The organism is Tessaracoccus lapidicaptus (assembly GCF_001693815.1).
In the GTDB taxonomy this organism is placed as follows: Bacteria; Actinomycetota; Actinomycetes; order Propionibacteriales; family Propionibacteriaceae; genus Arachnia; species Arachnia lapidicapta.
This window is the reverse complement of the sequence record NZ_MBQD01000024.1, coordinates 57,672-113,797: the sequence shown is the minus strand read 5'-3', so window position 1 is coordinate 113,797 and position 56,126 is coordinate 57,672. Positions and strand designations below refer to the sequence as shown.

Annotated in this window: 54 protein-coding genes (1 of these 54 only partly in view); 34 read left to right on the top strand and 20 right to left on the bottom strand. The window is 71.2% G+C overall.

The annotated features are described in order from the left end of the window. Positions 1-54 precede the first annotated feature (54 nt). The 4 genes from BCR15_RS11400 to BCR15_RS11385 form a co-directional block, all read right to left on the bottom strand. Entirely contained in the window at positions 55-849 is a 795-nt protein-coding gene (locus BCR15_RS11400) for a deoxyribonuclease IV (RefSeq protein ID WP_068752331.1), read from the bottom strand. Between the two features lie 10 nt (positions 850-859). Continuing rightward, the gene (locus BCR15_RS11395) at positions 860-1,888 is read right to left on the bottom strand and encodes a LacI family DNA-binding transcriptional regulator (protein WP_068752330.1); all 1,029 of its coding nucleotides are present in this window, start codon (positions 1,886-1,888) and stop codon (positions 860-862) included. Between the two features lie 268 nt (positions 1,889-2,156). Then, positions 2,157-3,164, bottom strand: a complete 1,008-nt coding sequence (locus BCR15_RS11390) for a Gfo/Idh/MocA family protein (RefSeq protein WP_068752329.1) — start codon at positions 3,162-3,164, stop codon at positions 2,157-2,159. 28 nt (positions 3,165-3,192) lie between these two features. Continuing rightward, entirely contained in the window at positions 3,193-4,125 is a 933-nt protein-coding gene (locus tag BCR15_RS11385) for a sugar phosphate isomerase/epimerase family protein (RefSeq protein WP_068752328.1), read from the bottom strand. Positions 4,126-4,284: 159 nt separating this feature from the next. Here BCR15_RS11385 and BCR15_RS11380 point away from each other — a divergent pair, with 159 nt between their 5' ends. The 11 genes from BCR15_RS11380 (at position 4,285) to BCR15_RS11330 (ending at position 11,822) form a co-directional block, all read left to right on the top strand. Next, the gene (locus tag BCR15_RS11380; RefSeq protein WP_068752327.1) at positions 4,285-6,096 is read left to right on the top strand and encodes an AMP-dependent synthetase/ligase; all 1,812 of its coding nucleotides are present in this window, start codon (positions 4,285-4,287) and stop codon (positions 6,094-6,096) included. A gap of 45 nt (positions 6,097-6,141) precedes the next feature. Beyond that, positions 6,142-6,519, top strand: a complete 378-nt coding sequence (locus BCR15_RS11375; protein ID WP_068752326.1) for a rhodanese-like domain-containing protein — start codon at positions 6,142-6,144, stop codon at positions 6,517-6,519. Between the two features lie 10 nt (positions 6,520-6,529). Beyond that, a complete protein-coding gene (locus tag BCR15_RS11370; RefSeq protein ID WP_078919808.1) occupies positions 6,530-7,282 on the top strand; it encodes an SGNH/GDSL hydrolase family protein in 753 nt (250 codons plus the stop codon). A 115-nt stretch (positions 7,283-7,397) separates the two neighbouring features. Continuing rightward, a complete protein-coding gene (gene rpsF / locus BCR15_RS11365) occupies positions 7,398-7,685 on the top strand; it encodes a 30S ribosomal protein S6 (RefSeq protein WP_068752325.1) in 288 nt (95 codons plus the stop codon). Positions 7,686-7,838: 153 nt separating this feature from the next. Continuing rightward, on the top strand, positions 7,839-8,366 hold the full coding sequence (locus BCR15_RS11360) for a single-stranded DNA-binding protein (RefSeq protein ID WP_068752324.1): 528 nt from the start codon (positions 7,839-7,841) through the stop codon (positions 8,364-8,366). A 98-nt stretch (positions 8,367-8,464) separates the two neighbouring features. After that, positions 8,465-8,704: a 30S ribosomal protein S18 gene (gene rpsR, locus BCR15_RS11355; RefSeq protein WP_068752323.1), complete on the top strand. Its 240-nt coding sequence runs from the start codon at positions 8,465-8,467 to the stop codon at positions 8,702-8,704. Positions 8,705-8,725: 21 nt separating this feature from the next. Then, a complete protein-coding gene (rplI, locus tag BCR15_RS11350; RefSeq protein WP_068752322.1) occupies positions 8,726-9,172 on the top strand; it encodes a 50S ribosomal protein L9 in 447 nt (148 codons plus the stop codon). Between the two features lie 130 nt (positions 9,173-9,302). Further along, positions 9,303-9,482 carry a hypothetical protein gene (locus BCR15_RS11345; RefSeq protein WP_068752321.1) on the top strand — a complete coding sequence of 60 codons (180 nt, stop codon included), beginning with the start codon at positions 9,303-9,305 and terminating at the stop codon, positions 9,480-9,482. A 62-nt stretch (positions 9,483-9,544) separates the two neighbouring features. Then, positions 9,545-9,868, top strand: a complete 324-nt coding sequence (locus BCR15_RS11340) for a plasmid stabilization protein (RefSeq protein WP_068752320.1) — start codon at positions 9,545-9,547, stop codon at positions 9,866-9,868. A gap of 55 nt (positions 9,869-9,923) precedes the next feature. Then, positions 9,924-10,766 carry an oxygenase MpaB family protein gene (locus BCR15_RS11335; RefSeq protein WP_228383456.1) on the top strand — a complete coding sequence of 281 codons (843 nt, stop codon included), beginning with the start codon at positions 9,924-9,926 and terminating at the stop codon, positions 10,764-10,766. A gap of 33 nt (positions 10,767-10,799) precedes the next feature. Continuing rightward, positions 10,800-11,822 (top strand): Gfo/Idh/MocA family protein, encoded by a 1,023-nt coding sequence (locus BCR15_RS11330; RefSeq protein WP_068752319.1) that lies wholly within the window; start codon positions 10,800-10,802, stop codon positions 11,820-11,822. 10 nt (positions 11,823-11,832) lie between these two features. Here BCR15_RS11330 and BCR15_RS11325 read toward each other — a convergent pair whose 3' ends face one another. The 3 genes from BCR15_RS11325 to BCR15_RS11315 form a co-directional block, all read right to left on the bottom strand. After that, positions 11,833-14,160: an ATP-binding cassette domain-containing protein gene (locus BCR15_RS11325; RefSeq protein WP_078920433.1), complete on the bottom strand. Its 2,328-nt coding sequence runs from the start codon at positions 14,158-14,160 to the stop codon at positions 11,833-11,835. A gap of 85 nt (positions 14,161-14,245) precedes the next feature. Then, the gene (locus tag BCR15_RS11320; protein WP_068752317.1) at positions 14,246-14,734 is read right to left on the bottom strand and encodes an SRPBCC family protein; all 489 of its coding nucleotides are present in this window, start codon (positions 14,732-14,734) and stop codon (positions 14,246-14,248) included. Between the two features lie 2 nt (positions 14,735-14,736). Then, entirely contained in the window at positions 14,737-15,072 is a 336-nt protein-coding gene (locus BCR15_RS11315) for an ArsR/SmtB family transcription factor (protein ID WP_068752316.1), read from the bottom strand. Positions 15,073-15,110: 38 nt separating this feature from the next. Here BCR15_RS11315 and BCR15_RS11310 point away from each other — a divergent pair, with 38 nt between their 5' ends. Then, the gene (locus tag BCR15_RS11310; protein ID WP_141680121.1) at positions 15,111-16,409 is read left to right on the top strand and encodes a glycosyltransferase; all 1,299 of its coding nucleotides are present in this window, start codon (positions 15,111-15,113) and stop codon (positions 16,407-16,409) included. 5 nt (positions 16,410-16,414) lie between these two features. Here the strand turns inward: BCR15_RS11310 and BCR15_RS11305 are convergent, their stop codons facing one another. After that, on the bottom strand, positions 16,415-16,939 hold the full coding sequence (locus BCR15_RS11305) for a 4'-phosphopantetheinyl transferase family protein (protein WP_068752314.1): 525 nt from the start codon (positions 16,937-16,939) through the stop codon (positions 16,415-16,417). 55 nt (positions 16,940-16,994) lie between these two features. Between BCR15_RS11305 and BCR15_RS11300 the strand changes: the two genes are divergently transcribed. The 4 genes from BCR15_RS11300 to BCR15_RS11285 are packed head-to-tail and all read left to right on the top strand — an operon-like array spanning position 16,995 to position 23,227. After that, positions 16,995-19,610: an AMP-binding protein gene (locus BCR15_RS11300; RefSeq protein ID WP_068752313.1), complete on the top strand. Its 2,616-nt coding sequence runs from the start codon at positions 16,995-16,997 to the stop codon at positions 19,608-19,610. Next, on the top strand, positions 19,607-20,641 hold the full coding sequence (locus BCR15_RS15360; RefSeq protein ID WP_068752312.1) for an extracellular solute-binding protein: 1,035 nt from the start codon (positions 19,607-19,609) through the stop codon (positions 20,639-20,641). Before BCR15_RS11300 ends, BCR15_RS15360 begins: the two co-directional genes overlap by 4 nt. A gap of 16 nt (positions 20,642-20,657) precedes the next feature. Next, positions 20,658-22,160 carry an ABC transporter permease gene (locus BCR15_RS11290; RefSeq protein ID WP_228383455.1) on the top strand — a complete coding sequence of 501 codons (1,503 nt, stop codon included), beginning with the start codon at positions 20,658-20,660 and terminating at the stop codon, positions 22,158-22,160. Continuing rightward, positions 22,157-23,227, top strand: a complete 1,071-nt coding sequence (locus tag BCR15_RS11285) for an ABC transporter ATP-binding protein (RefSeq protein ID WP_068752310.1) — start codon at positions 22,157-22,159, stop codon at positions 23,225-23,227. Before BCR15_RS11290 ends, BCR15_RS11285 begins: the two co-directional genes overlap by 4 nt. Here BCR15_RS11285 and BCR15_RS11280 read toward each other — a convergent pair. Both BCR15_RS11280 and BCR15_RS11275 read right to left on the bottom strand, forming a co-directional pair. Beyond that, entirely contained in the window at positions 23,217-24,476 is a 1,260-nt protein-coding gene (locus tag BCR15_RS11280; RefSeq protein ID WP_068752309.1) for a glycosyltransferase 87 family protein, read from the bottom strand. The genes BCR15_RS11285 and BCR15_RS11280 overlap by 11 nt on opposite strands. A 76-nt stretch (positions 24,477-24,552) precedes the next feature. Next, positions 24,553-26,076, bottom strand: a complete 1,524-nt coding sequence (locus BCR15_RS11275) for an alpha-N-arabinofuranosidase (RefSeq protein ID WP_068752308.1) — start codon at positions 26,074-26,076, stop codon at positions 24,553-24,555. Positions 26,077-26,383: 307 nt separating this feature from the next. Here BCR15_RS11275 and BCR15_RS11270 point away from each other — a divergent pair, with 307 nt between their 5' ends. Both BCR15_RS11270 and BCR15_RS11265 read left to right on the top strand, forming a co-directional pair. Further along, the gene (locus tag BCR15_RS11270) at positions 26,384-27,412 is read left to right on the top strand and encodes a LacI family DNA-binding transcriptional regulator (protein WP_068752407.1); all 1,029 of its coding nucleotides are present in this window, start codon (positions 26,384-26,386) and stop codon (positions 27,410-27,412) included. 78 nt (positions 27,413-27,490) lie between these two features. After that, positions 27,491-27,856 carry an RNA-binding S4 domain-containing protein gene (locus BCR15_RS11265; protein ID WP_068752307.1) on the top strand — a complete coding sequence of 122 codons (366 nt, stop codon included), beginning with the start codon at positions 27,491-27,493 and terminating at the stop codon, positions 27,854-27,856. A gap of 1 nt (position 27,857) precedes the next feature. Here the strand turns inward: BCR15_RS11265 and BCR15_RS11260 are convergent, their stop codons facing one another. From BCR15_RS11260 to BCR15_RS11245, 4 genes are read right to left on the bottom strand one after another with little or no spacing between them, the layout of a single operon-like run. After that, positions 27,858-28,961: a sensor histidine kinase gene (locus BCR15_RS11260; RefSeq protein WP_068752306.1), complete on the bottom strand. Its 1,104-nt coding sequence runs from the start codon at positions 28,959-28,961 to the stop codon at positions 27,858-27,860. Further along, positions 28,958-29,668 (bottom strand): response regulator transcription factor, encoded by a 711-nt coding sequence (locus tag BCR15_RS11255; RefSeq protein WP_068752305.1) that lies wholly within the window; start codon positions 29,666-29,668, stop codon positions 28,958-28,960. Before BCR15_RS11255 ends, BCR15_RS11260 begins: the two co-directional genes overlap by 4 nt. Positions 29,669-29,722: 54 nt before the next feature. Then, positions 29,723-31,480 carry a SulP family inorganic anion transporter gene (locus BCR15_RS11250; RefSeq protein ID WP_068752304.1) on the bottom strand — a complete coding sequence of 586 codons (1,758 nt, stop codon included), beginning with the start codon at positions 31,478-31,480 and terminating at the stop codon, positions 29,723-29,725. Between the two features lie 35 nt (positions 31,481-31,515). Further along, positions 31,516-33,237 carry a DNA integrity scanning protein DisA nucleotide-binding domain protein gene (locus BCR15_RS11245; RefSeq protein ID WP_141680119.1) on the bottom strand — a complete coding sequence of 574 codons (1,722 nt, stop codon included), beginning with the start codon at positions 33,235-33,237 and terminating at the stop codon, positions 31,516-31,518. Between the two features lie 136 nt (positions 33,238-33,373). On the opposite strand from BCR15_RS11245, the gene BCR15_RS11240 reads away from it, so the two are divergent. The 3 genes from BCR15_RS11240 to BCR15_RS11230 all read left to right on the top strand — a co-directional run bounded on the left by BCR15_RS11240 (position 33,374) and on the right by BCR15_RS11230 (position 35,110). Beyond that, a complete protein-coding gene (locus tag BCR15_RS11240; protein WP_068752303.1) occupies positions 33,374-33,607 on the top strand; it encodes a hypothetical protein in 234 nt (77 codons plus the stop codon). A 25-nt stretch (positions 33,608-33,632) separates the two neighbouring features. Beyond that, positions 33,633-34,301 (top strand): PIG-L deacetylase family protein, encoded by a 669-nt coding sequence (locus BCR15_RS11235; protein WP_068752405.1) that lies wholly within the window; start codon positions 33,633-33,635, stop codon positions 34,299-34,301. An 86-nt stretch (positions 34,302-34,387) separates the two neighbouring features. Beyond that, complete coding sequence (locus BCR15_RS11230; RefSeq protein ID WP_068752302.1) at positions 34,388-35,110, top strand: DUF2202 domain-containing protein; 723 nt, start codon at positions 34,388-34,390, stop codon at positions 35,108-35,110. 675 nt (positions 35,111-35,785) lie between these two features. Here BCR15_RS11230 and BCR15_RS11225 read toward each other — a convergent pair. From BCR15_RS11225 to BCR15_RS11210, 4 genes are all read right to left on the bottom strand, one after another. Then, a complete protein-coding gene (locus BCR15_RS11225; RefSeq protein WP_068752301.1) occupies positions 35,786-36,982 on the bottom strand; it encodes an HNH endonuclease signature motif containing protein in 1,197 nt (398 codons plus the stop codon). Further along, positions 36,943-37,233 (bottom strand): hypothetical protein, encoded by a 291-nt coding sequence (locus BCR15_RS11220; protein ID WP_068752300.1) that lies wholly within the window; start codon positions 37,231-37,233, stop codon positions 36,943-36,945. The genes BCR15_RS11225 and BCR15_RS11220 overlap by 40 nt, the downstream gene beginning before the upstream one ends. A 342-nt stretch (positions 37,234-37,575) precedes the next feature. Next, positions 37,576-38,652, bottom strand: coding sequence for a sensor histidine kinase (locus tag BCR15_RS11215; protein ID WP_068752299.1), 1,077 nt, complete (start codon positions 38,650-38,652; stop codon positions 37,576-37,578). Next, entirely contained in the window at positions 38,649-39,344 is a 696-nt protein-coding gene (locus tag BCR15_RS11210) for a response regulator (protein WP_068752298.1), read from the bottom strand. Before BCR15_RS11210 ends, BCR15_RS11215 begins: the two co-directional genes overlap by 4 nt. Positions 39,345-39,468: 124 nt before the next feature. Here BCR15_RS11210 and BCR15_RS11205 point away from each other — a divergent pair, with 124 nt between their 5' ends. Next, a complete protein-coding gene (locus BCR15_RS11205) occupies positions 39,469-40,512 on the top strand; it encodes a nucleoside hydrolase (protein WP_068752297.1) in 1,044 nt (347 codons plus the stop codon). Between the two features lie 19 nt (positions 40,513-40,531). Here BCR15_RS11205 and rbsD read toward each other — a convergent pair whose 3' ends face one another. Both rbsD and BCR15_RS11195 read right to left on the bottom strand, forming a co-directional pair. Then, the gene (gene rbsD / locus BCR15_RS11200; protein WP_068752296.1) at positions 40,532-40,918 is read right to left on the bottom strand and encodes a D-ribose pyranase; all 387 of its coding nucleotides are present in this window, start codon (positions 40,916-40,918) and stop codon (positions 40,532-40,534) included. Continuing rightward, complete coding sequence (locus BCR15_RS11195; protein WP_228383454.1) at positions 40,915-41,811, bottom strand: ribokinase; 897 nt, start codon at positions 41,809-41,811, stop codon at positions 40,915-40,917. The genes rbsD and BCR15_RS11195 overlap by 4 nt, the downstream gene beginning before the upstream one ends. 246 nt (positions 41,812-42,057) lie before the next feature. Between BCR15_RS11195 and BCR15_RS11190 the strand changes: the two genes are divergently transcribed. The 12 genes from BCR15_RS11190 to BCR15_RS11140 form a co-directional block, all read left to right on the top strand. Then, the gene (locus BCR15_RS11190; RefSeq protein ID WP_068752294.1) at positions 42,058-43,047 is read left to right on the top strand and encodes a sugar phosphate isomerase/epimerase family protein; all 990 of its coding nucleotides are present in this window, start codon (positions 42,058-42,060) and stop codon (positions 43,045-43,047) included. Continuing rightward, complete coding sequence (locus BCR15_RS11185) at positions 43,044-43,931, top strand: transketolase (RefSeq protein ID WP_141680118.1); 888 nt, start codon at positions 43,044-43,046, stop codon at positions 43,929-43,931. The genes BCR15_RS11190 and BCR15_RS11185 overlap by 4 nt, the downstream gene beginning before the upstream one ends. Beyond that, on the top strand, positions 43,928-44,866 hold the full coding sequence (locus tag BCR15_RS11180) for a transketolase family protein (protein WP_068752293.1): 939 nt from the start codon (positions 43,928-43,930) through the stop codon (positions 44,864-44,866). Before BCR15_RS11185 ends, BCR15_RS11180 begins: the two co-directional genes overlap by 4 nt. Positions 44,867-44,908: 42 nt before the next feature. Then, a complete protein-coding gene (locus BCR15_RS11175; protein WP_068752292.1) occupies positions 44,909-45,571 on the top strand; it encodes a DUF2291 family protein in 663 nt (220 codons plus the stop codon). After that, positions 45,568-46,509, top strand: coding sequence for an ATP-binding cassette domain-containing protein (locus BCR15_RS15140; RefSeq protein WP_197971714.1), 942 nt, complete (start codon positions 45,568-45,570; stop codon positions 46,507-46,509). The genes BCR15_RS11175 and BCR15_RS15140 overlap by 4 nt, the downstream gene beginning before the upstream one ends. Beyond that, positions 46,473-47,138 carry an ATP-binding cassette domain-containing protein gene (locus BCR15_RS15135; RefSeq protein WP_408647394.1) on the top strand — a complete coding sequence of 222 codons (666 nt, stop codon included), beginning with the start codon at positions 46,473-46,475 and terminating at the stop codon, positions 47,136-47,138. Before BCR15_RS15140 ends, BCR15_RS15135 begins: the two co-directional genes overlap by 37 nt. Beyond that, positions 47,135-48,253 (top strand): ABC transporter permease, encoded by a 1,119-nt coding sequence (locus tag BCR15_RS11165; RefSeq protein WP_068752291.1) that lies wholly within the window; start codon positions 47,135-47,137, stop codon positions 48,251-48,253. The genes BCR15_RS15135 and BCR15_RS11165 overlap by 4 nt, the downstream gene beginning before the upstream one ends. Positions 48,254-48,329: 76 nt before the next feature. After that, on the top strand, positions 48,330-49,355 hold the full coding sequence (locus tag BCR15_RS11160) for a D-ribose ABC transporter substrate-binding protein (RefSeq protein ID WP_068752290.1): 1,026 nt from the start codon (positions 48,330-48,332) through the stop codon (positions 49,353-49,355). Positions 49,356-49,505: 150 nt separating this feature from the next. Further along, positions 49,506-50,897: an FGGY family carbohydrate kinase gene (locus BCR15_RS11155; protein ID WP_068752289.1), complete on the top strand. Its 1,392-nt coding sequence runs from the start codon at positions 49,506-49,508 to the stop codon at positions 50,895-50,897. Between the two features lie 58 nt (positions 50,898-50,955). Next, a complete protein-coding gene (locus BCR15_RS11150) occupies positions 50,956-52,473 on the top strand; it encodes an apiosidase-like domain-containing protein (protein WP_068752288.1) in 1,518 nt (505 codons plus the stop codon). A gap of 17 nt (positions 52,474-52,490) precedes the next feature. Next, entirely contained in the window at positions 52,491-55,445 is a 2,955-nt protein-coding gene (locus tag BCR15_RS11145; protein ID WP_068752287.1) for a glycoside hydrolase family 2 TIM barrel-domain containing protein, read from the top strand. Positions 55,446-55,591: 146 nt separating this feature from the next. Beyond that, positions 55,592-56,126: the 5' portion of an ABC transporter substrate-binding protein gene (locus tag BCR15_RS11140; RefSeq protein WP_068752286.1), read on the top strand. It continues 842 nt past the right edge of the window; 535 of the gene's 1,377 nt are visible here — the first part of the coding sequence; it begins with the start codon at positions 55,592-55,594; its stop codon lies beyond the right edge, outside the window.

The window sequence follows — 56,126 nt, the reverse complement described above, 5'->3', positions numbered from 1 at the left end:
TGGCGGGGGCCAGTCTAGCGGGGCCGACGTCGGCCAGGGGCGCTGTGGCTGGCGCTACACGGCGGACTGGAGCCACGCCAGGTCCGCGGTGCGCTCCGGCACCCCGCCCGGCGTCTCCAGCAGCGTGATGGTGGCGGCGTCCCGGACCACGCAGGCCAGGAGGTCGCCGTCGATGAGGCCCTGGCCGAGGTTGGTGTGCCGGTCCGCGCCGCTGCCTGGGAGGTCGCGCGAGTCGTTGCAGTGCACGACGTCGACGCGACCCGTGATGCCCCTGACGCGCCCGACCAGGCCGTCGAGGTCGAGGCCGGCCGCGTGCGCGTGGCACGTGTCGAGGCAGAAGCCCACCCGGTCAGCGTTGGGCGACGACTCGAGCGCGGACCACAGCCGGTCGATCGCCTCGAGCTCACGGGTCATGGCGTTGGTGCCGCCGGCGGTGTTCTCGATGAAGATGGGGACCGGCAGGTCCAGGCCGTCGACCGCCTTGCGCCAGTTCGCGAAGCCGACCGCGGGGTCCTCCGACTGCGTGACGTGCCCGCCGTGCACCACCACACCCAGCGCCCCGACGGCGGCCGCCTCGGTGACGGTCTGTTGGAGCAGTTTCCGGGAGGGGAGGCGGATGCGGTTGTTGGTCGAGGCGACGTTGAGCGCGTACGGCGCGTGGACGACGACGCCGATGCCGGCGTCCTCGGCCGCGGCACGCAGCGCGGGGGCGCCCCCCTCGACCAGCGTCGTCGGCTTCTTCCAGCTCTGTGGGTCACCCAGGAAGATCTGGACGGCCCCGATGCTGAGAGCGGCGGCCTCGGCCAGGGGGTCGGTGGAATCGACGTGGGCACCGAGTCGAAGCGTCATAGGCGCCACCCTAGTCGCGGCCGCCGACAGTTCCCGGGCGCGGACCGGCAGTGGAGGCGCGGTCGATGAGCCGGGCGGGCACCACGACGTCGGCATGCGTGGCGCGTCCCTGGACCCGTTCATCGAGCAGTTCGACGGCGGTCCTGGCCAGCGTGGTCGCGTCCAGGTCCACGCTGGTCAGCGATGCGCCCGGCAGGTGAGTCAGGGACGTGTTGTCGAAGCCGGACAGGCCGATGTCCGCGCCGGTGCGCAGCCCGAGCGCCTCGACGTGACTGGCGACCGCCGTCGCGACGCGGTCGTTGTGGCACACCACGCCGGTACCGGGTAGGAGGAGCTCGTCGAGGCCGTCGATGCGTTCGCCCGCGACGCCGTGGTGGCGGGCGGTGAGTGTGACGGGCGGCCGGCCGCCGGCCTGCTGGGCGTCCAGGTAGCCGAGCCGGCGTTCGCGGGACGAGTCGCCCTCCGCGGGCCGGTCGTAGCCGACGTAGATGACGGGGTCATAGCCCCGCGTCCACAGGTGCTCGGTCACCAGCCGTGCGTTGGCCCGGTCATCTGAGCGGACGAGGTCCACCGTGGCGGGGGCCCGGTTGCGGGTGAGGACGACGGTGGGGGTCAGGGCGCCGTAGGCCCCCAGAGCCGCCATGTCCAGCAGTGGGGACACGAGGACCAGGCCGGCCACGCGCAGCTCGAGGAACCGCTCGATGGCGTTGACCTCGCGTTCGGCGTCCTCGGCGATGGTGGCCAAGAGGGGGACGTAGTCGTGCGCGTCGCCCGCCGCGCGCAGGGCCTCGGCCAGCTCGCCGTGGAAGAGGTTGCCGAACCCCGGAAGCACGACGCCGATGAGGTCGGACCGGTTGCGGGCCAGGGCGCGGGCGGCGGCGTTGGCGCGGTAGCCGAGTTCGGCCATGGCGGTCTCCACGGCGGCACGCCGCTCGGCCGACACCCGGGGATCACCGCGGACGACCAGCGACACCAACGGGCGCGACACCCCAGCCAGGCGCGCGACGTCGGCCTGGGTAGGTCGGCGTCGCTGCGGCATCCTCGTCCTCCTCGCTCGGGTGGTGAGTCTATGGCCCCGCTGGGGCTGGGTGGGTTGAGCCTGACTCGCGGTCTGTGGGGAGGGGTTGAGCCTGATCCATGTCTCGATGGCGTTGGCAGCGTCATCACCGCAGATTCCGCCGTCGAGCCGCGGACCAGGCTCAACGGGGTGCGACGGACCGCGTGTCAGGCTCAACGCGACCCGGGGTGCGGAGCGCCGCAGCGCCCCACACCCCGTCCCCATCACCATGAGGTTTCTGGCCGGCCCGTCAGTTGTAGAACGCGGGCTTGGCGATCATCTCCACGGGCACCTCGACGCCACCCGACTCCAGCGACCGGACCGCCGCGTCGACGACGACGCCCGCCGCGTACCCGTCCCAGGCGCTGGATCCGGTGTGCTCGTCACGCTCGACGGCGCGGATCCACTGCTGGACCTCGGCGTTGAACGCGTCGTGGAAGCGGTCGATGTGGCTGCGGCAGATGGGGTTGCGCTCGCCCTCGCCGTCGCGGACGACCGTGCGGTGCTGGTCGCTCAGCCGGATCGTGCCCTGCTCCATGACGAGCTCACACTCGATGGAGTAGCCGAAGCCGATGTTGACGTTGACCTCGTCGTCGATGCGGACGCCGGACTCGGTGTACGCGACGAGCACCAGCGGGTCGGCGAGGTGCTCGAACCGGTGGCTGGTCGAGCGCGGGGTGTCGATGCGGACCCGCACGATCTCCTCGCCGAGCAGGTAGCGGCACGTGTCGATCTCGTGGATGGCCGTGTCGTCGATCATGTTGCGGGTCGTGTAGCCCTCTGGGACCGAGGGGTTGCGGTGCCGGCAGTGCACCAGCGTGGCGTAGCCGTGGTCGCCGGCGACGAGCGCCTCGCGCATCTCCTGGTAGCCCTTGTCGAAGCGGCGCATGAACCCCACCGTGATGAGCTTCTTGCCGGCCGCCTGTTCGGCCTCGAGGATCCGCAGCGAATCCTCGGTGAGGGTGGCCAGCGGCTTCTCCACCAGGACGTACTTGCCGGCCTGGACCGCCGCGATGACGTCGGGGGCGTGGACGCTGCCGAAGGTCGCGATGAGGACGGCGTCGACGTCCGGGTCGGCGATCAGCTCGGCGCCGGTGCCGTAGGCCTTGGCGCCCAGCGGCTCGGCGACGGCGCGGGCGCCGTCGAGGTTGAGGTCGGCCACCGCGACGACCCGGCCGCCGGCCAGTTCGGTCTCGATGCGCTCGATGTGGGCGCGGCCCATGCCGCCGGCGCCGATGACTCCGATGCGTACGGTCATTGTGATTCTCCTTCTCCGCCGGTGCGGGTCACTTGAGGCCGAGGCCGCACTCGGCCAGGTACTCGCGCATGAGGATGGCGTTGGGCTTGGGGAAGTCGGTCGGGCAGGGGTAGCAGTCCTGCTCGCAGATCGCGTAGATCTCCTTGTCGAGCTCCGCGAGGGCGTCGACGAAGGCGTGCATCTCGGGCAGCCCGGCCGGCGGGCGCACCGAGGCGCCCTTGGTGACGGCCTCGCCGAACGGCCAGTCCTCCTCGTGCGCCTGGCGGGTGATGTCCTCGTCGAACGCCTTGATGTGGACGTAGGTGATGCGCTCGGGGAACTTCTTCACCAGCTCGACGGGGTCGCCGCCGCCGTAGACGACGTGGCCCGAGTCGAGGCACAGGTTGACGTACGTGGGGTCCGTCGCCTCGAAGATGCGCGCGATCTCGTCGGGGGTCTCGATGTGCGAGTCGCCGTGGGGGTGCAGCACCATCTTGAGGCCGTAGTCGTCGAGGAGCAGCTTGCCGAGGCGGTTGGCGTTGTCGACGTAGAGGTTCCAGGCGCGGTCGCTGAGGACGCGGTCGTCGGTGAATTCCCAGGTCTTGTCGTCGCGGTAGAGCGGCGGCAGGTGGACGATGTACTCGGCGCCGACGGCGGCGTGCGTCTCGGCGATGGCGCGGAAGGTCCGCTCGGTCTCGGCCCAGGCCTCCTCCTTGTGGAGGATGCCCCAGCCGGTGCCGGCGACGACGCGCAGGCCGAACTCGTCGGTCCACTTCTTGAGTTCCTTGGGGTCCTTCGGGAAGTAGCCGAAGGGGCCGGTCTCGATGACCTCGAAGCCCGCCTCGGCCATCTCCTGCATGGCGCGGCGGGGGTCCATCTGCTTCTCGTCCTCGGGGAACCAGACGCCCCACTGGTCCGGGCAGACGCCGATGGTCAGCTTCGAGTACTTCGGATCAAGGGTGTTGCGGGCCTTGGAGGTCATGGTGTGCCTTCTCTCGTCGGTGAGGGTCCTGCGTGGTTAGCACGCGCTAATGGAACGTTAGCACGCTCTAACGGGGGTGTGCCAGGGGGGTGCGCTAACGGCCCCGAGCCTGGTCGGCGCTGGGTAGGCTTACTGCACCGTCGACACCAGGAGCCAGCAATGTCGCAGACCCAGCACGTCGTCACCCGCCTGCGGGAGGTCATTGCCCGCCACGGGTCGCGTCCAGCCACCCGCATCCGCGAGGGCGACCGGTGGGTGACCCAGAGCTACGACGAGTTCGGTGCGCGCGTGCTCGCCGTGGCGCAGGGTCTCCTCGACCTCGACGTCGAGGTCGGCGGTCGCGTCGGACTGTTCCTCGGCAACCGGCCCGAGTGGTCCGAGGTCGACTTCGGCGCGGCGACGGTCCGCGCCGTGCCGGTGCCGCTCTACGCCACGTCGACCCCCGAGCAGATCGAGCACATCGCGCGGGACTCCGGGCTCACCGTCATGGTGGTCGGGAACCAGAGCGAGTGTGAGCGCGTGCTGAGTGTCGCGGACCGGCTGCCCGACCTGCGGCACATCGTCATCGTCAAGCCGTACGCGGACATGCCCGACCGGGTCATGCCCTACCGCGACCTGCTGCGCGCACCCGAGGGCGACGCCGTCGAGGAGCGCTTCTCGGGGGCCCTCGGCGACGACCTCGCCTCGATCATCTACACCTCCGGCACCACGGGCGAGCCGAAGGGCGTCATGCTCCAGCACAGCGCATTCGTGACGCAGAGCGACGCGCTGGACCAGTTCTTCGACATCACGCCCGAGGACCACTCGCTGTCGTTCCTGCCGCTGTCGCACGCCTTGGAGCGCGCCTGGACCTTCGTCGTCCTCATGCACGGCTGCATGAACACCTACGTGGAGAACGCGCGCACGGTCGCGGAACAGATGGTGCTGGCCCAGCCCACCATGATGGTCAGCGTCCCGAAGCTGTTCGAGACCGTCTACGCCACGGCGCACCAGCGAGCGTCTGACTCCCCGGTGAAGCGGCAGATCTTCGCGTGGGCCCTCAAGGTCGGCCGGCACAACCAGTACGCCTACCGCTCGGGACGGCAGCCCGGCGCGGCGTTGCGGGCCCAGTTGGCCTTGGCGGACAAGCTCGTGCTCGGCAACGTGCGCGCGGCCATCGGAGGCCCCAAGAAGGTGCTGGCCTGCGGTGGCGCCCCGCTGCGCGCCGAGATCGAGGAGTTCTTCTCCGCCGTCGGCGTCCCAATCATGCAGGGCTACGGGCTGACGGAGGCCTCGCCGCTGATCACATTCAACGCGCCCGACGACTTCAAGCAGGGGACGGTGGGCAAGGTGCTGCCCGGCGGCGAGCTGCGGATCGGGGACCTCGGCGAGATCCTCTACAAGGGGCCCAACGTCATGAAGGGGTACTGGCAGCACGAGGAGGCGACCGCCGAGACCGTGATCGACGGCTGGCTGCACACCGGCGACGTCGGCTACGTCGACACCGACGGATTCCTCACCATCACCGACCGGCTCAAGGACATCATCGTCACGCTCGGGGGCAAGAACGTCGCCCCGCAGCCCATCGAGGGCCTCATCCTCTCCGATCCGCTGTTCGAGCACGCGGTGCTGCTGGGTGACAACCGACCCTTCGTCACCTTGCTGGTCAAGCCGTCGCTGCCGCACGTCGAGGCGCTCGCCAAGGCGCGCGCGTGGCCGGGCGAGCTGCACGACTGGTTGGCCAGCGGCGAACTGCGCGAGGAGCTGAAGAAGCGGGTGGACGAGCTGACGGCGAAGCTCCCCAGCCAGGAGCGCCCGAAGGACACCGAGGTGCTCCAGGAGGAGTTCACCATGGACAACGGCCTCCTGACCCCGACGCTGAAGGTCCGGCGCCGCGAGGTCGAGGCCAGGTTCAAGGCGCTCGTCGACGACATGTACGCCCGCCTGGAGCGGCTGAAGGAGCAGGGGCGCGGCGGAGCCGGCGGCGCGTGAGCCGCGCGGGTTGAGCGGGCGCCGCGGAGAGAGCACGATGGCCCCATGGGACTGATGGACTTCCTCGGGAAGCGGTCGCCCGGTCTGACGATCGAGGAGACCCTGACGGCGCTCAGCAAGGGTGCGGTGCTCATCGACGTGCGCACGCCGGGGGAGTACGAGGCCGGGCACGCGCCCGGCGCTCGCCCCGTGGACCCCAAGAGCCTGCACGCCGATCCGCTGGACGCCATCCACGGCGACGACCCCCTCGCCGAGCGTGACGCCGCCATCGTCGTCATGTGCGACAACGGGCTGCGGTCGTCGATCGCGGCCGCGGAGCTGCGGGGTCGCGGGCTCCTGGCCGAATCCGTCGCCGGCGGGCTGCGGGCGTGGGCCAAGGACGGCAACCCCGTGCTGCCAGGCCCCTACCGGCGGCGGCGCTGAGGAGCCGGCCATGCGTCGGCTTCCGGTGTTCCTGGGCGGGGCCGCCGTCGGCCTCGGACTCGGCGCGAGCGTCTCCGCCGCCACGACGGTGTGGCTGGAGGGCCGGCGCACCGTCAATCGTCATGTCGAGGACTACCGGTCGCACTGGGCCGCCCTGCACCACGCACCCCGCGAGGGCCTGCGGTACGTGGCCCTCGGCGACTCCGCCGCACAGGGGGTCGGCGCGACGTCGGTCACCCGCGGCTACGTGCCGCTGCTGGCCGAGCGCATCCGGCGCGCGTCCGGGCGTGACGTCGCGGTGACCAACCTGTCGGTGTCCGGCGCCACCAGCGCCGACGTCGTGCGCGAGCAGCTGCCCCGGCTGGCGGACCTGCCGTTCGAGCCTGACGTCGTGACTCTGGACATCGGCGGCAACGACGTCGTGTTCCCCGGCCACACCCCGGCCACGTTCGAGCGGAACCTCGACGAGATCCTGGCCGCGCTCCCGCCGGCGAGCTACGTGGCCGACGTGCCGTGGTTCATGCTGCCGGTGCTCGGGCGGCGCTCGCAGCGCATGTCGGTCCTGACGGCGGCGCTGGTCGAGCGCCACGGCCACCATCTGGTTCCGCTGCACCGGGTGTCGCGGGAGACCGGGCGGCTGCGCTACCACCGCTACACCGCGGGCGACTTCTTCCATCCCAACGATCTGGGATACGAGGGCTGGGCCGACGCGTTCTGGGGGACCATCGTGGCGAGCGGGCGCCTCGAGGAGCTGCGGGACTGATTTCCCCGGCGGCTCGGGGACCGGTAACCTTGGCGCTCGGTCGACTGCGGTCGGCCATGCCCTCCTGCCGCGGGAACGACCCGCGGCCGCTAGTCCGAAGGAGGTGGGGCTGAGCATGCGCAAGTACGAAGTCATGGTTCTCATCGATTCCGATGTCGATGAACGCCAGGTTCCCGCGCTCGTCGAGAAGCATCTCGAAGTCATCACCAACGGTGGTGGCACCGTCGACAACACCGACATCTGGGGTCGTCGTCGTCTTGCTTACGACATCAACAAGAAGTCCGAGGCGTACTACGCCGTCCTGCAGGTGACCGCGGAGCCCGCGACCGTCTCCGAGATGGATCGTCTGATGACCATCGACGAGAAGATCGTGCGTACCAAGGTGCTGCGGCGCGAGGACTGACTTTTCCACAGCCTCGACGTCGCGCGGCAAACCGGTGGGCGGCCCGCCCATCGTGACAGAGTCGGCGGCGGCGGATCGACGGTGAATCGTCAGATCCTCGTCGTACAGTGACGTTGAGGCCACTCCCAAGTCCGATTCCGGAAGGCATAACACATGGCAGGCGAAACCCCCATCACGCTCATCGGCAACCTCACCGCCGACCCCGAGCTGCGCTTCACGCCCAACGGGGCGGCCGTCGCGAACTTCACGGTCGCGTCCACCCCCCGCACGTTCGATCGTCAGACGAACGAGTGGAAGGACGGCGATGCCATGTTCCTCAACTGTTCGGTGTGGCGTCAGTACGCCGAGAACGTGGCCGAGTCCCTCACCAAGGGCATGCGCGTCATCGTCTCGGGCCGGCTGAAGTCCCGCAGCTACGAGACCCGCGAGGGTGAGAAGCGCACCGTCTTCGAGGTGGATGTCGACGAGGTCGGTCCGGCCCTCCGCTACGCAACCGCGAAGGTCACCCGCACGCAGGGTGGCGGCGGCGGTGGCGGCAGCTGGCAGGGCAACCAGGGCGGCGGCGGCAACCAGGGTGGCGGACAGCAGTCCGATCCGTGGGCCAGCTCCGGCCAGGCAGGTGGCAACCGCGGCGGCAACGACCCGTGGGCGCAGACCCAGCCGGAAGAACCCCCGTTCTGATCAACCCGCTTATCTAGCCCGGTCGGGCTAGCTGGCACATTCCGTCGCGAGACGGGCTTTCACGGGCGAGGAGCCCGAGAGACAAGGAGAGCACCACAATGGCCGGTCCACAGCGCAAGCCTGTGAACAAGAAGAAGGTCCTGCCGGTGAAGACGACGCGAGTCGCCAACATCGACTACAAGGACATCAACACCCTGAAGAAGTTCATCTCCGAGCGGGGCAAGATCCGCGCGCGTCGCGTCACCGGACTGTCGGTCCAGGACCAGCGCAAGATCGCCCTCGCCGTCAAGAACGCGCGTGAGGTGGCCCTGCTGCCCTACGCGTCGACCGCTCGCTGATCAGAAGGGACTGACACACTCATGAAGCTCATTCTGACCAGCACCGTCGACAAGCTCGGCATCGCCGGCGACGTCGTTGAGGTCAAGGACGGCTACGGCCGTAACTTCCTCCTGCCCCAGGGCAAGGCGATCCGCTGGACCCGCGGCACCGAGAAGCAGATCGAGGGCATCAAGCGTGCCCGCGATGCGCGCGAGGTCCGGGGCGTCGAGCACGCCCAGGAGATCCGCACCCAGCTCGAGGGCCTGACCGTCTCGGTCGCGGCCCGCGTGTCGGACCAGGGCCACCTGTTCGGCTCCGTCACCGCCAACGACCTCGCGGTCGCGGTGAAGAAGGCCGGCGGCCCCACGATCGACAAGCGCGCCGTCTCGTTCCCGAAGGCCGTCAAGTCGCTGGGCAGCCACATCGCTGCGGTGAAGCTGCACCCGGCCGTGACCGCTCGCGTCCCCTTCGAGGTCGTCGCGGGCTGACACCCGAAGGGCCACATCGGTTCGCCGAGGCGCCGGGGTCTCCGACATGGTCGGGGCCCCGGCGCTTCGCGTCTACTCTGGTCCGCATGCCCACCACATCGCACACCCCCAGTGCCGCCGGAGGCGGCCGATGAGCGTACGCTTTCTCACCACCTGGCCGTGCCAGAACGAGTGCGGCACCATCCGCACCGACGAGCGCGTCGAGGGCGCACCCGTCTACCGGTGCCCCGGCTGCGACAGCACCTGGATCGAGCTGGGTGAACGCACCGAGCCCGCCGAGGCTGCGGGCACCGAGGAGGGCCGGCGCTGACTCTGGTCCGCGCGCCGCGAGGCGCGTAGCGTGGAGGGATCTCGTGAGAAGGAGGTCGGACGATGCCACAGGAGGCATGGAGCGCCAAGCGCGAACGCCAGTACGAACACATCAAGGAAGGTCTCCTCGACCGCGGCGAGGACGAGGACACCGCCGAGGAGATCGCCGCCCGCACCGTCAACAAGGAGCGAGCCAGGGCCGGTGAGGCCAGCGAGTCCAGCCGTCTCTCGCGCGAGGACATCTCGTCCGGACGCCGTGGCGGGCTGCGCTCGCACAAGGGCGCCGGTGGCCGTACCAAGGCTCAGCTCTACAACGAGGCCAAGGCCAAGGGCATCAAGGGCCGCTCGCGCATGACGAAGGCCGAGCTTGAACGCGCGGTCGACTGAGGCCCCGGCCGCCCGACGCCGGATCTCCTCGCCACTCGAGCGAGTCCGGCGTGCCGTGGGGCGGACGCTGCGCAGCCGCGTGGCGGGGGAGGACGCCGACGCCAAGGCGCACCTCATCTGGCAGGTCGACGGTGAGCGCTGGCACAGCCCTGACGACGTCATCTGGCACGTGAACGGCGATGCCGCGATGTACGCGGGCGGCATCCGGGCCCTGCTGCTGCAGGCCCTGCACCCCGCGGCCATGGCCGGCGTCGCCGGGCACTCCGGCTATCGCTCGGACCCGTGGGGGCGCCTGCAGCGCACCTCGGAGTTCATCGCCATGACGACCTACGGCCCCATCCCGTCGGCGCTCGCCCTCATCGAACGGGTCAGGACGGTGCACGACCGGGTGCGGGGCAAGACCGACGACGGGACCCCCTATCGCGCCTCCGACCCGCACCTGCTGGCGTGGGTGCACATCGCGGAGACCGAGAGCTTCCTCACCAGCTTCCAGCACTTCGGCGACCGTCGCCTGACGCCCGAGGAGGCGGACCGGTACGTGGAGGAGGCCGCCCCCGTCGGGGAGTTGCTCGGCGCCCGGACTCTCCCCCTCACGGAGTCGGATCTGCGGTCCGCGCTGGAGGCCTACCGGCCTGAGCTGCGCGCGTCGCCGGCGGCGCTGGACACCGTCGAGTTCCTGCTGCGGCGACCCCCCATCCCGTGGTTGGCCCGCCCCGGCTACTGGATGCTGGCGGCGGGGGCGATCGCCACCCTCCCGACGTGGGCGCGCACCGAGCTCCGGCTGCCGACGAGCCGATTCTTCGACCGCGTCGTCGGGATCCCGCTCGGCCGGCTCGCGACCGCCGTCGTCCGCTGGTCGCTGGAGCCCGAGAGCCGCAAGGGCCGCTGGGCCCGCTGACTGCGCTGTCGTGTGAGGGGCAGAATGGCCCTCATGAGAATCGGTGTGGTCGGCTACGGCATGGGCGGCAGGATCTTCCACGCGCCTTTCATCCAGGCCGCGGACGGGCTCGAGCTGGCCGGTATCGTGACGCGGTCGGCGACGCGCCGGGCCGAGGCGGCGGCTGACCTGCCGGGGGTCCCGGTCTTCGACTCCCTGACAGCGCTGCTCGACTCGGGCGTCGACGCCGTCACCATCACCACCCCGCCCGAGACCCGCCGCGAGCTGGTCCTGGAAGCCGCCCGCAGGGGCGTGGCGATCGTGGCGGACAAGCCCTTCGCTCCGTCGGCGCAGGACGCCCGGGATCTCGTCGCCGAGGTCGAGCGGCTGGGGTCGCCGCTGTCCGTGTTCCACAACCGGCGCTGGGACACAGACATCCGGACGCTGAAGGCCGTCCTCGACGGCGGCGCGGTCGGTACGCCGTGGCGCGTCGAGTCGCGCTTCGACCTGGACGAACCGGGCACGCTCGATCCCGGACCGTCGGGCGGGCTCCTGCGGGACCTGGGCACGCACCTGGCGGACCAGCTGCTGTGGCTCTTCGGCCCGGTGCGTCAGGTGTACGCCCACCTGGACTGGGTCGACCTGCCCGAGGGCCGCACGGACGCCGGCTTCTCGGTGGTGCTGCGGCACTCCTCGGGGGTGAGTTCCACGATGCGTGCGAGCAAGGTCAACCACGTCGTCGCGCGGGAGCTGCGGGTGTACGGCAGCGCCGGCAGTTACGAGTCGCGGATGAGCGACGTGCAGGCCCAGGCCGTGTTCGCCGGCCGGCGCCCCGCCGACGAGGGGGACCGCTGGGGCTACGAGCAGCGTGAGCGCTGGGGCGTGCTGCGGACCGCCGACGGAGACAGCGAGGTGCCCTCGCAGCGAGGCGCCTACCAGGACTTCTATGCGGCGTTCGCGCGCGCGGTCGCCGGGACCGGCCCGATGCCGGTCACGGGCGAGGACGCCGTCCGTCTGCTCGAGGTGCTCGACGCCGCCCGCACCAGCGCGCTCGAGGGCCGCGCCGTCGACCTCTGAGCCCCGAAGCTCAGGCGCCGATGTACTCGGCGAGATGGCGTCCCGTCAGGGTCGACCCGGCCGCGACAAGGTCCGCGGGGGTGCCCTCGAACACCACCCGGCCGCCGTCGTGACCGGCGCCGGGGCCGAGATCGATGATCCAGTCGGCGTGCGCCATCACCGCCTGGTGGTGTTCGATGACGATCACGGACTTGCCCGAGTCCACGAGCCGGTCCAGCAGCGCGAGCAGCTGTGCGACGTCGGCCAGGTGGAGCCCGGTGGTGGGCTCGTCCAGAACGTAGAGGTCGCCCTTGTCTGCCATCGCGACCGCGAGCTTGAGCCGCTGCCGCTCGCCGCCGGACAGCGTCGTCAGGGGCTGGCCCAGGCTGAGGTAGCCCAGGCCGACGTCGCTCAGCCGTGCGAGGATCGCGTGTGCCGCCGGCGTGCGGGTCTCGCCGTCGCCGAAGAACGCCAGCGCCTCGGTCACGGGCATGTCGAGCACGTCCGCGATGTTCCGGCCGCCCCACCGGTACTCCAGCACGGCCGGCTGGAAGCGGCGGCCCTCACACTCCTCGCACGGGCTCGCGACCGTCTCCATGAAGCCCAGCTCGGTGTAGATGACGCCCGCGCCGTTGCAGGCGGGGCAGGCCCCCTCGGAGTTGGCGCTGAACAGGGCCGGCTTGGTGCCGGTGGCCTTCGCGAACCCCTTGCGGATGGGCTCCAGCAGCCCGGTGTACGTGGCCGGGTTGCTGCGCCGTGACCCCTTGATGGCCGTCTGGTCGATCGAGATGGCGCCGGCGTCCGCCGGCATCGAGCCGTGGATCAGCGAGCTCTTGCCCGATCCCGCGACACCGGTCAGCACCGTGAGCACGCCGAGCGGGATGTCGACGTCGACGCCCTTGAGATTGTTGGTCGACGCCCCGCGGATGGGCAGGACGCCGCTGGGGGAGCGGACGGCGTCCTTGAGGCGGGCGCGGTCGTCGAGGTGCCGCCCCGTCAGCGTGTCGCTGCGCCGGAGGTCCTCGACGGTGCCCTCGAAGCAGATCTCCCCGCCCGCGGTGCCCGCCCCGGGACCGAGGTCGACGACGTGGTCCGCGATGGCGATGGTCTCCGGCTTGTGCTCGACCACGAGCACGGTGTTGCCCTTGTCCCGCAGGGAGATGAGCAGCGAGTTCATCCGCTGGATGTCGTGGGGGTGCAGCCCGATGGTGGGCTCGTCGAAGACGTAGGTGACGTCGGTCAGGGACGAGCCGAGGTGGCGGATCATCTTCACGCGCTGTGCCTCGCCGCCGGACAGCGTGCCCGAGGGCCGGTCGAGCGACAGGTAGCCGAGCCCGATCTCGACGAACGAGTCGAGCAGGTGCCCGAGGTTGCGCAGCAGCGGGGCGGCGGCCGGCCGCTCCAGCCCTCTGATCCACGCGGCCAGGTCCGTGAGCTGCATGGCGCAGGCGTCCGCGATGCTGACCCCGTCGATCTTCGACGCCCGCGCACCCTCGGACAGCCGGGTGCCGCCGCACTCGGGGCAGGTGTCGAACGTGACCGCCCGCTCCACGAACGCCCGGATGTGCGGCTGCATCGCCTCCGGATCCTTCGCCAGGAACGACTTCTGGATCTTCGGCACGAGCCCCTCGTACGTGAGGTTGATGTTGTCGACCTTGACCTTGGTGGGGGCCTTGTAGAGGAGGTCCTCGAGCTCGCGCTTCGAGTAGTCCCGGATGGGCTTGTCCGGGTCGAAGAAGCCGGATCCGGTGAAGATCCGCACGTACCAGCCGTCACCGGTGTAGCCGGGGATCGTCAGCGCGCCGTCGTTGAGCGACTTCGTCTCGTCGTAGAGCTGGGTGAGGTCGATGTCGGAGACGGTGCCCTTGCCCTCGCAGCGCGGGCACATGCCTCCGACGAGGGTGTAGGTCTTGGCCTCCTTCTGGACGCGGCCGGCCTTCTCGGTCTTGAGCATCCCGGACCCGGTGACGGAGGGGACGTTGAACGAGTAGGCCTGCGGGGAGCCGATGTGCGGTTGGCCGAGCTTGCTGAACAGGACACGCAACAGGGCGTTGGCGTCGGTGACGGTGCCGACGGTGGAGCGCACGTTGGCGCCGAGACGCTCCTGGTCGACGATGATCGCCGTCGTCAGACCGTCCAGATGGTCCACGTCGGGGCGAGACAGCGTGGGCATGAACCCCTGGATGAAGGCGCTGTAGGTCTCGTTGATCATGCGCTGCGACTCGGCGGCGATGGTCTCGAAGACCAGCGAGCTCTTGCCGGAGCCGGACACGCCCGTGAAGACAGTCAGCCGGCGTTTCGGCAGCTCGACGTCGAGGCCCTTGAGGTTGTTCTCGCGCGCCCCTTGGACGCGGATCATGTCGTGGCGGTCGGCCGGATGCGCTGCTGTGCTCACCGCGCTACCGTGCCATCCCGCCGCGACATTATCCAGAGCCTTCTGTCGATCAGCCCTCGGCCAGCGCCGCGTCGATCTGGTTGATCGCCGCTGTGGCGCCCTCGATGACGCCCATGTCGAGCACCTGCTGCAGGGCCTCCACGGTCGGGTACTCGCTCTCGAACACCGCCCTGGTCCCGCCGTCGTGGCTGGCGAACGTGTACACGTTGCGCCCGACGGGCAGCGCCGGGTCCGCCGCGAAGTTCTCGTCGGCGAAGCCGTCGTCGAAGGCGAAGCGGTGCGGCTCGTCGACCTCGGTCACGGCCCAGAACCCGTAGTAGCGCTCACCGTCGGGGCCGGTCATGTAGTAGTGCATGCGGCCGCCGGGCCTGAGGTCGTGGTCGACGAAGGTGGCGGGGTGCGTGGGCGGCCCCCACACCCGCTCGAGCTGCCGGGGATCCGCGTAGAGCTGCCAGAGGCGCTCTACGGGGGCCGCGAACTGTGCGGTCATGACGAGACGACGGTTGTCCAGGTCCTTCTGGACATCGATGACTGGCATGGTCAACCCTCCTGGGGTGTGTCGAGGAGTTCGTCGATGCGCGACACGCGGCCGCGCCAGATGCCTTCGAGTTCGGCGAGCATGCTGCCCACCGACCGCACCGCCTCGACGTTGCCGCTGGCCAGGGACTCCCGCCCCTGACGCCGGCGCGAGACCAGGGCGGATCTCTCGAGCACCGTGATGTGCTTGTGGACGGCGGCGAAGCTCATGTCGTAGTGCGCCGCCAGGGCCGTGATCGACTGCTCCCCGGCCAGGACCCGGCGCAGGATGTCCCGCCGTGTTCGGTCCGAGAGGGCATGGAACAGGGCGTCGGCGCGTTCCTCCTCGATCACGGTCATGCATCCATGTTCAACCATTCGGTTATACATTGTCAAGGGTGGCGCTCACGAGAGTGATGCGCCATGCTGCGGCCAGGGAGGATGAGATGTCGGTGGTGCTGATCGGCCTCGGGTCGCGGGGGGATGTGCAGCCTCTGGCAGTCCTGGGCGGGGAGCTTGTCCGGCGCGGCGTGCCCGCGCGCGTCGTGGCGCTGGCCGAGTACGCCGAGTTGGCGGGGCGCTACGGAGCTGCCGTGGAGCCGGTCGACGCGGAGCTGGCCCCGGCGCTCGCGATGGCGCGGCGGTACCGGTGGGTCGCCGGGACCCTGACCGGGCAGGGTTGGCTGCTGCGGCACTGGGTGCGTGCCGTGTCGGAGCCGTTCGCGGACGCGATCCTGCGGGCCGTCCGTCCGGGTGATGCGGTGGTGGGTGGGGTGCTCGCGGCCGAGGCTGCGGTGGCCGTCGCTCAAGCCGTCCGCGGCAGGGCCGCGACGATGCTGTTCACGGGCCAGTTGCCGACGTCCCAGCCCGAGAGCCATTGCTTCTCGCGGTGGTTCACGCCCTGGGCCACCGTGAACCGCTGGGCGACAGCCGCGAGCTGGCGGGCGGCGACCGGGTTGGGGGCGCCGCTGGCCGGGATCATCCGCGAGAAGCTGGGGTCGGGGGAACCGCGACGTGGGGCGGCGACGGCGCCCGGGCGTCACCCCATCATCGTCGCCGCGAGCCCCACGCTCGTCCCCCCGCCGCGACGCCTGCCGCCACTCGCCCGGCAGACTGGCTACCTGGCCGCCCCGGCCGAGGAGCTTCCGGCCGATCTCGCGGCATACCTGGCGGGCGGCGCCGAGCCGGTGTTCGTCGGGGTGGGCAGTTTCACGCCGACGACCGGCGCCGAGGGGCTCGCGCTCCTCCGGGACGTTGCCGTGCGGAGCGGCCGGCGCCTGGTGACGATGGCCCCGACGGCGGCGGACGTCGGCGAGCTGGACGACGGTCTCTTCGCCGTCGGCGACGTGTCCTTCGAGGCGCTGTTTCCCCGAATGGCAGGCCTCGTGCATCACGGCGGGGCGGGCAGCTCGCAGACCGGTCTGCGGTCCGGCCGCCCCTCGGTGGCGGTGCCGTTCGGCGTCGATCAGCCGTACCACGCCGCCCGGCTGGCGGCGCTGGGCGTCGGGCCGGAGCCCGTGCCGTTCCCCCGTCTCGACGCGCCCCGGCTGACGCGGCTGATCGGTGACCTGGTGGACGGGCCTGCGGCGCCGGGGTTCGCCGCCCGGGCCCGGGACGTGGGGGAGCTCGTCCGGGCGGAGGACGGGGTCGGCGACACCGTGCGTGCCATGCGCGACCTGGGTCTCCTCCCCGGCTGACGGTGCTAGGTGAGGTGGAGGCGGACGGTCACGTCCGCGGCGGCGCCGACGGCCAGCGCCGCCGCGTACCCCGGGAGGGGCGGCGCGAGGGCGAGCTCGGTGCCCTCCCCGGCGGCCAGCCCGGCCTTGATCCGTGCCTCCAGGGCCACCCACGCCGCGACGTCCGGCGCGTCGCCGATCCGCTGCACGTCGATGCCGACCGGTGCCGTCGCGCAGGCGGCCACCGCGATCAGCAGGCCGGAGTGGCTGACGGTCAGGTGGGGTCCCGCTCCATCCGCCGCGACGGGGCGGCCGTGCTGGGCGCCACACGCGTCGCAGGTGCGGTCGATGCCGACGGTGGCCTCGGAGGGAAGCCCTCGGGCCACCCGCAGCGCTGACTGCAGCAGAAGCGCTCCGACGAGGCGGCGGCCCTGATCGGCGGGTGTCGTCAGCTCCGCCACCCGGGCGCGCTCCGGGGGCGGGAGCTGGTCCGCCCGGCGCAGGTCGGCGGAGCGCAGGTCGGCCCACCACACGTCCACGATCGACACCACGATTTTGGCAACCTCTGCTTTGTTGAAATCCGTCTCCTGAGGTTACCCTAAGCCGGTGCAGGAACTTCGGACACTGACCAGGCGCGGGGCGCCCAGCCCTCTCCCCGCCGCGGGTCGGGTCGACCCCGCGCGGCCCGCGCTGATCGCGCCCGACGGCGCAGTCGTCGACCACGGCACCCTGCGCAGCCGGGTGGACGCCGTCGCGTCCGGGCTGCGAACCGGTGACCGCCGGCTCGCCCACATCGAACTCGGCGCCACCGTGGACGACATCGTCGCCTACCTCGCCGTCCTCGAGGCCGGGCATGTGGCGCTCCTGCTGCCCCCTGGACACGCCGCCGACGCAGTCCGCCGCGCCTGGCCGGCGGACCTCGACGTCCGCGCCGGCCGCATCGACCCCCTCCACGACGGCGATGCGCCCCGACACCTCCTGCACCCCGATCTCGCGCTCCTGCTCAGCACCTCGGGCAGCACGGGATCCCCGAAGCTGGTGCGCCTGTCCCACGCGAACCTGACGTCGAACGCGCACGCCATCGCGGCGGCCCTCGGCCTCTCCGCGGGGGACCGCGGCGTCACCAGCCTTCCCCTCCACTACTGCTTCGGCCTGTCCGTCCTGCACAGCCACCTCGCGATCGGCGCCTCGGTCGCGCTCACGGACCGCTCGATACTCGACGCCGGATTCTGGGACACCGTCGACGACGGCGTGACCACGCTGGCCGTGGTGCCGCACATGATCGAACTCGCCGAGACCACCGGCGTGCTGGAGCGCCCGCACCCCTCACTGCGGCTGATCACGCAGGCCGGGGGCCGCATGGCCGAGGACCGGGTGCGCCGGACGGCGGAGCTGGGCGCGGCACACGGCTGGGGCCTGTCCGTCATGTACGGCCAGAGCGAGGCCACCGCCCGCATCGCGGTCCAGGACCCCGGCGCGACCCTGACCTCGCCGTCGACGGTCGGCCGCCCCGTCCCGGGCACCCAGCTGCGTCTCGACCGCGACGTGCCGGAGTCCGACGGCATCAGCGGCGAGATCGTGGTGACCGGGCCGGGCGTCATGCTGGGCTACGCCGAGCATCCCGACGACCTGGCGCTCGGGCGCATGGTGACCGAGCTGCGCACCGGCGACCTCGGGGTACTCGACGGCGACCGGCTGCGGATCGTCGGACGGCGCGCCGGCTTCGTCAAGGTCCTCGGCCTGCGCATCGACCTCGCCCGTGTCGAGGCAGCCCTGGAGCGACAGGGCCTCGTGGCCTGTGTGACCGGCGACGACGGGGGCCTGCGCGTCGCGGCCGAGCCAGTCCCCGGCGAACCTCGCGACACCACGGCGAGCCGGGTCCGGCGCCTCGCGGCCGAGGCTGCGGGCCTGGGCGTCGGGCACGTGCGCGTCGCCGTCGCCCCGCTCGCGCGGCTCGCCAACGGCAAGGTGGACCGCGCCGGGTGCGACGTGCTGGTCCGCGCCACCGATCCCGAGGAGTGCGCCGACTCCCGACAGCGGATCGACTCCCCGGGTGCCGCGGTCCGGGTCGCGGCGGCGCTGCGCGACGTGCTCGGCGTCGGGGACGTCGACCTCGACCGATCCTTCGTGGCGCTCGGCGGGGACTCGCTCACGCATGTGCAGGCGGCGGCGCGGCTGTCAGCCGTGCTCGGGGACCTGCCCGCCGACTGGCACCACCGCCCCCTGCGCGAGCTGATCGACTCCGCGCCCACCGCGCCGGCCTCGACGACCTCCCGGCCGCGCCGCTGGCAGCGGCTGGAGGCCTCGGTCATCCTCCGGGCCATCGCGGCCGTCATCATCTGCGGCTCGCACGCCGAGCTGTTCCGGATCCTCGGCGGGGCGCACACCCTCATGGCGGTCGCGGGCTACAGCACGGCGCTCTTCGGACTCTCGGCGGCCGGCGTCGCCGCCCGATGGCGATCCGGCACGCGGCTCCTCATCGGCGTTGCGGTCCCCACCGCCGTCACGGCCCTCATCGGCATGACGTACGGGCGCTACGGCTGGGGCAACGTGTTCCTCGTCAACTGGGCCACGGGCAACATCGCCACGGCCCGGCGCAACGAGCTGTGGTTCGTCGACGTGCTGGTCCTGTGCGTGCTGCTGGCCACCGCGCTGCTGTCCGTGCCGGCACTGGCGCGCCGTTGGCTCGCGGACCCGTGGCGGGTGGCGGTGGCGCTGCTGGTCGCGGGCCTGGTGTCGCGGTTCGCGATCCTGAGCGTCGACCACGACAGCCCGATGCGCGGGATCATGCCCACGGTCTTCTGGCTGTTCGCCGCGGGCATGGCGCTGGCGGTGGCCCGGACCCGGCGGCGCACCGAGCTCACCCTGGCCCTCGCCCTCCTCGGCACGCTCGGCTACTTCCCCGACGATCCGGCGCGCAACGCCGTCATCGCGGGCGGGATCGCGGTGCTGGCGCTCGTGCGCAGCGTGCCGCTGCCGTCGCTCGTCGTGCCGCTCGTCACCGTGCTGGCCGCGGCGAGCCTCCACATCTACCTCATCCAGTTTCACGTCCTGACCCTGATGAGCCGCACGGTCACCGACGACTCACTCGCCCGCACGCTCGCGGCCCTCGCCGCGGGAGTGATCCTCTGGCGGCTCACCGCCGGCCCCATCTCCCGGCTCCAGGACCTCCTCGTGCCACTCCGTTCCCCGCACCCCACCCCCGAGAGGATCGCCCCGTGACCCCGAAGTTCAGCCGACGCCTCCTGCTCACCGGATTGGCCGCCGCCCCGCTGGCCGCCACCGCGTGTGGCAGCGACGGCGGAGACGAGTTCGTCGCCGACCCGGAGGCGCTGCTCATCTACTCCTCGCAGCACGAGAACGTGACGGCCGCGTGGGCGGAGGCGTTCACCGCCGCCACGGGCGTCAAGACCCAGGTGCGCCGCGGATCCGACTCGTCAATGGGACATCAGATCGTCCAGGAGGGCGACCGCAGCCCCGCCGACGTCTTCCTGACGGAGAACTCACCGGCCATGACGGTCGTGCAGCGCGCCGGGTTGCTGGCCCCGGTCGATCCCGCGACGCTGGCGCAGGTGCCCACCGACATGGCACCCTCCAGCGCCGACTGGATCGCCATCGCCGCCCGCTCGACGGTGCTGGCCTGGAACCCCGACCAGATCAGCGAGGCCGAGCTGCCCGTGTCGATGATGGACCTTGCCGATCCCTCCTGGAAGGGCCGCTGGGGTTGCGCCCCGGGTGGGGCCGACTTCCAGGCCATCGCCGCCGGGATGCTCGCCGACCGCGGCGAGGAGGAGACGGGGGCGTGGCTGGCGGCGCTGCAGGACGGCGCCAACGCCTACCAGAACAACATCGCGACCATGAAGGCCGTCAACGCGGGCGAGGTTCCCGTCGGGATCATGTACCACTACTACTGGTACCGCGATCAGGCCGGCTCCAAGGAGGGGTCGGCCAACACCCGGCTCCACTACTTCGGCAACCAGGACCCCGGCGCCTTCGTGTCGCTGTCGGCCGGCGGCGTCCTGGCGAGCAGCGACAAGGCCGAGCTCGCGCAGCAGTTCCTCGCCTACATCACCTCGCCCGAGGGACAGCAGGTGCTGGTCGACTCGAAGTCCATGGAGTACGCCGTCGGGATCGACGTGCCGTCGGACCCCGCGCTGCCGCCGCTGGACAGCCTCGACAACCCGCCGGTCGACCCCTTCACGTTGAACTCCGACGAGGTCACCCGGCTGATGACCGATGCCGGGATCCTCTAGCCGCCCTGGGCTCCACGTGGCCGCCGCCGTCGTGGCGGCGATGGTTCTGCTGCCCATCGTCGTGACGGTCGGGCGGGGCGCCGCGGTGGGGTGGTCCGAGGCGGTCGCCTACCTCGTGCGGCCCCGCATCGGCATGCTGCTGGCCAACACAGCCGTGCTCACGGCCATCACGGTGCCGCTGTCGGTGGCCCTCGGCACCGGGGCGGCCTGGCTGGTCGAGCGGACCGACCTGCCCGGCGCGGGCATCTGGCGCGCCCTGATGTTGGCGCCGCTGGCGGTGCCGGCCTTCGTGTCGAGTTACGCCTGGGTGTCCTGGCAGCCCGGCCTCGTGGGGCTGGGCGGTGCGGCCCTCGTCACCACGCTGGCGTACTTCCCGTTCGTGTTCCTGCCCGTGGCGGCCCTGCTGCGCGCCCTCGACGAGGGCGAGGAGGAGGCGGCGCGCTCGCTCGGCCTGGGCCCGTTCGCGGCCTTCCGCCGCGCGGTGCTGCCGCGCCTGCGTCCGGCGGTGAGCGGCGGCGCGCTGCTCGTGGCGCTACACCTGCTGGCCGAGTACGGCGTCCTGGCCATGATGCGCTACCAGACCTTCACCACCGCCATCCTCCAGCAGTACGCCGTCGGCTTCAGCGACGCCCAGGGCTCCCTCCTCGCCTCCGTCCTCCTCCTGCTGTGCCTCGGCGTCCTCACGCTCGAGGTGGTGGCCCGCGGGCGTCGCCGGGTGGCCCGCATCGGCTCCGGCAGCATGCGTCCCCCGTCACGGGTCCCGCTCGGCTCGTGGCGCTGGCCCGCGCTGGCCGGGCTGGCGGCGTTGGCGGCGCTCTCGACGGCGGTGCCCGTCATCCTGGTGCTCCGCTGGCTCGTGGTGGGGACCAGCCAGTCCGGCGCGGTCGCCGACGACCTGATGCGTGTGACGGCCTCGACGCTGGGCCTCGCGGTGCTGGGCGGGCTGACCGCCGTCGTTCTCGCCCTGCCCGGTGCGCTGCTCCTGAGCCGCGGCGGGGGCTGGATCGCGACAATGCTGGAGCGGGCGACGTTCGTCGGCAGCGCCCTCCCGGGCGTCGTCGTGGCGCTGGCGCTGGTCGGCCTGGCGGTGTCCTGGGCGCCCGGGTTGTATCAGACGGTGGCCCTGGTCGTCGTCGCGTACGCGGTGCTGTTCCTGCCGCGCGCCATGGTGTCCCTGCGCTCCGGCCTGGCCGCCGCCCCGCCCGAGCTGTCTGAGGCCGCACGCTCGCTGGGACAGGGCGGCGCCGGCGTCCTGCGCCGCGTGGTGCTCCCGCTGGCCGCGCCGTCGGTGCTGGCCGGATTCGTGCTCGTGGCCCTGGCCATCTCCACGGAGCTCACCGCGACGCTGCTGCTCGCGCCCACCGGCACCGACACGCTGGCGCTGTCGTTCTGGGCGGCCAGCGACGAACTCGACTACGCGGCCGCCGCGCCGTACGCGGCGGTGATGATCGTGCTGTCCATCCCCCTGACGGTGGTGCTCCGCCGCCAGATCACGCATGACAGGAGGGCCACGCGATGAGCGAGGTGGTGGTGCGCGAGCTGCGCGCCGGCTACGGGACCACGGAGATCCTGCACGGGGTCAGCCTCGCGGTCGCCGAGGGCGCGACGACGGCGATCCTCGGGGACTCCGGGTCCGGCAAGACGACGCTGCTGCGCGCGATCGCGGGCTTCCTCCGCCCGACGGCGGGCGAGATCTCCGTCGCGGGCCGGGTCGTCGCGGGGCCGCGGACCTGGGTCGCGTCCGAGCGGCGGGGCGTGGGCTACGTGCGCCAGGAGGGCGCGCTGTTCCCGCACCTGAGCGTCGCGGGCAACGTCGCCTTCGGCCTGCCGCGCCACGGGCTGCGCGGCCGGGACCGGGCCCACCGCGACCGCGTCATGGAGTTGTTGGAGCTGGTCGAGCTCCCGGCGGACCTGGCCGACCGGTACCCCGCGCAGCTCTCCGGCGGCCAGCAGCAGCGCGTCGCCCTGGCGCGCGCGCTCGCTCCTCGCCCGAGCGTGGTCCTGCTCGACGAGCCCTTCTCCTCCCTCGACACCGCGCTGCGCCACGCCACCCGCGAGGCCACGGCCCGGGCCCTGCGCGCCGCTGGGGCCACCGTCGTCCTCGTCACACACGACCAGGGGGAGGCGCTGTCGTTCGCCGACGAGGTCGCGGTGCTGCGCGGAGGTCACGTCCGTCAGGTCGCGGCGCCGCGCATCATCTACGGCGAGCCGATCGACCCGCAGGTCGCCGCGTTCATGGGCGACGCGGTCATGGTCCGCGGCGAGGGCGTCGGACCCGAGGTCCGCTCGGGTCTGGGCACGCTGTCGGTCGTGGGGTTCGTGCCCCGCGGACCCGTCGACGTCCTGCTCCGCCCGGAACAGATCCGGCTCACCGCCCCGGAGCAGGGCGCCGTCACCGGCGTCGTGACGACGGTGCGGTTCTTCGGGCACGACGCCGTCGTCGACCTCGATGTCGCGGGCGACGCTCAGGGCTGGGCGGGCGGTCCGCTGTCGGTGCGGGCCCGCGTCCACGGCAACGAAACGCCCGTGCTCGGGGCGCGCGTCGGGTTGCGCGTCGTCGGGCCGGTCAGGGTGTTCAAGCACTGACGCGGGCGTCCGCCGCCACGGGGCGATCGTCCGCTCCGCGCGCCGTCAGCGCGAGGTAGGCGAGCAGCGCCACACCCCACAGCAGCTGAGCGTTGGCGACCAGTTGCTGCTGCCACGTCAGGCTCAGGCCGTCGAGCGCGGCGTCCGGGAGGTCCCAGATCAGGCGCCCCACGAACAGCCCCAGCCCCACCGCGGCCATCGCCGCCGCCGTCAGGCTGAGCCGTCGCCGTGCCCGAACGACCAGGAGGAGCAGCGCCGGCCCGGCCCACACCCAGTGGTGCGACCACGACACGGGCGAGGCCAACAGCGCGTAGACGCCCATGGTGAGCAGCGCGGCCAGATCCTGCCCGGACCGGAACAGGTGGTGCATGACGACGAGCAACGACAAGCCCAGGACGGCGCACGTCACGAACCAGATGAGCGTGGCGGTGTCGCCCAGGCCCAGCCGGTGCAGCGCCCCGGTGAGCGACTGGTTCGACACGTAGGCCGGGCTTCCGATGCGTGTGGGGTCCGTGATCGTGCGGGTCCAGTACGTGATGGAGTCCTGCCAGGCGACCGCGAAGCCCAGCAGGGTGAAGCCGATCGCGGCGACGATCGCCGTGGCGAGGGCGCGCCAGTCGCGCCGGACCAGGAAGTACGCCAGGAACACCGCAGGCGTGAGCTTGATGGCCATGGCCAGCCCCGTGAGGACGCCCTGCCACGGCTTCCCGCGGCCCGCCACGACGTCGACCAGCACCAGCGCCATGAGCGCCACGTTCACCTGACCGAACTCCACCGTCTCGCGAACCGGGCCCAGCCACAGCGCCGCGGTCCCGGCCACCAGGCCCGCCACCACGAGGTGGCGCCCCCGCAGCCGCGTGACCTCCCGGACGGCCAGTGTCATCGCGACCAGCGTGAGGGCGACCGTGACCAGGGAGAAGACGAGGTTGGCGTGGTCGAGCGACAGCCACGCCAGCGGGGCGAACAGCAGCGCCGCCAGCGGCGGGTACGTGAAGGGTAGGTTGGCGCCGATCGCCGTGTCGGGGAGCCGGCCGTAGAGGTCGCCGCCGCTGAGCAGCATCTGCCCGCCGAGCCGGTAGACGTCCAGGTCGATCCGGTAGGGCGGGTCCAGGTCGAACCGCTGCGGGAGGAACGGCTCCTCGCTCCATCGGCCGTAGATCACCGCGTACATGCTGAGCGCGAGCGCAGCGAGGATGAGGATCAGCCCCGCCCAGGCGGTGACGGAGGACGACGGCAGACGGCGGGTCACCGCCTCATCGTAGGTCCCGCGGAGGGGGCGTGTCCGCTCCGGCCGGGCGACCGGGCCGGACACACCCCTGCACCCGTCAGCCCAGGGTCAGCTCCAGCGTGACGAAGCTGTGCGCGGGCAGGTCGACGGTCAGGGTGCCGTCGGTGACAGCGGGAACGTCGAAGGGCTGCGGGGCCACGATGTCGGGCTGGTCCGCGGTGTTGTGGGCGTTGACGGCGCCCGCGGTGAGGATGCGGCCGGTGATGCCGGTGACCCGGTGCCCGCGGAGGTCGAGAGTGACGAGGTGGGCGGCTTCGAGGTCGAGGTTGGTGAGCGACACCATTGCCGTGCCGTTCTTCGTGGAGGCCGACGCGGAGACCAGCGCGATCTCCCGGTTCCCGACGGTGCGGGTGGGCAGAGCCTGGCCGGTCCAGTTGAGGGGGAGCAGGTCGGCGTCGTGGTGGCCCTTGTTCATCTCGAACACGTGATAGGTGGGCGTCTTGATCAGCGTGTCGCCGTCGGTGAGGAGCATGGCCTGCAGCACGTTGACGGTCTGCGCGATGTTGGCCATGACGAGGCGGTCGGCGTGGCGATGGAACGAATCGAAGTGCACGGAGGCCACCAGCGCGTCGCGCATGGTGTTCTGCTGGTACAGGAAGCCGGGGTTGGTGCCGGGCTCGACGGCGAACCAGGTGCCCCATTCGTCGAGGACCAGGCCGATGCGCTTGGCGGGGTCGTAGACGTCCATCACGTTGCCGTGGCGCGTGAGCAGCTCGTCGATGCGCCAGGCCGCGGCCATGGTCAGGTAGTAGGTGGCATCGTCGAACTCGGTGGCCGACAGCTTGTCCTCGAAGCCCGTCGGCATCGTGTAGTAGTGCAGGGAGATCGCGTCGAAGAAGTGGCGGGGGTTGCAGCCGCAGCCCAGGTCGCCGAGGGTCTTCATGAGCGTCTCGGTCCAGTGGTAGTCGTCGACGTTGGCGCCGCCGGCGATCTTGTACAGCTGGTTGCCGTCGTGCTCGCGGCAGTAGGTCGAGTACTGGCGGGCGAGGTCGGCGTAGTACTCGGCGCGCATGTTGCCGCCACAGCCCCAGGACTCGTTGCCGATGCCCCAGTACTTCACCTGCCACGGCTCGTCGCGGCCGTTGGCGCGGCGCAGCTCCGACATGGGTGCCTCGCCGGAGCGGGTGAGGTACTCGACCCAGTCGGCCATCTCGCGGACGGTGCCGGAGCCGACGTTGCCGCAGATGTAGGGCTCGCAGCCGAGCTGGTCGACCAGGTCCATGAACTCGTGGGTGCCGAACGAGTTGTCCTCGACGACGTTGCCCCAGTGGGTGTTGACGACGGTGGGGCGCTGCTCGACCGGGCCGACGCCGTCGCGCCAGTGGTACTCGTCGGCGAAACAGCCGCCGGGCCAGCGCAGGTTCGGGATGTCGATGGCCTTGAGAGCCTCGACGACGTCGGTGCGCATGCCGCGCACGTTGGGGATGTCGGAGTCCGCGCCGACGAAGAAGCCGCCGTAGATGCAGGCGCCCAGGTGCTCGGCGAAATGGCCGTACAGGTGCCTGGAGATGGTCGGGCCGGTCACGTCGAGATTGATCACGGCTCTGGTGGGGGTGCTCATGGGCGGGCTCCTTTGCGCTCCGGTGCAACGATGAACCAGAGGATGCCACGCGGGAGGCGGGCGCGTCAATGCAACCTCAATGCAGGACCTTTGGAGCGATTGGCATGCTTGACAGCCCGTGTGCGTCGTGTCACTCTTCTGGCACGGTCCATCGATGAAGCACCGATTGCCTAGGAGCAGGAGTGAAGTCTCGACGTGGTGTGGTCCCCGCAGTGTGGCCGCGGCTCATCGCGAGTCTGAGGGACGCGGAGCCGCCCGCGCGACGGTCGATCTGTTGATGAAGACCGCCGGTGCCCGGCGAGTGACGATGCAAGACGTCGCCCGGCTGGCGAATGTGTCGACCAAGACTGTCTCCAATGTGATCAACGGCAATCCGAAAGCGACCGAGGAGACAAAGCAGCGCGTCCTGGAGGCAATAGACCTGCTGGGCTACCGGCTCAATGTCACGGCCAGGAATCTCCGGCAGGGGCGCACCGGCCAGATCAGCCTGGCTATTCCGGAACTGAAGAACCCATACTTCGGCGAGCTGGCGGACCTGGTGCTCGAGGAGGCCAAGAGCTACGGGCTCAAGGTCCTGGTCCAGCAGACCAACTTCGACCGGGAGGCCGAACTCGCCATCCTCGAGGGCGCACAGGCACTCGGGGTCGACGGGGTGATCTTCTCGCCGCTGCTGCTCGGCCCGGCTGATGCGCGGTACTTCCACGTCGACTTCCCCCTGGTCCTCATCGGGGAGAGCGTCTTCGACGTGGGGCTCGATCACGTCAGCATGAGCAATGTCGAAGCGGCACGGGCCGCCACCGAGCACCTGATCGACATCGGCTGCCGGAAGATCGCCCTCATCGGCTCGGATCCCGACGAGGAGCGGGGCGCATCGGGGCTGCGGCTCCGCGGATACAAGGAGGCGCTCACGGCCCACGGGCTGCCCGTCGACCGGACCCTGATCGCTGGGACGGACCGGTGGCACAGCGACAAGGGGGCGGCGGCCGTCTCGACGCTCCTGGCCAAGGACGCCGGGATCGACGGCATCGTCGCCCTGAACGACCTGCTGGCCTTCGGCGCCATCCACGAGCTCAGCAGGCACGGGCGCAGAGTTCCGCAGGACGTCGCCGTCGTCGGTTTCGACGACACCGAGGCCGCGGGCTATTCGCTGCCCTCGCTGTCCAGCGTCAACCCCGGGCGGGCCGACATCGCCCGCAACAGCGTCCGGTTCCTGCACGAGCGGATCACGCAGTCGTCGGGCGCCCACGCCGCGGAGCCGCCGCGCCTGTACATGGCGCCGTTCGAGGTGATCCAGCGCGACACCACCACACCTGAGGGAGCACAGCCACGGGCATAGGTCGGAAATTACAGCGGCGTAGTTCTCCCCAGCTGTGGACGGTGCTGTGGATAACTCGGGCGGGTTAGGATCGGGGCCATGGCTCGACTCGACTCCTGGCTGTGGGCGGTGCGCATGTACAAGACCCGGTCGGCCGCCACGGCGGCGGTCCGGGGCGGACACGTGCGCGTCGACGACAAGCTGGCCAAGGCGTCGCAGCAGGTGGTGCCCGGCCAGGTCATCCGCGTCCGGCGCGAGCAGCAGGAGAAGCTCATCGAGGTCGTGGATCCGGACCTGGACAAGCGGGTCGGGGCGCCGCTGGCCCAGGCGGCCTACCTGGATCGCACCCCCGAGCTGCCGCCGCCCATCGTGGGGATGAGGGGGCGCGTCGCGGTGCGGGACCGGGGGACCGGGCGGCCCACCAAGCGGGAGCGCAGGGACCTGGAGCGGCTCCGCGGCCGCTGACTCAGGGGCGCTCGACGGGGAGCCGGAGGCGGAACGTCGAGCCGGCTCCGGGACCGGGGCTCGACGCCGTCAGCGAGCCGCCATGGGCCTCCGCGAACGCGCGCGCGATCGTGAGGCCGATGCCGGACCCGCCGTGTTCCCGGTCGCGGGCGGTGTCGCCACGGTAGAACCGCTCGAAGCAGTGCCCGAGCTGCTCGGCGGTCATGCCGTCGCCGTCGTCGGTGACCTCGACGACCGCATCGCGTCCCACGGCCGACGTGACCCGCACCCGCCCGCCCGGCGGGGTGTGCCGCAGGGCGTTGGTCAGTAGGTTCGTCAGGAGCTGGCCGACGCGCTGGGCGTCGACCGTGACTGGCCCATCGGCCAGGTCGACCTCCAGCGCGACCCCCTTTGTGGCGAAGCGCGGCGCGAGCGCCTCGACGGCGCTGCGCACGAGCGGGGCCAGTCCTGACTCGACCAGCTCCAGCGGGATGCGACCCTCCTCCGCGCGGGAGACCTCGTCGAGGTCCCTCGCCAGCCTGGTGAGCCGCTCGGCCTGGTCCTCGAGCACATGGCGGGTGTCGTCGTCCCAGGCGGTGACCCCGTCCTCCAGTGCCTCCAGGTGCGCGTTGAGGGTGGCCAATGGGGTGCGCATCTCGTGCGCGACGTCTGACAGCAGCCGGCGCCGGGTGACCTCGATCGAGTCGAGACGGCCGGCCATCGCGTTGAACGTCTCGCCGAGGGTCGCGAGCTCGGGCCCCGCCCCGGCGGCGTCCACACGGGCCGTGTAGTCGCCGCGGCTCATCTGCACGGCCGCCGCCGTCAGGTGGTCGAGCGGCGTGCGGATCCGCCGCGTCACGTACCAGGAGACCCCCAGCGCCAGCAGCAGGGCGATGACCAAACCGACCCCCAGCGAGACGAGTCCCGCATCGACGAACGCCTCCTCGATGTGAGCCATGTCCGTGACCGCCGTCGGGCGACTGGCCTCCATGAGGTGAGCGTGGAACAGCGGGGGGCCGATGACGACGGCCACGGCCGCCGCGGTCACCGCCCCGGCCGCCAGCGCCACGGCCTGCGCCGCGAAGAGCCGCGAGCCGAGGCCCCACCCGTGCGCCCGGGGCCTCATCCGCGGCCCATCCGGTAGCCGATGCCGCGCACCGTCAGGATGTAGCGGGGCTCGGCGGGGTCCTCGCCCAGCTTCCGCCGGATGTTGGCCACGTGGACGTCGACGACGTGATCGTCGCCCACCCAGGCCTCGTCCCACACCCGGTCGATGATCTGGCGTCGGCTGAGCGCCGACTTCGGCGTGGCGGAGATGGCCTCGAGCACGTCGAACTCGGTCCTCGTGAGGGACAGGGACTCGCCGTGCAGCCACACCTCGCGGCCGTCGGCGTCGATGACGAGGTCGCCCACCACTCGGGGCTCATCCGGTCCCCGCTCCGGCTCGGGTCGCCTGGGACGGCGGAGCACCGCGTGGATGCGCGCCACCAGTTCCCGAGCGGAGAATGGCTTGGTGATGTAGTCGTCGGCGCCCACGGACAGGCCGACGAGTCGGTCGACCTCGTCTCCGCGGGCGGTCAGCATGAGGATGTAGCAGTCCGAGAAGGTGCGTACCCGCCGGCAGACCTCCACGCCGTCCACGCCGGGGAGCCCGAGGTCGAGGACGATGACGTCGGGCTCCTGCGTCTCCGCGGCCGCCAACGCCTCCGGCCCGGTGTGGGCCAGGGTCACGTCGAAGCCGGCCCGTTCGATGTAGGAGGCGACGACGGAGGCCAGCGCCTTCTCGTCGTCGACGACCAGGACTCGGGACCGGGTGGGGGTATCGGCTGCCATGTCACCCAGTATCCAGCAGGAGCCCCGGCCGCCGGCTCGGGGGGCGCGGGCCCCTCACGGGCCGAGGATCTCCCTGGGCAGCCCGTCGGGGGTGCCGCCCAGATGCTCCCGGTGCCAGGCGGCATACGCCCGCACCGCCGTCGGGAGGGTGGCGAAGATCCGGTCCTCGCCGACGCGGTCCACGAAGCCGGCAGCCGCCAGCTGATCGTGCAGGTCCTGCTTGACCCGCGCCATCGTGAACTCGACGCCGCGCGCGGCCAGTCGGTCGCGGAGCAGGTCGAGCGTGTCGACCGCCGTCAGATCCACTTCGACGTTGGCCTCCGCGTTGAGGAGGAACCAGTGGACGGGGTGGTGCGCCGCGGCGACGGCCGCCTCCGCGCGGCGCAGGAAGTCCTCGGCGTTGGCGAAGAAGAGCGGGGAGTCGTACCGGTAGACGACGAGCCCGGGGACCTGGGTGGCGTCGGGGTAGTCATCGACGTCGTGCATGCCCGGCAGCCCGGGGGCGTAGCCGAGGACGCCGTCGTGTGCGTGCGCCATGCGCCGGATGAGGTCCAGCAGGGAGAGGGCGATCGCGATCCCGATGCCGGCCAGCACCCCGAACCCGATCACCGCGCCCGCCGTGACGAGGGTGAGGATGAGTTCGCTCCATCGGAACCGGGCGATGCGCCGGATCTCCGCGACGTCCACGAGCCGGGTTGCGGCGAAGATGACCAGGGCGCCGAGGGCCGCGGTGGGGAACGACGCCAGCACGGGACCGGCGAACAGCAGCGTCGCGACGACGCACGCGAGCGCGACGAGCGAGTGGAGCTGCGTGCGGGAGCCGACGGCGTCGCCGAGGACGGTTCGCGACCCGCTGGACGACACGGGGAAGCCCTGGGTCACGCCGGCCGCGATGTTGACCGCGCCGAGCGCCAGCAGCTCTTGGCGCGAGTCGACGTCCTGGCGGCGCTTCGCGGCGAACGCCCGGGCGGTCAGGACGTTGTCCGAGTAGCCGACCACGGCGATGCCGGCCGCGAACGGCAGGAGCGACGCGAGGCTGACTCCGCTGGGGGTGGGGATGTCGGGCATGGGCAGCCCGGCGGGGACCTCGCCGACGACCTCCAAGCCGAAGCGCTCCAGGCCGAGCACCGCCACGATGCCCGCCGCGAGCAGGAGCACCAGCAGGGGGCTGGGGGCCTTCGGCACCGCCCACCTGGCCAGGAGGAGCAGCGCCAGCACCGTGCCCGCCACCAGCACGGTCGGGAGATGCGCCTCGGGCAGCCGGGTCACGAACTCCCACGCAGTGCCCAGAGTGGACTCGGCCGCGATGTCCAGCTGGGCCACCTTCCCGGCCTGGCTGACGATCATCAGCACGGCGATGCCCACCATGTACCCCACCAGGACCGGGCGGGACAGCAGCGTGGCGAGGAACGACAGCCGGAGCGCCCAGCCGGCCAGGCAGACGAGGCCGACCGCGATGGCCATCAGCGCGGCCACCTCCGCGTAGTGGTCCGGGCCGCCGGCCGCGGCGGCGAGCGCCCCGACGCCGGCGGCCGTCATCAGGGCCGTCGTCGACTCCGGGCCCACCGACAGCTGTCGCGAGGATCCGAGCAGGGCGTAGAGCGCGAGCGGGGCCAGGATCGCCCACAGCCCGGCGACGGGCCGCACGCCCGCGATCGCCGCGTACGCCATCACCTGGGGCACCAGGTAGGCCGCGACGGTCACGCCGGAGACGGCGTCGCCCCGCAGCCAGCGACGCTCGTAGCGGCGCAGCACTGCGGCCCCGGGGAGGTACCGCTCCCACGCCGCGGTCGTCGCCGTCGACGGGTCCATGGCCTGAATCTACAAGCCACTGCTCCCCGGTGGCGTCAGTCCTCGGGGTCCTGCGCGCGGTCGACGAAGTAGGAGTCGTCCATCGCAGGGTCAGGCGCGATCGGGATGTACTGGCGGCGAACGCGCGCCAGGTCCCACTGCCGACCCTCGACGGCCTCGCGCGCGGCGTTGACGGCGTCGCACTGGTCCTGGTTGAGGTAGAACTCGATGGCCTCGACAGCCTTGTCGGCTCGCAGGAAGCGGTCCGGGTCCTCACCCTCGGCGGACGCGGTCACCAGCCGGTCGACCGCCCGCTGGACCGTCGCGCGGCGCACGCGCCGCTTGGTCTTGGGCAGGAGGTCGATCTTGCCGTCCTCCGAGACGATGATGACCATCGCGCCCTTGCCGGCGCCGGCGAGGTAGCGGATCGCGGAGCTGAAGCGGGCGCCCCGCGACGGGTCGCCGGTGCCGGTGGCCAACCCGTCGAGGATGACACCGACGGCGTGGCACTTGCCGTCCGGCGACACCAGCACGGCGCCGTCGATGCCGGTGGCCGCGGCCAGCGCCTCGGGCCCCAGCCGCGCGGGCGTGATCGCGTACGCCTGGGGGAGGAGCCGCTGCGCCTCCGATTCGGCCTCGGGGTGCACGACGAGCATCGTGCCGTGCGGCTGCTGCGAGCAGGCCTTGGCGATCTGCCACAGGTAGCGGGCGTTGCGGGCCGACACCTCGGGGAAGACGCGGTCCACCGTGACGGAGAACTCGTCCTCGTCGAGCAGTTCCCGCGGCATGGCGGCGACGCCGTTGTCGACGCGCAGATAGGGCACGTCGCCGTCCCACAGCTCCCAGGAACCGTTGCCGGCGATGCGCGCCTCGAACGTGTGCTCGCGGGGGGTGTCCGGGTCGAGCTTGCCGACCCCGTACACCTCGCGCCCGTCGCAGAGCAGGTGCAGATCGCCGACGGAGAGCTCCAGCACCTTGCGCAGGGACCGCGCGCGCCCGATGGGCACGGGATGTTCGAGGTGCATGACGGTCTGGACCCCGGCGTCGCCGCGGGGGGCCAGCAGGATCGAGCCCTTGCCCGCACGACCCTCGTACGGCTGAGCCGAGACGGCGTCGAAGGCCTGGAGGGCGCCGAACGCCAGCTCCTGGCCCGTGCGGGCGACGACGGCGGAGACGAACAGGTCGGCGGCCGACCGCAGAACTGCCTCCGGGTCCACGCGGACGATCGATCCCGGGACCTGACGGTCGAGCTCGCGCGACGCCACGTCGAGGACCGTGCCGACGACGGCCTCTTGGAAGGACCGTGCGGTGAGGAAGTCGTCCTCGGCGTCGTCGGGCAACTGGGGGAGTTCCCGCCATTGGTCCTCCTGCAGGGCGAGGACCGGGAACACGGTGTGGTCGCCGATCGTCACTCCCACGCCGACGACGTGGATGCGGCCCGAGGCGCGGGAGGCGGCGTCCAGCTTGTCCGCCACGGCGCGCCGGCGGGTCCGGGCCTCCAGCGCCGCCAGGTACGTGGGGGAGTTCTCGGCCGCCTCCTCCTCGCGCAGGAGCCGGTTGAAGCGTCGGGTGCCCAGGTACGTGGATTGGGCCACCACCGAGCGGTCGAAGTGCCCGCGTGCGGGCTCCACCACGACGTCGGCGTCGCGGTCCAGGGGGATGCCGACGACGAAGGCCCGCGCGTCGAGCCCCGTGCCGGCGGCGTCGAGGACATCGTTGGCGACGGCCTCGAGGGAGCGGCGGTAGCTGGCCTGCCCCTCCCACAGATCTGCGTTCACGCGGGCATCGTCCCACGTCCAGTCATCGATCAACAATGCGTGTCAGTCCTCCTCTCCCGGCAGCCTGGGCGTCCGATCGCGGTCCGCCCCCAACCTACCCCGGCCCGGGCGTAGTCTGAGGTACAGGAGGCTTGCGATGAAGCACGCAACGAGGAAGTGGGAGAGCCTGCACCCGGTGGTGCGGACGGTGTTGGCGCTAGGTGGCCTGGCCGACATGGGGCTGCGCGTCTACGCCCTGATCGACGTGGCCCGGCGGCCCGACAAGGAGATCAACGGACTCAAGGAGGCGTGGATCCCGGCGTTGGCCGTGGTCAACTCCCTGGGTCTGCTGCCCTGCGCGTATCTACGATGGGGACGGCGGACGCGCTGATACCCCCTGGGGTATAGTGGCCGGCATGACGGAAGCCCTACCCAACTGGAAGCGCGTCCTCGTTGTGGTCGCACATCCCGACGACGAATCCTTCGGCCTCGGAGCGGTGATCGCCCGCCTCGTCGATGACGGCGCTGAGGTCAGCGTCCTGTGCCTGACGGCCGGCGAGGCCTCGACGCTCGGTGCGTCCCCGGACCTGGCAGAGATCCGGGCCGCCGAACTCGATGCCGCCGCGTCCGCGCTGGGATGTCGCACCACTGCCCTGCGCACCCATCCCGACGGCGGGCTGCCCGGGCGCGAGGCCGCGCTCATCGACGACATCGAGGTCGCCGTAGACACCACCCGGCCCGACGGGCTGCTGGTGTTCGCCGTCGAGGGCGGCGTCACGGGCCATCCGGACCACGAGGCCGCCAGCCGGGCCGCGCTGACCGTGGCGGCCGAGCGGGGGCTGCCGGTGCTCGAGTGGGGCCTCCCCGACGAGGTCGCGGCCGTGCTCCGCGGCGAGTTCGGGGCGGGGTTCACCGGACACGCCGCCGACGCGCTGCCGATCGTCATCGACGTCGACCGCGCGCGCCAGATCCAAGCCGCCCATCTCCACGTCACGCAGGCCATCCCCGGCAGCGTGCTGTGGCGTCGGCTGGAACTGCTGGGCACGCGGGAGTACCTGCGGCTCACCCAGCCGGACGGCCGCTGACTTCACGCAAGCTTCACAGTCGGCGACGACATCGCTTCACATCGCCGCGGTGGACTGGAACCAGTCACACGAAGAAGGAGTGAATCATGAACCGCACAGTCAAGATCCTCACTGCGGGTCTGGCCGTCGCCGCGCTCAGCGTGGGCGGGGCCGCCATCGCCACCGCCGACGCGGGCACCCTCGAGTCGGAGGAGTCCACCTCCCTGACGTTCAGCCGCGAGGAGGAGAAGCTCGCCCGCGACCTCTACACCGCGTTCGGTGAGAAGTACGACAGTGTCGTCTGGGACCGCATCGCCGCCAGCGAGCAGCGCCACTTCGACGCCGTCGGCCGCCTGCTGGAGCAGTACGAGCTCAGCGACCCGACCGAGGGCAAGGATGCCGGCGAGTTCGGCGACGCCACCCTCCAGGGGCTGTACGACGACTGGCTGACGGTCGGCTCGACCGAGGACGCCGCCTTCCAGGCGGCCATCGAACTGGAGACCCGCGACATCGCCGACCTCGAGGAGCAGCTGGAGGCCGTCGACGACGAAGCCATCGAGCAGGTCTACCAGTCTCTGTTGCGCGGCTCCGAGCGGCATCTCGCCGCCTTCACCGCGGCCGCGAACGGGGAGACCCTCGAAGGCCAGCCCCCGGCATGGGCCGGGCAGCGCCGTGGCGGCGACGGCACCGGGCCTGCGGGCGCGATGTGCGACGGCACCGGGCAGAACGCCCCCGACGGAGCTCCCATGAACGGCACCGGTGGCCCCGGCCAGCGGCTCCGGGACGGCTCCGGCAACGAGGACGCGCCCCGGCGCGGCATGAATCGCTGACCGATCCGGCCGTGTTCTGGCGTCGCGCCCGTTACGGGCGCGACGTCGCGGCACGTCTCGAAGCCGTCGCCCTCCCCGTTCGCTGAGGTCGCGCCCGGTGCGGAGCACCTGGGCGAGTCTCGAAGCCGACGCCGTAGGCGTCGATCCCTTGACCGCATCCTCTGAGGGTGCGGGGAGCCGTGACCCGTCGCTCGGGCGGCCCTTGTGACCGGGTGCCCTGTTCGGCTGAGCGACTGGCTGGGGGTGAGTAGTCGAGGACGCCCGAGCGTCGGTTCCCGTCTCCCCCCACTGGTCCTGCTCTGGCGTGGCCGGGTCCGGGTGCGTGCCGGTGGGGCGGCCCTGGGTCGGGTTGGTCTGGGCGGGACGCCAGTTGGGTGATCGTCGGGTTGGGCATCACTGCGCGCAGCCGCCCCACCGTCCCACCCCCTCGCGGGAATCCCCATCGACGCTGAGTTCGCGCCACCCGTTCGCTGAGGTCGCGCTGCACCGCTCGCTGAGGTCGCGCCCGGTGCGCAGCATCCGGGCGAGTCTCGAAGCCGACGCCGCAGGCGTCGATCCCCCAACCCCGCTCGCTGTGGTCGTGCCTGTCCGCTCGCTGAGGTCGCTCCCGACGGCGAAGCCGTTCGGGCGAGTCTCGAAGCCGACGCCGCAGGCGTCGATCCCCCTCGGCGCAGGTCAGGTGCCGTCGCCCCGGATGGCGGCGGAGCGGCGGATGAGGTCGTCCAGGTCCGGCCGGTCGGCATCGGACGAGTCCGTCTCGGGCGGGTCGACTTCCGCTGGGTCGGTGTCTGGTGGGTCGCCGTGTGGGCAGGGTCGTGCCCCGGAGCGTATCTGTTGGAGTCGGAAGCGGCGGTGTTGCCGCGGGCGTCGGGCGGGGTCAACATGCTTGGGCGGGGTGAACCATGGCAGGCCGGTGACCGGATCCAGATCCACCCGCCATTGTGATTGCTCGGACTGCAACGGGTCGGGTTCCACCAGGCGGTGGTGGTGCGGGCAGAGCAAGACCCCGTTTCCTAGTTGGGTGTCCCCGCCTTGCCACCAGGGGACGATGTGATGCGCTTCGCAGCACGCGGGGGTGGCGGTGCAGCCGGGGAACGCGCAGCCACCGTCGCGCTGCATCAATGCAGCACGCAGGCCGGGGGTGAAGGTGCGGTAGGTGCGGCCTACGTCCAGCAGTCGGGATGGTCCGCCGAGCACGACGGGGATGATGCCGGCGTCGCACGCGAGTCGGCGCACCTCCCCGGCTGGCAGGCCGTCGACGTCGTCGGCACCGATCAGGCAGGCCTTCCCGAGGCACTGCTTGAGGGTGTCGAGGTCGAGGGTGACGTGCACCTGCGGCCGGTCCCCACCATGCCTGGGCAGCGTTCCGGTGTTGGCGGCTTTCTGGGTGAGCAGAACCAGCGCATCCGCCCGGCGCGCGTCCCGCGACGCGGCCTCACCGACGGCGGTGTAGGTAGAGGCGTCCGGCATCAACGCATCCAACTGCGCGGCCAGCAGTGCCGCGTCCGCGACCGGCAACTGTCCGGTGATCCGCATCGATCCGTGATAGTCCGGCGCCAGCCGCAGGAACCGACCCCGATGCGCCGCCGCCTCCTCCCGCGCCAGCCGCTTCGCATCATCCGCATCCGATGCGTCCGGATCGATCACTTCCACCAGCCGCGCCGCCAACACCCGCAACTCGGACGGGCCCAAGGTATCGACGTGAGCGAGGATCTCCTCCTCGCAACGCGTCAACTCCGCCCGGGTCAGCCGGCCGGGCAGCTTCCGCAAGCCCGTGACGATGGCGTCGGCCTGCGCCAGCGAGATCGAGCCGTCGTTGAGCGCGGCGCCGATCAGCGGGAACCGGTCACACAGATCCTGCGAGAGCCGCAACGATGCGGTGGCCTGCGGGGGGTGGTGCGCACCGACTGCCGCACCCCGTCGATCACATTCTCCGCCGCGGCGAGTTTCGCCTCATGGAGCAGGTGGAGCCGTAGACCGGCGAGCTGGGCCTCGGCTTCGGTGACCGCGGCGACCAGTGTGCCCAGACGCTCGGCCGCGGCGCCCGGATCCTGAGTGAGGGAGCGCGCGGCGTCCCAGAGCGCGGCGAGGTGCCGCTGCCCGAGATCCCGCAAGTCGCTCATGTGACCTATTCTTGCGGGGGGCACTGACAATTTCTGATCGGGGCTGTGGTCCAGGGATCGACGCCTGCGGCGTCGGCTTCGAGACTCGCCCGGACGGCTTCGCCGTCGGGCGCGACCTCAGCGAGCGGGGTGGCGTCGGCTTCGAGACTCGCCCGGACGTCTCCGCCGTCGGGCGCGACCTCAGCGAACGGGCCAGAGCGACCTCAGCGAGCGGGGTGGCGTCGGCCTCGAGACTCGCCCGGACGGCTCCGCCGTCGGGCGCGACCTCAGCCAACGAGGCAGGCTCGCGACCTCAGCGGACCACATCGGCGAACGGTCACGAACCTGCGAGGGCGGACGCCGTCAGCCGGCGGCGGGCAGGGTCAGGGTGAACAACGCACCCTGACCCTGCCCGTTCGACTGTGCGACCAGGTCCCCACCGTGCGCCCGCGCAATCTGCCGGGCGATGGTCAACCCGATGCCCGAGCCCCCGCCACGCCGGTCGGCGTGGCGATGATCGACCCGGTAGAAGCGCTCGAAGATCCGCTCCAGGTCCTCGGCCGCGAGTCCCACGCCGTCGTCCCGGACGTCGACCCGCACCCAGCCGTCGGCCGCGATGGTGTCGACGGTCACCGACCCACCCCGCGACACCGCCCGCAGCGCGTTGCCCACCAGGTTGGTGACGACCTGCGCGAGCCGTTCCGGATCCGCGTGGGCCCAGGCAGGGGCCCCGGCCACGGTCAGCCGCACGCCGGCGTCGTCGGCCTGCGGCCGCAGCCGCTCGGCGGCCTCGGCCACGGTGGCCGCGACGTCGATGCGAGTGCGGCGCAGCTCCACCCCGACTTCCTGCGATCTCGACAGCGAGGCCAGGTCCTCGGCGAGGCGCCGCATCCGCGACACCTCGCGTCCGATGAGGGTCAGATGCTTGGCGTCGGTGGGGACGACGCCGTCGAGCATGCCCTCGACGTAGCCCCCCACGACGGTGAGCGGGGTGCGCAACTCGTGCGCGACGTCGCCCAGCAGCCTGACGCGGCGGGCCTCGGTCCCTGCGAGTGAGGCGCCGAGTGCCTGCAGGTCGACGGCGAGGTCGCCCAGTTCCTGCGACGGCGCGTCCGGGACCTCGACGGCGTAATCGCCGGCGGCCATGCGCCGCGCGGCCTCCTGCAGCTGGTGCACCGGGCGGGTGAACCGCACCGCGATGACGACGCCCAGGACCGTGGCCACGACCACCCCGGCGAGGGCGCCGATGAGCAGCGCCAGGTCGACCGACTCGATGAGCTGCTGCCGGAAGCTCGCCCCCTGCCCGGGCCGTGGGCCGCGCTGCTGCATCTGGTCGTAGAGCGCCGGGGCGAGGGTCCGCGACAGCAGGAAGGCCACCATCGAGCCGACCGCCACGACGAGGATGTGGCTGAGGGCCAGCCTGGTCGCCAGGCGCTTCATGTCCGGTCCGCGGGGGTGCCGATGAACCGGTAGCCGACTCCGCGCACGGTCCCGACGTACCGGGATCCGTCGTCGCCGAGGGCCGCGCGGATCGTGCGGATGTGGACGTCGACCACTCGCTCGTCGCCGTAGAAGGCGTAGCCCCACACCTGCTCGAGGAGCTGGGCGCGGGAGAAGACGCGCCCCGGTTTGCGGGCCAGGGCGAGCAGCAGGTCGAAGTCCAGGGCGCTGAGGGTGACGGCGCGGTCCTCGAGGCTGATCTCCCGCGACGACGGCGAGATCGTCAGTCCGGCGAACCGGAGGGTGTCGTCGGCGGCGACGGAGTCCAGGCGCGGCCGGCGGAGGACCGCGTGCACCCGGGCCACCACCTCGCGGGGGCTGAACGGTTTGACGATGTAGTCGTCGGCGCCGAGGCTGAGGCTCACCAGCTTGTCCACCTCCTCGGCGCGCGCCGTGACGACGATGACGTAGACCGACGAGGTCGCGCGGACGCGCCCGAGCACGTCGAGGCCGGACAGGTCGGGGAGACCGAGGTCGAGCAGGACCACGTCCGGGCTGAGGTCCGCCGTAAGCCGGATCGCCTCCTCCCCGGATCCCGCCTCGTGGACGTCCATGCCTTCTGCTTCGAGGTAGGTGCGCAGGAGGGTGCGGATCTCGGCTGCGTCGTCGACGACGAGGATGGTGGGCGCCACGGTTCCTCCTGCGCTGGCATGTACCCCACAGGGTATCGCGGGCAGGATGGATGCTTGACTCGAGGTGTCCTGGGACGTACCGTGAGCAGTCCTATTCAGTACCGCATAGATAGTCGGAGACCCGATGACGCGCACTCCCTCGCCCGGTAGCCATCACGACGTCCCGGCCGCCAGGCGCTGGCGGCTCGGGGAGGCCCCCTGGCGGGGGGATGACCGGGATGCCGTGCCCCCGAGCATGCGGCTGATCATCGACAACGACTTCTCCGGCGATCCCGACGACCTCTTCCAACTGGTCCACCACCTCCTCTCGCCCAGCGTCGAGATCCGGGCGATCGTCGCGTCGCACCTGAGGCCCGGTGACGGCATGGACCCGTCCGACCACACCGCCACCAACGCCGAACTCGTCGCCCGCGACGTCTTCGCCCGCATGGGCCTGGAGAGCACCGGGATCATCCACCGCGGCTCCGAGGTCGCCCTGGAGGACGACTCGACCCCGCGCGACACACCGGCCGCCCGCGCGATCATCGCCGAGGCCATGCGCGAGGACACCGACCTGCCCCTCGTCGTCGCGGCCGGCGGCGGACTGACGGACGTCGCGTCGGCCTATCTGCTCGAACCCGCAATCGCCTCGCGGATGACGCTGATCTGGATCGGTGGGCCGGAGCACGACGGCCTCGCCGTCCCGCCGCCCAACGCTATGCCGATCGAGTACAACCTGCTCATCGACGTCGTGGCGGCCCAGGTGCTGTTCGACGCCCCGGATCTCGAGATCTGGCAGATCCCGCGCGATGTCTACCGGCAGTGCCTCGTCTCCGAGACCGAGCTGCGGTTCCGCGTCGCCAAGGCCGGGCCGCTCGGCCGGTACCTCTACGACGAGGTGCGCGCCATCATGGGCGTGATCCGGGAACTCGGCATGCCCGCGTTCGAGACCTATGCGCTCGGCGACTCGCCGTTGGTGCTCCTGACGGCGCTGCGTTCCCTGTTCGAGCCCGACTCGAGCTCAAGCGTCTACGTGGAGAAGGCCACCCCGCAGATCACCGACGAAGGCGCCTACCGCCCTGTGCGGGGGACGCGTCCCATGCGCGTCTACACGCATGTCGACGTCCGCCTGATGTTCGAGGACTTCTACCTCAAGCTCCAGGAGTTCGAACAGTGGCGGGGCCGCTGACCCAGCGCGCGCGTCGCCGTCAGAAGGGGACGCCGCAGCTGAGGATCACGTTGGCGTAGGGGGTCGACTCGCCCGTCCGTATGACGAACGAGGCGCCGCGGACCCGCGCCTTGAGGTCCGCGTGGGGCACCCACTCCGGGTCGGCGCCCAGCTGATCGCGGAGGATCTGCTCGACGGGTCCGCCGCGGGCCTCGTCGGCGGCGACCGCGCCCTCGACCACGACCTCGGCGAGGAGCGCGGACAGGGTGTCGACGAACCGGGGGATCCCGAACACGAGGCTCAGGTCGATGATGCGCACCCCCTGCGGGATGGGGAGGCCGCAGTCCGCGATGACGAACGTGTCGGTGTGACCCAGGCGCGCGATCGCCGAGGCGACGTCGGGGTTGAGGAGGCCGCTGCGTTTCATGTGAGCTCCGGTAGTGGGGTGCCTGGTGCCGGGTAGGAGGACTGGGCCCCCTCGAACTGGACGGTGTAGGCCGCGAACCGTGCGGCGTACTCGGCCGCCGCGACGAGATCGACGCCCTCCGACAGTCGCGCGGCCAGGGCGCCGACGAACGCGTCGCCGGCTCCGACGGTGTCCACCGCGCGAACGTGCGGGGTGCCCACCCGGGCAACGCCGGCGTCCCGGGCGACGAGCGCGCCCTGGGCGCCGAGGGTGAGGACCACGGAGGCGACCCCCTGATCCCGCAGCGCGGCGACCAGCGCCTCGGGGCCGGCCGCCTCCGCACCCAACTGCCTCAGGACCGCTTCCGCCTCGTGCTCGTTGACCACCAGCGGATCCGCCCGACGGATCACGTCCGGCGCGAGGTCGATGACCGGTGCCAGGTTGAGCAGCCAGCGGCCCTGGACCATCCGCGCCACCCTCTCGGTGACCTCAGCGGGGATCTCTCCCTGCGACACGACGATGTCGGCGGCCCTGATGAGCGCGGCCCACTGCTCCGCATGCTGCACGGACACCTGCGCGTTCGCGCCCGACACCACCACGACCGTGTTCTCACCGTCGCTCGCCACCGACACCACGGCCAGACCGGTGGGGCCGGGCAGTTGGAGGACGTGGTCGATGTCGACCCCCGCCTCGCTCAGCAGCCGCAGCGCCGTGTGCCGGGAGTCGTCGGACCCCACCGCGCCGAGCATGGCCGTCGGCGCGCCCGCGAGCGCGGCGGCGCAGGCCTGGTTGGCTCCCTTACCTCCGGGGGAGAGGGTTCCGCCCCCGGCCAGCAGCGTCTCGCCGGGGAGCGGGTGGCGTTCGAGCCACAGGTGCAGATCGACGTTGAGCGAGCCGACGACCACCACACCCACGTGAGCCATCCTTCGTCCGGGGCTGCCGCATGCTCGGCAGCGAGCTGTTGATGGGAGCGTAGCGTCCGGGTCGCCGGGGCGGGGCTGAGGGGCCGTTCCGGGGGAGGCCCACGGCATGATCCGACGTTTCGCCGCCCCCGCGTTGACGTGGCCCACCAGATGCGTATACTGAATGTACAGGCATAGTTGAATGGATATGCACACCGGCGGGCCCGCCCCCTCGACCCACTCAAAGGAGACCCAATCATGACGGCACCCGAGTTCGGAGCTGGGCTCTGGAATTTCGCCACCTACGTCGACCGCTACGCCATCGACGGCTACGGCCAGCCGCGCGGAACGCTGGAGCAGATCGACCTCGCCGCTGAGGTCGGTGACATCACCTGGGTCGACCTGAACTTCCCGTTCTCCCCCGGGGTATCCCTCGACGACGTCAAGGCCAAGCTGGCCCAGCACGGGATCAAGGCCATCGGCCTCACGCCCGACATTTACCTGCGCGAGCACTGCAAGGGGGCCTTCACCAACCCGGATCCCGCCAAGCGGGCCTCAGCCATGGCGATCATGAACGACGCCGCCAACGCAGTGCGCGAACTCGGCGCCAAGTACGTCAAGATCTGGCCCGGCCAGGACGGCTTCGACTACCCGTTCCAGGTCGACTACCGCGAGCTCAACCGCCTGGCGGTCGAGGGCATGCGCGAGCTGGCCTCGGGGCACCCGGACCTGAAGTTCGTCATCGAATACAAGCCGCGTGAGCCCCGCACCCACATGTTCTGGAGCTCCGCGCCGAAGACGATCCTCGGCATCCAGCAGATGGGCGTGGACAACGTCGGCGTCCTGCTGGACTTCGGCCACGCGATGTTCGGCGGCGAGCCGCCGGCCGAGGCGGCCCAGATGCTCATCGACCACGGGCTCCTGTGGGGCATGGACGTCAACGACAACTACCGCGGCTGGGACGACGACATGATGGTCGGCTCCATCCACATGGTGGAGATCTTCGAGTTCTTCCACGTCCTCAAGGTCAACAACTGGGAGGGCGTCTGGAACCTCGATCAGTTCCCCTTCCGCGAGGACGCCGTCGAGAACGCCAAGCTGTCGATCCGGTTCCTCAAGGCCGTCCACCGCGCCCTCGAGACGCTGGACGAGGAGGGGCTCGCGGCCGCTCAGGCCAAGCAGGACGCGCTCGGCGCGCAGCGGATCATCCAGGAGGCGCTGCTGAAGTCCATGGCGGTCGATCTGTGAGCGACACCAGCAAGTGGGACTTCGCGACGCCCGTGCTCGGGCGGATCGGGAAGGATGCGCCGCGCGAGGAGGTCGTCGCGCACCTGAAGTCGGCGGCGTACGAACTCCGGCGCAGGGATCCCATCATGATCGCCCACTCCGGCAACGGGCACATCGGCGGCGACTACTCGATCGCGGACGTCCTGGTCACCCTGATGCTGCACGAGCTCAACCTCGACCCGGCCGACCCGCTCGCGCCCGATCGGGATCGCCTGGTGCTGTCCAAGGGGCACACCGCCGGCGCCCTCTACATCGCCATGGCGCTGGCGGGCTACTTCCCCGTCGATGAGCTCATGACCTTCATGGATCCGCAGTCGCGGCTCAACGGCCACCCGAACCGGACCTACATCCCGGGCATCGAGGCCAACACCGGCCCGCTGGGCCACGGCCTCTCCATCGCGGTCGGGTCGGCGCTGGCCGCGCAGCTCGACGGCTCCCCGCGCCGGACCGTGGTGCTGCTCGGCGACGGTGAGCTGCAGGAAGGCTCCAACTGGGAGGCCATGATGACGGCCGCCCACTACAAGCTGGAGAACCTGACCGCCGTCGTGGACCGCAACCACCTGCAGCAGGGCGCCAAGGTCGCTGACACCATGGGCCTCGAGCCGCTCGCCGACAAGTTCCGCGCCTTCGGCTTCACGGTCCGCGAGATGGACGCGCACAACGTCGACGAGATCCTCGACACGTTCGCGCAGGCCCCGGAGCCCGGTAAGCCGACGTTCATCATCTCCCACTCGCACAAGGGCCATCCGATCTCCTTCATGAGCGACAACGTCGCGTGGCACCACCACGTGCCCTCGGAGGCCGAGATCGACGCCATCCTGGCCGAACTGGAGGAAGCCAAGTGAGCACCCCCACCTACGACTGCCGTGAGGCGTACTCCTCGACGCTGCTCGAGCTGGCCCGAGGCGACCGCGACGTCATCGTCGTCGTCAACGACTCCGTCGGATCGTCGAAGCTGGACACGTTCAAGAAGGAACTGCCCGGGCAGATGATCAACGTCGGCATCGCGGAGCAGGACATGGTCGGGACGGCCGCGGGCCTGGAGAACGGCGGAAAGGTGCCGTTCGTGTCAGGCGCTGGCTGCTTCCTCAGCGCCCGCGCGACCGAGCAGATCAAGGCCGACCTCGCCTACAGCAAGCGTCACGTCGTGCTGTGCGCGCAGAGCCCGGGTGTCGCGTACGGCGCGCTCGGCGCGACGCACCACTCCATCGAGGACGTCGCCTGGATGCGCGTTCTTCCGCACATGACCGTCCTCGTGCCGGCCGACCCGGTCGAGACGGAGCAGGCCATCCGTTGGGCTTACACCCACGACGGCCCGGTCTACATCCGCGTCTCGCGTGCCAAGGTGCCGGCGGTGCATCCCGAGGGCTACACGTTCGCGCCCGGCAAGGCGGCCGTCCTGCGTGAGGGTACGGACGTGACCATCGCGGCGAACGGGACGGTGCTCCACCGCGCGCTGGCCGCGGCGGAGCTGCTCGCCGGGCGCGGCATCCAGGCGCGGGTGCTGTCCGTGGCCTCGGTCAAGCCGCTCGACGAAGCGGCGATCATCGCCGCGGCTCAGGAGACCGGCGGCATCGTCACGGTCGAGGAGGGCCTGGCCTCCGGAGGTCTCGGGGGCGCTGTCGCGGAAACCGTCGCGCGCCATCACCCTGTGCGCGTCGCGACGCTGGGCCTGCCCGACACCTTCGCGTCCACCGGCTCCGCCGAATGGATCCTCGACCACTACGGGTTGGACCCGGAGGGAATCGCGAACGCGGCAGCCTCGCTCACCCGGCGTTAGCCCGCGGCCGCCGGGCCGCTCACCAATCACAAGGAAGTGACAATGCAGTCTTCAGCCAGAGTCCCTGGATGGCGCCGTCCTGCCGTCATCCGGGCTGCCCTGGGTCTGGTCATCGTCGCGGTCATCGTGGCCGGGACCAGGTTCTATGCCCCGGGCACCGAGCCCTCCTCGGGCGCCGTCAGCGACGAGAACGTCGTCGCCGATCCGGTGAGCTACGCGCAGAGCGTGTACGAGGCCGACGTCGTCCCGGCCATCACCGACAACGCCATGGAACTCCCCGAGCTCCTGGACGCCCTGGCCGAGGACGAGGCGTCGGCAGACGAGTACGGTTTCCGCAACGGCGGGTCCCCGTACTCCTTCCCGGTCCGGGTGACCGGCACGATCGTTGAGGGCTCCTTCGGCGAGGCGGGGCTCGAGGTCGAGGGGATGCCCTCTGACGTGACGGTGGGGGTGCAGACGGGACCGGCGGTCACGGGCACCGCGATCCGCGATGCCACCGGCCAGATCACGTTCGAGATGTTCCTCAACCAGATCGACTTCGCCTCGGTGGCCACCGAGCTCAACAACCGCGTCAAGGAGAACGTCTTGTCCGTCACGGACTTCGAGGCGCTCCTGGGTGACGAGGTCACCGTGGTGGGAGCCTTCACCCACGATGACCCGGGCCACGTCACCATCACGCCCATCTCCATCGAGGCGGGTTCATGACCTCGGCCCAGGCCGCCGCCGTCGACCAGGTGGTGATGTCGGCCCGGGACGTCTCGAAGGTCTACGGCGGCACGCGGGCGCTGCGCAACGTCGACTTCGACATCCGGGCCGGGAAGGTGACGGTCCTGTTCGGGGAGAACGGGGCGGGCAAGTCGACGCTCATGCGCGTGATGTCGGGGATCGAGACGCCCACGGGCGGCACGCTCATCCTCGACGGCAAGGAGGTGACATTCAGCAGCCCGACCGATGCGGTCTCGCGCGGCGTCGCCATCATCCATCAGGAACTGAACCTGAGCCCCAACCTGACGGTGGCGGAGTCGATCTTCCTGGGGCGCGAGCTCACGCGGGCGGGCATGGTGGACACCTCCGCCCAGCTGAAGCGTGCCACGGCGGCGCTGGACCGTCTCCAGGAGCCGATCGACCCCCGCGCCGTCGTCGGCGACCTCCGACTGGGGCAACAGCAACTCGTCGAGATCGCGCGGGCGCTGGACCAGGAGGCCCGGGTCCTCATCATGGACGAGCCCACCTCCGCGCTGTCGGCCAGCGAAGTCGAAGTCCTGTTCGGCGTCATCCGCGACCTGACGTCGAAGGGGGTCGCCGTCGTCTACATCTCGCATCACCTGGACGAGACCCTCGAGATCGGCGACCACGCCGTGGTCCTGAGGGACGGGGCGGTCGTCGCCACCGAGGAGATCGCCAACATCGACATCGGCTGGGTCGTCTCGGCGATGGTCGGACGCTCCCACGACGACATGTTCACCGAGATCAAGGCCGAGGTGGGCGAGGTCGCGCTGGAGGTCCGCGGGCTGACGCTGGCCGACCCCAGCCAACCCGAGCGCCTGGCCGTCAACAACCTCTCGCTCGAGGTCCGAGCCGGCAAGTCGTGGGCGTCTACGGACTCATGGGCGCCGGTCGGACGGAACTGTTCGAGACCCTGATGGGACGCAACAAGCCGCAGGCGGGCTCGGTCACGCTCCTCGGCCAGGACATCACCCGATGGAGCATCCGGGACAGGATCGAGGCGGGGATGTTCCTCGTCCCTGAGGACCGGCAACGCGACGGCCTCATCCAGGGGCAGTCCGTCGGATCCAACCTCTCGCTGGCCTCCGTACACGAGTTCACCCGGGGCTTCATCACCGACGCGGGACGCGAGCGCACACGCAACGACGAGGTCATCGCATCCGTCCGGGTGAAGTCGTCGGGGCAGGGCGCGCCGATCGGGTCCCTGTCCGGCGGGAACCAGCAGAAGGTCGTCGTGGGCAAGGCACTCCTCACCGAACCCCGGGTGATCCTGCTGGACGAGCCTACGCGCGGCGTCGACGTCGGCGCCAAGGCGGACATCTTCGCCTTCATGGCGGCGCTCGCCGCCGATGGGGTCGCGGTGCTGTTCGCGACCTCCGAGGTCGCCGAGGCCCTCAACTCGACATCCCGCCTCCTCATCATGTCTCGTGGCCGGATCGTGGCCGAGATGTCCCCCGCGACCGCCACCAGAGAGCAGGTGCTCGCCGCCGCTGACGACTCTGAGCTGGTTGCACTGGAGCACACAACGGAAGGACAAACCCGATGAACGCAACCGCTGCCGGGAAGCCCCAGAGCCGCTGGACCCGGGCCGTCATCGGCGACCGGTCCGTCGGCGAGTTCATCCTCGACCAGCGCGCCTTCATCGCGCTGCTCATTCTCATCGTCGTCTTCGCGTTCCTGTCCGACACTTTCCTGTCCGGATCCAACCTCCTGACGATGACTCGGCACGTGGCCTACAACGCGATCCTCGCGCTCGGCATGCTGCTGGTCATCCTCACCGGCGGCATCGACCTGTCGGTCGGCTCGATCGTCGGGCTCTCGGGCATCGTCGCGGGCGTCATGCTCGACGGGGTCGGACTCAGCCTGTTCGATCTCAACGCCTACCCGTCGGTCCTCGTCGTCGTCCTGGTGGCCCTGCTGGTCGGCACGGCCGTCGGCTGGATCAACGGGACGCTCGTGACCAGGTTGGGCGTCGCGCCCTTCATCGCCACACTGGGCTCCCTCTACATGGCCCGCGGCGCGGCGCTGCTGATCTCAAACGGCTCGACGTTTCCCAAGCTGCAGGGAGACCCGGCGCTCGGCAACACCGGCTTCTGGTTCATCGGCACCGGCCGGCCCCTCGGTATCCCGACGCAGATCTGGATCACGGTGCTGGTCGCGATCGCCGTGTGGTTCCTCGTCGCGAAGACCCCTTTCGGGCGCTGGCTGTACGCGACGGGCGGGAACCCGCGGGCCGCCGAACTCTCCGGCGTGCCCGTCAAGAAGGTCACCACCACCGTCTACATGATCTCGGGCGCCTGCGCTGCCATGGCGGGCCTCATCATCGCCTCCGAGCTCACCTCGGCCGCGCCCCAGGCCGGTAACGCGTTCGAGCTCAACGCCATCGCGGCGGTCGTCATCGGCGGTGCGTCGCTGGCCGGCGGCCGGGGCAGCGTCAAGGGCACCCTCATCGGCGCCTTCGTCATCGGATTCCTCTCCGACGGCCTGGTGCTCGTGGGCGTCTCCAGCTTCTGGCAGGTGTTCATCAAGGGCGCCGTCATCGTGCTGGCCGTCATGCTCGACCAGGTCCAACAGCGCCTGCAGGTCTCCCGCGCCGCCGCGGCGGCCGCCGCCAGCGTCCGCAAGGAGAAGGAGGCCGCAGGACTCTCCGCATCCGCCTGACCACCGCCGCGGCCGACTGACGTCGGCCACGCCTGACCCCCACCAATCCGCGCACATTCACCAATGGAGGAAACACATGCGCAGACCACCCCTTCTGTCCCTCGCCGCAGCCTTCTTCGCGGCCACGTTCGCCCTGGCGGGCTGCTCCGGCGGCTCGTCGACCACCCCCTCCGCGGAACCGACGACGGAGTCGACCTCGGCCGCGCCCTCCGAATCCACCGGCGGAACGGGGGAGGCGGGCGGCACGATCGCCGTCATCACCCCGTCGCACTCCAACCCGTTCTTCAAGGCCGAGGCCGACGCAGCCGTCGCCAAGGCCGAGGAGCTGGGCTACGAGACGACGTCGGACTCCCACGACGACGACCCGAACAAGCAGTCGGAGCTGATCGACGCCGCCATCTCCAGTGGCGCGGTGGCCATCGTCCTGGACAACGCCGGTGCTGACGTCACCATCGGCGCGGTCCAGAAGGCTGTCGACGCCGGCATCCCGGTCTTCCTCATCGACCGCGAGATCAACCAGACGGGGCTCGCCACGTCGCAGATCGTGGCGAACAACTCCCAGGGCGCCAGCCTGGTCGCCGAGGCCTTCGGCGCGGCGCTCGAGGGCAAGGGCACGTACGTGGAGCTGCTCGGCCGCGAGACCGACACCAACGCGGCCGTCCGCTCGGAGGCCTACCACAGCGTCCTGGACCAGTACCCGGATCTTGAGATGGTCGCCCAGGAGACCGCCAACTGGGATCAGCAGGAGGCCTTCTCCAAGGTGGAGACCCTGCTGCAGCGGTACCCGGATCTGACCGGCATCATCGCCGGGAACGACACGATGGCGCTCGGCGCCGTGGCCGCGGTCGACGCCGCCGGCAAGACCGATCAGGTGACCATCGCCGGGTTCGACGGCGCGCCCGACGCGGTGCAGGCGATCAAGGACGGCAAGCTCCTGGCGACCGGCCTGCAGCCGGCCGTGGCGATCGCGGAACTGGCCGTCGAGCAGGCCGATGCGTTCATCCGCACGGGGGAGACCGGGCAGCCGGAGAAGCAGTCCATCGACTGCGTCCTGATCGACGAGTCGAACGCCGACGGCTACACGCTGTTCGCCGTTGAGTGATACACCTGGCGCACCGGAGGGCTCCCAGTGTCTGGGGAGCCCTCCGGTGGGCCGACCATGGCCGCCGAGACCCAGAGAGACCCAGATGTCGCACCACGATCCCGTTCGCTCCGACCGCACCGTTGCGCGCCTCAGCGTGGGGGTCACTCCATGATCCTCTCGGTTGACCAGGGGACGAGCAGCACCAAGGCGACGCTCTTCGACCAGTCAGGGACGGCGGTTACGTCCGCGACGGTGCCACTCGGGCAGGCCCACCCCCGACCCGGTTGGGTCGAGCAGGACGCCGGCGAGATCCTGGCCGGCGTGCGCAGCGTCGTCGACCAGATCGCCGCGGCGCATCCCGTCGACGCCGTCGCCCTCAGCACGCAGCGCGAGTCCGCGGTGGTCTGGGACCGCGCCACCGGCGAGCCGGTCGGGCCCATGCTCGGCTGGCAGGACCGCCGCACCGCGCAGCGCGTCGCAGACCTCACGGAGCACGCCGACCGCGTGCGGGCCATCAGCGGCCTCCCGCTGGACCCCATGTTCTCGGCACTGAAACTGCAGTGGCTCCTCGATGACGTGGACCCGGACCGCAGCCGCTCCCGGGCCGGCGAGCTGGCTGTCGGCACCGTCGACTCCTGGCTCGTGACGCGCCTGACGGGGGAGCACCGGATCGAGGCGGGGAACGCGTCTCGGACTCAGCTGCTCGATCTCGCCACCGGGGAGTGGAGCGAGGAGCTCTGCGAGCTGTTCCACATCCCCGCCGCGGTACTGCCACGGGTCGCGGCCTCCGACGAGCCGACGGGGGAGGTGGCCGGACTGCCGGGCCGGCGCGTCCACGCCGTCCTCGGTGACTCGCACGCCGCGCTCTACGGCCACGGTGTCCGGGGCCCTGGTGCGCTGAAGGCGACCTATGGCACGGGCTCGTCCGTGATGGGCCTCGTTGACGACGCAGCGGGCGTCCCGGACGGCCTCGTCGGTACCGTCGCCTGGCGCTTGGGGGCGCGCCTCGTCGTCGGCATCGAGGGCAACATCCTGGCCAGCGGCGCGACCGTGGCCTGGCTGTCGCGCCTGGTGGGGCGCAGCGTCGAAGAGCTGACGGCACTCGCGCGCACCGCCCCCGAGGATCATGGCGTGGTCCTCGTGCCGGCCGTGGCGGGGCTGGGCGCCCCGCACTGGGATCCCGCTGCTCGTGCGATCCTCGTGGGCTTCGACCTGGGCACGGATCCCGGGATCCTGGCCCGGGCGGCGATGGAGGCCATCGCCCACCAGATCACCGATGTCGTGGATGCCGCCGAGGCCGCGGCTCCCGTGCAGGCGATCCTGGCCGACGGCGCCCCCGCGGCCGACGACTTCCTCATGCAGCTGCAGGCCGACCTCGGCGGGCGCAGCGTGCGGCGGCCCCGCTACTCCAGGCTCTCGGCCCGCGGAGCCGCGCAGCTGGCCGCCGACACCCTCGGGGGAGGATTCGCCCCCGTCGAGTCCGACACGTTCACGCCCCGTCACGACAACGCCGAGGCCCGCTCGCAGTGGGCCTCGGCGCTCGCCCTCACCCATGGCTAGGCGGGTCAGCGGCAGCCAGGCAGGGCCTGACCGCGGCGGCCCCAGCTGGGGCTGATCCGTGCGTCCCGTCTGCCACCGCCCCGCGGAGCTCGCGTTCGCGGCCCCCCCGGTCCCGCCCGCACCGGGCCGCGACCCGCTCGTCGTCGATTTCACCCACGAGGGTGACGGCGGCCACCTCCGCGTGCCCGGCTTCTGGGACGGCCGCGACCGTTACCGGGTGCGGTTCTCCGCACCAGTCGCCGGCAGGTGGAACTGGCGGACCCACAGCGACCTGCCGGCACTCCACGGACATGCCGGCGTCGTCGATGTCGGCGCGGCCCCCGAGGGTGAGCACGGGCCGGTGCGCGTCGCTGGCGGCTTCCACTTCGCGCACGCCGACGGGACCCCCTTCCGCCCCGTCGGCGCCACCGTCTACAACTGGCTCCACCAACCCGAGGATCTCCACCGCCAGACGGTGGAGGTCATCGCCGACGCCGGTTTCACCAAGCTGCGCTTCATGGTGTTCCCCCAGGCCGGTGACCACGTCGAGCACCACCCTGAGCTCCTGCCGTTCGAGCACGGTCCAGGCGGCTGGGACCCCGCCCGGCCCGTGCCGGAGTTCTTCGAACGGCTCGACAGCTCGGTGGAGCTCCTGGGTTCCCGGGGCATCCAGGCGGAGGTGCTCCTGCTCAGCACCTACGACGGCGGCCACTTCGGCCTGGACACGCTGACCGAGGAGCAGGACGCCACCTACCTTCGCTATGTCGTCGCCCGGCTGGCGGCCCACCCCGGTGTCTGGTGGTCGCTGGCCAACGAGTACGACATCCTCGCGGCGACCCGCCCCGACGACCGCTGGACCAGGGCGGGGAACCTGGTCGCCGCCTCTGACCCGTACGGGCACCCGCGCTCCATCCACAACTGGCTGCGTCTCTACGACCACAACCAGTCCTGGGTCACCCACGCATCGGTCCAGATCGGACAGGCCGCCCAGGACTTCGGCCGCGCCTCCCTCCTCCGCGACGCCTACTCCAAGCCGGTGGTCCTCGACGAGATCTGTTACGAGGGAGACCTCGACCTGCGCTGGGGGAACCTGGCGGCCGAGGAACTCGTCCACCGATTCTGGATCGCGACGGTGTCGGGCTGCTACGCCTCCCACGGCGAGAGCTTCCTGCTCGACGACGGCAGCCTCCACATCGTCCGTGGTGGCCCCTTCCACGGGGAGTCGCCGTCGCGCTTGGGGTTCCTCCGCCGGATCCTCGACGAGGTGCCCACCCCAGGCCTCGACCCCATCGACCCTTGGTGGGACGGCACGTTCGTCGCGGGCATCCCCACCCGCCACTACCTGCAGTACCTGGGCCGCTCGGCGCCCGACGCGTGGACGTTCCGGCTGCCGCAGGGCCATCGCGGTGATCGACTCGCCCCCGGCCAGCGCTACGAGGTTGACATCATCGACACCTGGGACATGACGGTCACGACGGTGGAGCGCGAATTCGAGCTCGCCGAGGTGCGCCGCAACGAGGCCACCGCCGGCGACGGCGAACCTGTGGCACTGCCCCCCGGCCGGCCGATCGCACTGCGGATCCGCCGGCTCGACTGATCGCGCGAGGAGGCGCCATGACCGAGGACAACGACCGCTATTGGGAGAGCCTGGCCCCAGGGGCGGGCCGACGAGCCCCACGCGCCGACGCGCGGACCGATGCCCGGACGCTGTCCCTCAACGGCACCTGGCGGTTCCGCCTCTGCGCCGACGCCCGAGGCACCGGCTCGGCCTTCCTCGCCCACGGTTTCGACGACACCGCATGGGACGAGATCGCGGTGCCGTCCCACTGGGTCTTGGAGCGGGTGACCACACCCGGCGCCGCAGGTCCCGCCTCTCTGCGGGGCACCGCCGACGGCCCGCTCTACACCAACACCGCCTTCCCCGTCCCCATCGACCCGCCCCGCGTGCCGACCGAGAACCCGACCGGCGACTACCGGCTGGTCTTCGACGCGCCCGACGACTGGGGCCGCTCCGTCCTGCGCTTTCAGGGCGTCGACTCCGCCGCGAAGGTTTGGCTCAACGGGGAGGAGCTCGGCTGGTCCACCGGCAGTCGGCTGCCCGTCGAGTTCGACGCTCCCGTCCGTCCGGGGCGCAACGTGCTCGCTGTCCGCGTGCACCGCTGGTCGGCCGGGACGTACCTGGAGGACCAGGACATGTGGTGGCTCCCCGGCATCTTCCGAGACGTCGAGGTGATCGAGCGGCCCGACGGCGCCGTCGACGACCACCACGTACATGCCGACTACGACCCCGCCACCGGGATGGGCACTCTGCGGGTCGACGCGGACGTTCCCGGCCTCGTCGAGATCCCCGAACTCGGTCTGCGGCTGGAGGCAGGGGAGGAGGCACGAATCGCGGTGGAGCCGTGGAGCGCCGAGACTCCCCGGCTGTACCGCGGCACGCTCACCAGCCGTGGGGAATCCATCGTGCTCGCGGTCGGCTTCCGCCGTGTGGAGATCCAGGGGGGCGTCCTCGAGGTCAACGGGGCGCCCGTCTTCTTCCGCGGCGTGAACCGCCACGAGCACCACTGGGACACCGGCCGGACCCTCGACCGGGAGACGATGGTGGCCGACGTCGTCGCCATGAAGCGGCACAACATCAACGCCGTCCGGACCAGCCACTACCCGCCGCACCCGGAGTTCCTGCGCCTCTGTGACGAGTACGGGCTGTGGGTGGTCGAGGAATGCGACCTCGAAACCCACGGCTTCATCTACGCCGGCTGGGACGGCAACCCCGCGTCCGATCCGCGCTGGGCAGCCGCGATGCTCGATCGGGTGCGTCGCATGGTGGAGCGCGACAAGAACCGGCCCTCGGTGGTGGTGTGGTCGTTGGCCAACGAGTCGTGGGTGGGCGACAACTTCGCCACGCTGGAGGAGTGGGTCCGGAGGCGTGACCCGTCACGCCCGATCCTGTACGAACGCGACCCCAGCTACCGCAACTCCGACTTCTACTCGCTCATGTATCCCGACCTCGAGCGGCTGGACGCGATCGGGAGGCGCGAGGAGGACCGGCCAGAGGGAATCGACGACTCCGCCGACGCCCGGCGGCGCGGGCTGCCGTTCCTCCTGGTCGAGTACGCGCACGCGATGGGCAACGGGCCGGGCTCCCTCGCCGACTACCACGCGGTGATGCGGAACCACGAGCGCATCTGCGGCGGCTTCGTGTGGGAGTGGATCGACCACGGCTTCCGGCAGGTGGACGCCGCGGACCGGGAGTTCGTCATGCACGGCGGAGACGTCGACTACCGACCGAACGGGGGCCGGTACTGCCTCGACGGACTGCTCTTCGCGGATCGGACGCCCAGCCCGGCCCTCGCCGAGTTGGCCGCCGTCCTCCAACCGCTGGAGTTCGAGCACGGCGCCATGGGTCTCACGGTCCGCAACGCCCGCGACCACGCCGACACCGCGGATCTGAGCCTGCGGTGGCGACTCGAGCTCGACGGCCGGACCCTCGACACCGGCTCGTTGGACCTGCCCGTCCTCGGCCCCCGCGACGAAGCGGTCCTGCCTCTCCCGACCTCGGCGGGCGAGGACCCCGGCGAATGGTGGGTGACGGTCGAGGCCGTGCTCCGCGACGGGGCCCTCTGGGCTCCCGCCGGGCACGTCGTCGCCCGCCACCAGGTGCTGCTGGCCGACGTCCCGCGCCGGCAGCGGTCATCCCGCGTGCTGCCCCCGTCGGTCCCGCTCAGCGGCGGGGACATCGAGCTGGGACCCGGCCGGTTCGATTCCGCGACAGGGAGGCTGATCTCGCTCGGCGGCATCCCCGTGGACGGCCCACTGCTCGACCTCTACCGGGCCCCGACGGAGAACGACCGCGGCCAGGGCGGACGGAACAACCTTGCCGCGGTCTGGTCGGCCGTCGGCCTCGACCGCATGCTCCACCGCACCGACGCCGTCGAGGTCGCCGGCGACGCCCTGGTCGTGCGCTCACGGGTGGCGGCGGCCACCCACCCTCACGCCGCCGGCGTGCAGTACCGGTGGTCCGCCGATGACGACGCGCTGCGGCTCGACGTGACCGTCGACTTCCTGGGTCCGTGGACCGATACTCCGTATCAGCAACGCGACATCGCCGTGCCCAGGCTTGGCCTCCGCCTCGGGCTGCCGGGGGATTACGGCGGCCTGGCCTGGTTCGGCCGCGGGCCGGATGAGAGCTACCGGGACTCGCGCTCGGCCGCCCTCGTCGGCCGGTACGAGGCAGCGATCGACGACCTGCAGGTCGGTTATCCCGTCCCGCAGGAGAACGGCAATCACATGGACACCCGCTGGCTGGAGATCACCGGCGCGCCCGGCCTTCCGCGCCTCCGGGTCGAAGGCCTGCCCCGGTTCGACTTCACCGCTCGCCGCTGGACCAGCGAGGACCTGGAAAGGGCCAGGCATCCGCATGACCTCCGCGATACCGGTCGGGTGTGGGTGAACCTCGACCATGCCCAGGCCGGACTGGGATCAGCCTCCGTCGGCCCCGCTCTGCCGGAGCGCTACCGGATCCCGCGGCGCCGGACCGCATGGTCGCTGCGATTCGTTACCACATTGTGACTATTGCGCCACGTATGCATGGCTATGCAAACGGGTGTTGCCGTGCTAGGCTCGCCGTGTAAGTGCATAGATCGTCAATAGTGATTGATTAGGCACCTGCATCGAGAGGCTCACCACACCAGCCGCCCGTGTCAAGGAGGACGCACATGACCATTCTCGGTACCCGCCTCAGCAAGTGGGCCGTCGTCGCCATCGCCGCGACGATCCCGCTCAGCGCCTGCGGCGGCCAGCAGGCCACCGATCCGGAGCCGACGGCGTCCGGCGCCACCAGCAGCTCGGCATCGGCCCCGGCAGAAGGCGGCTCGTCCGCCACCGGCACCGATCCGGAGACCTTCTCCGTCCAGACCGCCAACGAGAACCCGGCCCTTCGCGAACAGCTCGACGCGCTCGCCGCAGACCAGTGCAAGGCCGAGAACGACGCGCTGCCGCTCGAGCACCTCACGGTCGCCCAGGCCGACACCGTGCAGAAGGTCACGCTCCTGGCCAGCCAGGACGCGCTGCCCGCCCACACCATCGCCGGCACCGCCATGGTCCGCCCCGACGGCGACCTCGGCGCGGGTGGCCTCATCGTCAACCTCGAAGAGTCCATGGGCGCGACCGGCGCGCTCGACCACGTGCTCCCCGCCGTCGTCTCTACCGAGAACAACGTGTACGGCGGCCTCGTGTCGATGCCGTACCAGT

Bases quoted from the DNA above. Each gene is read 5' to 3' on its own strand.
- BCR15_RS11400 (WP_068752331.1), bottom strand. From the start codon at position 849: ATGACGCTTCGACTCGGTGCCCACGTCGATTCCACCGACCCCCTGGCC.
- BCR15_RS11395 (WP_068752330.1), bottom strand. From the start codon at position 1,888: ATGCCGCAGCGACGCCGACCTACCCAGGCCGACGTCGCGCGCCTGGCT.
- BCR15_RS11390 (WP_068752329.1), bottom strand. From the start codon at position 3,164: ATGACCGTACGCATCGGAGTCATCGGCGCCGGCGGCATGGGCCGCGCC.
- BCR15_RS11385 (WP_068752328.1), bottom strand. From the start codon at position 4,125: ATGACCTCCAAGGCCCGCAACACCCTTGATCCGAAGTACTCGAAGCTG.
- BCR15_RS11380 (WP_068752327.1), top strand. From the start codon at position 4,285: ATGTCGCAGACCCAGCACGTCGTCACCCGCCTGCGGGAGGTCATTGCC.
- BCR15_RS11375 (WP_068752326.1), top strand. From the start codon at position 6,142: ATGGGACTGATGGACTTCCTCGGGAAGCGGTCGCCCGGTCTGACGATC.
- BCR15_RS11370 (WP_078919808.1), top strand. From the start codon at position 6,530: ATGCGTCGGCTTCCGGTGTTCCTGGGCGGGGCCGCCGTCGGCCTCGGA.
- rpsF (WP_068752325.1), top strand. From the start codon at position 7,398: ATGCGCAAGTACGAAGTCATGGTTCTCATCGATTCCGATGTCGATGAA.
- BCR15_RS11360 (WP_068752324.1), top strand. From the start codon at position 7,839: ATGGCAGGCGAAACCCCCATCACGCTCATCGGCAACCTCACCGCCGAC.
- rpsR (WP_068752323.1), top strand. From the start codon at position 8,465: ATGGCCGGTCCACAGCGCAAGCCTGTGAACAAGAAGAAGGTCCTGCCG.
- rplI (WP_068752322.1), top strand. From the start codon at position 8,726: ATGAAGCTCATTCTGACCAGCACCGTCGACAAGCTCGGCATCGCCGGC.
- BCR15_RS11345 (WP_068752321.1), top strand. From the start codon at position 9,303: ATGAGCGTACGCTTTCTCACCACCTGGCCGTGCCAGAACGAGTGCGGC.
- BCR15_RS11340 (WP_068752320.1), top strand. From the start codon at position 9,545: ATGCCACAGGAGGCATGGAGCGCCAAGCGCGAACGCCAGTACGAACAC.
- BCR15_RS11330 (WP_068752319.1), top strand. From the start codon at position 10,800: ATGAGAATCGGTGTGGTCGGCTACGGCATGGGCGGCAGGATCTTCCAC.
- BCR15_RS11325 (WP_078920433.1), bottom strand. From the start codon at position 14,160: ATGATCCGCGTCCAAGGGGCGCGCGAGAACAACCTCAAGGGCCTCGAC.
- BCR15_RS11320 (WP_068752317.1), bottom strand. From the start codon at position 14,734: ATGCCAGTCATCGATGTCCAGAAGGACCTGGACAACCGTCGTCTCGTC.
- BCR15_RS11315 (WP_068752316.1), bottom strand. From the start codon at position 15,072: ATGACCGTGATCGAGGAGGAACGCGCCGACGCCCTGTTCCATGCCCTC.
- BCR15_RS11285 (WP_068752310.1), top strand. From the start codon at position 22,157: ATGAGCGAGGTGGTGGTGCGCGAGCTGCGCGCCGGCTACGGGACCACG.
- BCR15_RS11275 (WP_068752308.1), bottom strand. From the start codon at position 26,076: ATGAGCACCCCCACCAGAGCCGTGATCAATCTCGACGTGACCGGCCCG.
- BCR15_RS11270 (WP_068752407.1), top strand. From the start codon at position 26,384: ATGCAAGACGTCGCCCGGCTGGCGAATGTGTCGACCAAGACTGTCTCC.
- BCR15_RS11265 (WP_068752307.1), top strand. From the start codon at position 27,491: ATGGCTCGACTCGACTCCTGGCTGTGGGCGGTGCGCATGTACAAGACC.
- BCR15_RS11260 (WP_068752306.1), bottom strand. From the start codon at position 28,961: ATGAGGCCCCGGGCGCACGGGTGGGGCCTCGGCTCGCGGCTCTTCGCG.
- BCR15_RS11255 (WP_068752305.1), bottom strand. From the start codon at position 29,668: ATGGCAGCCGATACCCCCACCCGGTCCCGAGTCCTGGTCGTCGACGAC.
- BCR15_RS11250 (WP_068752304.1), bottom strand. From the start codon at position 31,480: ATGGACCCGTCGACGGCGACGACCGCGGCGTGGGAGCGGTACCTCCCC.
- BCR15_RS11240 (WP_068752303.1), top strand. From the start codon at position 33,374: ATGAAGCACGCAACGAGGAAGTGGGAGAGCCTGCACCCGGTGGTGCGG.
- BCR15_RS11235 (WP_068752405.1), top strand. From the start codon at position 33,633: ATGACGGAAGCCCTACCCAACTGGAAGCGCGTCCTCGTTGTGGTCGCA.
- BCR15_RS11230 (WP_068752302.1), top strand. From the start codon at position 34,388: ATGAACCGCACAGTCAAGATCCTCACTGCGGGTCTGGCCGTCGCCGCG.
- BCR15_RS11220 (WP_068752300.1), bottom strand. From the start codon at position 37,233: ATGAGCGACTTGCGGGATCTCGGGCAGCGGCACCTCGCCGCGCTCTGG.
- BCR15_RS11215 (WP_068752299.1), bottom strand. From the start codon at position 38,652: ATGAAGCGCCTGGCGACCAGGCTGGCCCTCAGCCACATCCTCGTCGTG.
- BCR15_RS11205 (WP_068752297.1), top strand. From the start codon at position 39,469: ATGACGCGCACTCCCTCGCCCGGTAGCCATCACGACGTCCCGGCCGCC.
- rbsD (WP_068752296.1), bottom strand. From the start codon at position 40,918: ATGAAACGCAGCGGCCTCCTCAACCCCGACGTCGCCTCGGCGATCGCG.
- BCR15_RS11190 (WP_068752294.1), top strand. From the start codon at position 42,058: ATGACGGCACCCGAGTTCGGAGCTGGGCTCTGGAATTTCGCCACCTAC.
- BCR15_RS11175 (WP_068752292.1), top strand. From the start codon at position 44,909: ATGCAGTCTTCAGCCAGAGTCCCTGGATGGCGCCGTCCTGCCGTCATC.
- BCR15_RS15140 (WP_197971714.1), top strand. From the start codon at position 45,568: ATGACCTCGGCCCAGGCCGCCGCCGTCGACCAGGTGGTGATGTCGGCC.
- BCR15_RS15135 (WP_408647394.1), top strand. From the start codon at position 46,473: ATGGGCGCCGGTCGGACGGAACTGTTCGAGACCCTGATGGGACGCAAC.
- BCR15_RS11165 (WP_068752291.1), top strand. From the start codon at position 47,135: ATGAACGCAACCGCTGCCGGGAAGCCCCAGAGCCGCTGGACCCGGGCC.
- BCR15_RS11160 (WP_068752290.1), top strand. From the start codon at position 48,330: ATGCGCAGACCACCCCTTCTGTCCCTCGCCGCAGCCTTCTTCGCGGCC.
- BCR15_RS11155 (WP_068752289.1), top strand. From the start codon at position 49,506: ATGATCCTCTCGGTTGACCAGGGGACGAGCAGCACCAAGGCGACGCTC.
- BCR15_RS11145 (WP_068752287.1), top strand. From the start codon at position 52,491: ATGACCGAGGACAACGACCGCTATTGGGAGAGCCTGGCCCCAGGGGCG.